This is a genomic window from Escherichia sp. MOD1-EC6098 (assembly GCF_002965865.1).
Taxonomy (GTDB): domain Bacteria; phylum Pseudomonadota; class Gammaproteobacteria; order Enterobacterales; family Enterobacteriaceae; genus Escherichia; species Escherichia marmotae.
Map to the genome: position 1 here is coordinate 114,712 of NZ_PTSN01000005.1, position 57,671 is coordinate 172,382.

Consider the following 57,671-nt stretch of genomic DNA (forward strand, 5'->3'; position numbering starts at 1 on the left):
CAGTTTACTGGAACGTTTTGGATCACAGCATTCGCAGTATCAGCCTGATATGCCGTTCTGGCGATTACAAGGCGATGGATTCTGGCAATTAGACAATGATGATATGCTTAATACGGGCCGAAGACATTAGGCCATTGTTGTATCTGCTTTCATTCCTAAAAGCCCCTGTCGTTAATGCCAGGCGCATTATGCAAAGGAGAATGATTAGGTAAACAATAAGATTGAAAATCAGGAAAAGCGACTCGCAATAAATCTGAAAGTCGCCTTCACATTGTTAAAATATATCCCTTACCACTCCTGTGTTGTGAACTGTTCATCACACTTATAGCTGACGTTGATCCAGACTGCTATATATCGCCTTTATTTCATTTTTTACGCCTTCGCCACGGTACACCAAAGACGTATCGTATCGTTGATATTTATCTTCTCGCGCAGCACTGAACCAGTTAAAAGATCCAACGCACAGCAACTCCTCATCTCTAATCACAATTTTGCTGTGAACGCGATTCACCAATTTTGTAGCAATGCCCATATTATTGAGCTTTTCGACTGCATCATTTAGAAGATGCAGTTTCTCCTGGCGCTTATCATCATCGACATGCGCAATATTGCAGTTTTTATCCGTTACCACGGTAATATCAATACCCCGGGAACGGGCCAGAGCCATCGACGCAAGAAAACCCGTTTGCTCCACTTTTTGCCAGGATAACCAGGGGGAAATAATCGTGATCTTCTGTTGAGCTGCGGCCAGAGCATTATTCAAAAATTCATCATGCTGCTCCACACCATGCAACGTTGAAATTTGTGTCTGTGCGGAACTTAAATCCTGCCGTTTCTGAAACTCAAATTGCAACGCATTATTATCTGAAGCAAACAGAAATTTTGCCAATAACCCTCGCGGCGAAAATGCTGGCTGCATCTCTATAAGGTCCATATCACCGAAGACCAGAAAACTATCTTTAGCGCGTGAGACTGCGACATTCAGGATACTGCTATTGCTGTCAATAAACTGACCATCTTCATGTTTTGAATAGACCGTAGAAAAGAGAACAATCGCCCTTTCCGCACCCTGCAAGGAGTGCACAGTCCCCACGGTCAGCGAACCCTCTTCGTCATTGCAATTAATCTCCAGCTTACGCAATGACGTCTTGATGGCATTAACCTGTGCCGAAAATGGCGTCACAATACCAACTACTTTATACAGCGGTTCCCCGTAATGGCGCTCTATACCATCCTTATGCGCCACCAGCCATGCTGCAATTGTTTCCGCTTCAAGAGGGTTATAACGGCTACCTCCATTTGGCTTCATGCCCCTGCCGTCAATATGCAAAAAACCCATTGCCGGGAAAATCGTCTCTTTTTCCATTCCTCTTTTGGGCTGCAACTTACCGTGATAGCAAAGTGAGTTACAGTAGCCGATGATGTTATTGAAACAGCGACGATGCTCATACAGATACATTCCGCGCTCGAACTTCGGATCATATTGGTAGCGAGAATTGTACTGAGCAACTTTCATCACGCTGCCGGATGCCGCACTTTTTCCAGACTCACACACATGGGAATATGCATTCATTAGCTCTTCCTGAGTGTCGCCAGAAAGAATGTTCTCCTCCAGCATATTGCCTATATCGGTGACAGGCAGACAATTCCAGATAGGTGCTATTTGTTCTGTATCGCCTATTACCAGCGCTTTCTTAGCTAATGCAAAGGAAGCCGCAGCAACCTCCGGGAGCACCTGCCCTGCTTCATCGACGATCAGTAAATCAGCAAAGTTATATAAATAATCATTATCAAATTGCCTGGCACCTCCGACAAATTTCCCCGTTATCATTTGAGAAGGCAACATGTAGCAGGTCATCACCACACAGGGGGTAAGTTTCATTCTTCTTCGCCATCGGGCCTTGACACTAATCGCCCCAGTGAGTCCTTTTTCTTTTTGCAGATTATCGATTGTCGCCATATCCATCAGCCAGCGACCTTCCCAATAATGAGTCGCTAGCAAGAACGCAGGAAAACGAATCTGAGTATCGGCAAGCTCGTCCGCGCCGGCGAGGTTCAGCTCATCGCATCCCCTGTAGCCCAGCGCATCCCCTGTAGCCCAGCGCATAAGTCAACTCGTGCCATTGTTTTGCTGCTTCCACTTCACGTCGGGCTATGTCCTGCGCAAAGTTGATATTCTGTTGGCACACCGCCTGCTCTTGTTGCGCTTTAGCGATCAAACTATCGATAAATTTATCAATATCTTCGGGACAATTTCCCTGGAACGCTGTCATTCTTGCGCCGAACGTAGAGTCCAGGAAGAGGTTAATCTGGTAATGGCGTTTAGCACGAACAGCAGGGAGCCATGACAAAAATGCATACATAAGCGACTCATTGGCACGGTATTGCTGCCACTGCTTTTTACCTCTGACTAAAAGTGAAATTTCATTGCCAATATTGAGAAGAAGTGTGTTTTTGTCCTGAAGATACTGGTCGAGATTCTCACTGATGACTCGCTGTTCATGGCGGATATCATTGAGTCTGCGCCATGCGGGTTCGATTTGCTGAAGTTGCATAAACTGTGAAGTTAAACGTTCATGCAAAAGCGTCACTACATGCTCTGGCGAATTGTACTCTCCAGCTCCAAACGCCGCCTCCGCTTTTTCAAGGTAAAAGGCCCGGGCTTTTTCCAGATATTCCTGGGATTCAACGCGGTTAAAAAAATCTCCAGTCTGGTATTTCTTCGCTGCCTCAACCAGACGGCTTTTAGACGGAAAATAAGCGCCATAGCTTATTACCTCCGGCAACCAACGCCCAGACATTACGCCAAAACCAGTAGAGAAATCTTTTCCAAAGGCTTCAATAATATTGGTGACGGCCTGATTGTTAGTCGATGTGGCAATGATTACAGGAGGTTCAGTTTGATTAAGTGCGGCTCTTGTCCATTCGGTGGCAATAATAGAAAGCACCAGCGTAGTTTTACCCGTTCCCGGAGGACCGTTGACAGCGAGCATATCACCCTGCTGTTGAGTCAGATAATGGCTCAGGGCATCGCGCTGCGCCACTGCCAGCGGAAACTTATCGCCGGAATGCCCCAAACGTTCGCAGAACATCGCATTCTTAGCGAGAAGTGGCTCCACTGGAGCCATTTCGTTTGAGGCAAAACGCGTTAATAGCGGAACCTTAACCTGGCTCATCAGAAGATGGTCATACATAGGCAGGATATGAACGCTGGCCCCTACATGCTGGCTAGCTTTAACAATATAACCGTATCCAGCCCGTTCGTATGGCTCAGATGTAGCGACCCAATTTCCAGTGACGTTTCTTAAAAGGTTATCTGACTGTTGAAGATAATTTTGCCAATGCTGACGATACCTGGCATGGCGTTCCGCTTTCTCTTCGTCAGTTTCTTCGTAATGTTCTGGGTCATCTTCATTAATGGTGGCTGTGTTATGCGTGGTTTTGTATTTGTCATATTGCGCCAACTCACCAATAGAAAAATGACCGGAAGGGAGAGGTTCAAGCAGATCGCGGGGAATAGTGGCTGAAGCGGCAGGAAACAAAAAACCTTCCCTATTCAGAAGAGCGGAGGTAACCAGTGGCGTGATAATTGCGGGTGCATCTGCCATTTGCTCTTTGCCATGCTTTACTATGCGGTTCCACACTTGGGGCCGTAACACGACTTCAACGGTTTTTACCGACTCCCCTTCACCGTCAAAAAATGCCCGAATAGTCTCGTCATCCAACTTCCCTGTGGTGATATTTATCCATCGAATGAATGAATCTGTATCTTTACGTGAAAACGTTCCTTTACCAGATTCGGCGTCAGCTAAGGAGTTGCGCCAGTATGAAGTGAATCCCAATGTATTGCTGTCCATTTTCCATTCCGTGACATAATAGAAATCATTGATTTCATTGATGTAAATATTACTTATGATTAAACATTGTCCACGATGCGAGCACGATCGCAATAAATATTGTGCCTGGAGGATGGATTAGATTTTCTGAAAGAGCCGAATCCTTAATAGATAAGCGCAAACATACTTGGTTCGGTATTCTTAAGGGATTTAATATGGATTGAACCAGGTTGACGTTAGTTGGAAAAAACAGCGGAAAAGATTTGTGTGGCGCGGATTTCAGGCATAAAAAAAGACCTCAGTTGAGGTCTATTTACATACTTTTGGTGCCGAAGGCCGGACTCGAACCGGCACGTATTTCTACGGTTGATTTTGAATCAACTGCGTCTACCGATTTCGCCACTTCGGCACTGAAGAGGTATGCGGAAAACGTTGTGGATTATACCTGTCACACGCCGCCATGCAAGCGTCAGCTTGCACCCACTTTGCTAAGTGCTGAAAATTTCAGCACCATTCTCAGTAATGTGTAACCTTTGTCACACTCCAGGCCTCCCGCCCGACCATACTCTACACTTCCCGGGCAATACCAGAGAAGGGCAAAAGCATGTCGATGATAAAAAGCTATGCTGCAAAAGAGGCTGGCGGGGAACTGGAGCTCTATGAGTACGATCCCGGTGAACTGAAGCCACAAGACGGCGAAGTACAGGTGGATTACTGCGGGATTTGCCATTCTGGCCTGTCGATGCTCGACAACAAGTGGGGATTCTCACAGTACCCACTGGTTGCCTGTCATGAAGTGATTGGTCGCGTGGTTGCGCTGGGTAGCGCCGCGTAAGATAAAAGTTTGCAAATCAGTCAGCGTGTCGACCTCTGATCGCTCTGCCGGGTCACTTCTACCGGCCTTTAAGATATCTCGCAATCGGCTGAATTTAGTGGTGAAAAGCGCTCAACCGTGCCTATACTCCAGACAGGGAACTGGAGGAAATCTCATGAGCGAACCACGTTTAATTGCCCGCACGCCGGACACAGAACTGTTTTTACTACCCGCTATGGCTAACCGTCACGGACTGATTACTGGCGCAACAGGGACAGGTAAAACTGTCACGCTGCAAAAACTGGCGGAATCTCTGTCAGAAATCGGCGTTCCGGTATTTATGGCCGATGTAAAAGGTGATTTGACCGGGGTTGCGGCAGAAGGTACTACCTCGGAAAAACTGCTCGCTCGGTTGAAAAATATCGGCGTCAACGACTGGCAGCCACATGCGAATCCAGTAGTTGTGTGGGATATTTTTGGTGAGAAAGGTCATCCAGTACGGGCAACGGTCTCGGATCTGGGACCGCTGTTGCTTGCACGGCTGTTAAATCTCAACGACGTGCAATCCGGCGTGCTGAATATCATCTTCCGTATTGCCGACGATCAGGGACTATTGTTACTCGACTTTAAAGATCTCCGGGCGATTACCCAATATATCGGTGATAACGCCAAATCATTCCAGAATCAGTACGGTAATATCAGTAGCGCATCGGTTGGCGCCATCCAGCGCGGATTACTGACGCTGGAACAGCAAGGGGCGACGCATTTCTTTGGTGAGCCAATGCTGGATATCAAAGACTGGATGCGTACCGATGCTAACGGTAAAGGTGTTATCAATATTCTTAGCGCCGAAAAGCTCTACCAGATGCCAAAACTGTACGCCGCCAGCCTGCTGTGGATGCTTTCTGAGTTGTATGAGCAACTGCCAGAAGCAGGCGATTTGGATAAACCGAAACTGGTATTTTTCTTCGACGAAGCGCATCTGCTGTTCAACGATGCACCGCAGGTGTTGTTGGATAAGATTGAACAGGTAATAAGACTTATCCGCTCGAAAGGTGTGGGCGTCTGGTTTGTTTCGCAAAACCCGTCTGATATCCCTGACAACGTGCTTGGGCAGTTGGGAAATCGCGTTCAGCACGCTCTGCGCGCCTTCACGCCGAAAGACCAGAAAGCGGTGAAGACGGCGGCGCAAACCATGCGCCCCAATCCGGCATTTGATACGGAAAAGGCGATTCAGGAACTAGGAACCGGCGAAGCGTTGATCTCTTTTCTGGATGCGAAAGGAAGTCCTTCTGTGGTAGAGCGTGCGATGGTGATCGCGCCTTGTTCACGGATGGGGCCGGTAACGGAAGATGAGCGTAACGGCCTGATTAATCACTCTCCGGTGTATGGCAAGTATGAAGATGACGTAGACCGGGAATCCGCCTATGAGATGCTGCAAAAAGGTGTGCAGGCCAGTACCGAACAGCAAAATAACCCTCCTGCCAAAGGGAAAGAGATAAGTGAAGATGACGGTATTCTGGGTGGGTTGAAGGATATTTTGTTTGGCACTACCGGACCGCGCGGCGGGAAGAAAGATGGCGTGGTACAGACTATGGCGAAAAGCGCCGCCCGTCAGGTGACGAACCAGATTATACGCGGGGTGCTGGGGAGTTTGCTGGGGGGAAGAAGAAGGTAAGTCAGGTGCGATTTATCTTCGCCTGATGCGACGCTGGCGCGTCTTATCAGGCCTACGCCACTGCAATATATTGATTTTTCAGGCATGAACGAAACACTCTTTGCTGACAATAATAAAGGGAGCTTATGCTCCCTTTATTCGTTCATCAAGTTACGATTTTCTCATTAACAGCCACAGGCTGATTAAGAAGAAGCTGGCGCTTGGCAACAGTGCGCCGATGATCGGCGGGATACCGTAAACCAGCGTCAGTGGGCCGAAGATCTGATCCAGCACGTAGAACACAAAGCCGAAGCTAATACCGGTGACCACGCGTACCCCCATCGGCACGCTGCGCAGTGGACCGAAGATGAACGACAGCGCCATCAACATCATCACCGCGACAGAAAGCGGCTGGAAGATTTTGCTCCACATATTGAGCTGATAACGTCCGGCGTCCTGGCCACTCGACTTCAGATACTTCACGTAGTTGTGTAAACCACTAATGGAGAGGGCATCCGGATCCAGCGCTACAACGCCCAGTTTGTCCGGCGTGAGGTTGGTTTTCCAGGTACCGCTCACAGTCTGCGAACCGGTTATCTGTTTGGGATTGGTCAGGTCAGATTCATCAACCTGCGAGAGACGCCAGACTTTATGTTCCGGGTCAAACTTCGCGGAAGCAGCATAGCGAACGGATTGCAGACGACGATTCTCGTTGAAGGCATAAATACTGATGCCACCTAACTCTTCATCGCCTTTTACTCGTTCAATATAGACAAAGTTGTCGCCATCTTTCGCCCATAAACCTTGCTGGGTAGAGAGCAACGAGCCGCCGTACATCGCCTGCGCACGGTAGTTACGCGCCATCTGTTCGCCCTGCGGCGCGACCCACTCGCCAATCGCCATGGTCAACAAGACCAGTGGAATGGCGGTTTTCATCACTGACAGCGCCACCTGCATACGGGTAAAACCAGAAGCCTGCATCACCACCAGTTCGCTGCGTTGTGCCAGCATCCCCAGTCCGAGCAACGCGCCCAGCAAGGCCGCCATCGGGAAGAAGATTTGCACATCTTTCGGCACGCTCAGCAGGGTATACATCCCCGCGCCTAACGCGTCGTAGCTCCCCTGCCCGGCTTTTTTCAACTGATCGACAAACTTGATAATGCCGGAAAGCGACACCAGCATGAACAGCGTCATCATGATGGTGGTGAAAATAGTTTTACCGATATAGCGGTCAAGTACACCAAAGGGTTGCATTATACCGCTCCTTTACGCGTAAAACTGGCGCGCAGACGGCGGACCGGCACCGTATCCCAAAGGTTGAGAACAATCGCCAAAGCCAGATAAATCAGGTTTACGGTCCACATCCACAGCGTCGGGTCCAACTTACCTTTACCGCCGTTCGATTTCAGCGAGGTCTGGATCAGGAAGAAAAGCAGATACAGCAACATGGCCGGTAGCATCGACAGGACACGCCCCTGACGCGGGTTAACCACGCTCAGAGGCACAACCATGAGCGCCATCATAAACACGGTGAATACCAGAGTGATACGCCAGTTCAGTTCCGCGCGGGCACGATCGGTGTCAGTGTTCCACAATGTGCGCATGTCCATCTGGTCAGTATCGTTCGGGTCCAGCGCTACCGCCTGATGACCGATGATCGCCTGATAATCCTGGAAGTCCGTAATGCGGAAATCACGCAGCAGTGCAGTGCCTTCGAAGCGCGTTCCCTGATTGAGGGTCACGACCTGAGAGCCATCTCGCAACTGAGTTAAATGTCCGGAATCGGCCACCACCACGGAAGGACGCGCATTACCTTTTGGTCGAATTTGCGCGAGGAACACATCTTTGAAATCGCTACCGTCAACACTTTCGATGAACAGCACCGAGCTGCCATTCGTCGCTTGCTGGAACTGACCTTGCGCCAGCGCCGCCATGCCGGGGTTAGCTTTCGCTTCCGCTAACACTTCATCCTGATGGCGCGATGACCACGGTCCTGCCCACATAACGTTAACCGCCGCGACAATCGCCGTGAATACCGCGAGAACCATCGCCGCTTTGACCAGAACCGCTTTGCTCAGGCCACAGGCATGCATTACCGTAATTTCACTTTCGGTATACAGTTTACCCAACGTCATCAGCAGCCCGAGGAACAGGCTTAATGGCAGGATAAGCTGCGCCATTTCCGGCACGCCCAACCCAAGAAGGGAGAGCACCAGGTTCGCCGGAATGTCGCCGTCAACCGCCGCGCCGAGGATCCTCACTAACTTTTGACAGAAGAAGATCAAAAGCAAGATGAAGAGTATCGCCAACTGGCTTTTGAGCGTCTCCCGAACCAGATATCTTATGATTATCACTTTAAATACGCCCGTAAAAACTCGTCTTTTGCAGGATTTTAGCTTGTTTCATGGCTTAAACGTCATTTATTCTCTTGAGTCGTCGAAATCGTCGCTAAGATAATTATACTCAACGGATTCGCCCCTCAGATTTTGTTCTGACGTGCCAATGCCGTAATAACGTTAAGATTAACACGAAGTCATCGCAACAGCGGACATGAGTTACGAAAGCTTGCAATTCTATCTGTAGCCACCGCCGTTGTCTTTAAGATTCAGGAGCGTAGTGCATGGAGTTTAGTGTAAAAAGCGGTAGCCCGGAGAAACAGCGGAGTGCCTGCATCGTCGTGGGCGTCTTCGAACCACGTCGCCTTTCTCCGATTGCAGAACAGCTCGATAAGATCAGTGATGGGTACATCAGCGCCCTGCTACGCCGGGGCGAACTGGAAGGAAAACCGGGGCAGACCCTGTTGCTGCACCATGTGCCAAATGTGCTCTCCGAGCGCATCCTCCTTATTGGTTGTGGCAAAGAACGTGAGCTGGATGAGCGCCAGTATAAGCAGGTTATTCAGAAAACCATTAATACACTGAATGATACTGGCTCAATGGAAGCGGTCTGCTTCCTGACTGAACTGCACGTCAAAGGCCGCAATAACTACTGGAAAGTGCGTCAGGCTGTCGAGACGGCAAAAGAGACGCTATACAGTTTTGATCAACTAAAAACGAATAAGACCGAGCCGCGTCGTCCGCTGCGTAAAATGGTGTTCAACGTACCGACTCGCCGTGAACTTACCAGTGGTGAGCGTGCGATCCAGCACGGTCTGGCGATTGCCGCAGGGATCAAAGCGGCGAAAGATCTCGGCAATATGCCGCCAAATATCTGTAACGCCGCCTACCTCGCCTCCCAGGCACGCCAGTTGGCTGACAGCTACAGCAAAAATGTCATCACCCGCGTTATCGGTGAACAGCAGATGAAAGAGCTGGGGATGCACTCCTATCTGGCGGTTGGTCAGGGTTCGCAGAACGAATCGCTGATGTCGGTGATTGAGTACAAAGGCAACGCGTCGGAAGATGCGCGCCCAATCGTGCTGGTCGGTAAAGGCTTAACCTTCGACTCCGGCGGTATCTCGATCAAGCCTTCCGAAGGCATGGATGAGATGAAGTACGATATGTGCGGCGCGGCGGCAGTTTACGGCGTGATGCGTATGGTCGCGGAGCTGCAACTGCCGATTAATGTTATCGGCGTGCTGGCAGGCTGCGAAAACATGCCTGGCGGTCGTGCCTATCGTCCGGGCGATGTGTTAACCACCATGTCCGGTCAAACCGTTGAAGTGCTGAATACCGACGCTGAAGGCCGTCTGGTGCTGTGCGATGTGTTAACTTATGTTGAGCGTTTTGAGCCAGAGGCGGTGATTGACGTGGCGACGTTGACGGGTGCTTGTGTGATCGCGCTGGGCCATCATATCACTGGCCTGATGGCGAACCACAACCCGCTGGCTCATGAGCTGATTGCCGCGTCTGAACAGTCTGGCGACCGCGCATGGCGTTTACCGCTGGGTGACGAGTACCAGGAACAGTTGGAGTCCAATTTTGCCGATATGGCGAACATTGGCGGGCGTCCTGGCGGGGCGATTACCGCAGGCTGTTTCCTGTCGCGCTTTACGCGTAAGTACAACTGGGCACACCTGGATATCGCGGGTACTGCGTGGCGTTCTGGTAAAGCAAAAGGCGCAACCGGCCGTCCGGTGGCGTTGCTGGCACAGTTCCTGTTGAACCGCGCCGGGTTTAACGGCGAAGAGTGATTGCATCAAGAATTATTGTTCTTGCCGGATGCGGCGTGAACGCCTTATCCGACCTACACACAGCACTGAACTCGTAGGCCTGATAAGACGCGACAGCGGCGCATCAGGCAATGTTGTTATTGTCGGATGCGGCGTGAACGCCTTATCCGACCTACACACAGCACCGAACTTGTAGGCCTGATAAGACGCGACAGCGGCGCATCAGGCAATGTTGTTATTGTCGGATGCGGCGTGAACGCCTTATCCGACCTACACACAGCACCGAACTTGTAGGTCTGATAAGACGCGACAGCGGCGCATCAGGCAATGTTGTTATTGTCGGATGCGGCGTGAACGCCTTATCCGACCTACACACAGCACCGAACTTGTAGGCCTGATAAGACGCGACAGCGGCGCATCAGGCAATGCGGTGTATTACCTGATGCATATTTAAATCCACCACAAGAAGCCCCATATATGAAAAACGCAACGTTCTACCTTCTGGACAATGACACCACCGTTGATGGCTTAAGCGCCGTTGAGCAACTGGTGTGTGAAATTGCCGCAGAACGTTGGCGCAGCGGTAAGCGCGTGCTCATCGCCTGTGAAGATGAAAAACAGGCTTACCGACTGGACGAAGCCCTGTGGGCGCGTCCGGCAGAAAGTTTTGTTCCGCACAATTTAGCGGGAGAAGGACCGCGCGGCGGTGCGCCAGTGGAGATCGCCTGGCCGCAAAAACGTAGCAGCAGCCCGCGCGATATATTGATTAGTCTGCGAACAAGCTTTGCAGATTTTGCCACCGCTTTCACAGAAGTGGTAGACTTCGTCCCTTATGAAGATTCTCTGAAACAACTGGCGCGCGAACGCTATAAAGCCTACCGCGTGGCTGGTTTCAACCTGAATACGGCAACCTGGAAATAATGGAAAAGACATACAACCCACAAGATATCGAACAGCCGCTTTACGAGCACTGGGAAAAGCAGGGCTACTTTAAGCCTAATGGCGATGAAAGCCACGAAAGTTTCTGCATCATGATCCCGCCGCCGAACGTCACCGGCAGTTTGCATATGGGTCACGCCTTCCAGCAAACCATCATGGATACCATGATCCGCTATCAGCGCATGCAGGGTAAAAATACCCTGTGGCAGGTCGGTACTGACCACGCCGGGATCGCTACCCAGATGGTCGTTGAGCGCAAGATTGCCGCAGAAGAAGGTAAAACCCGTCACGACTATGGCCGCGAAGCCTTCATCGATAAAATCTGGGAATGGAAAGCGGAATCCGGCGGCACCATTACTCGTCAGATGCGTCGTCTCGGCAACTCCGTCGACTGGGAGCGTGAGCGCTTCACTATGGATGAAGGGCTTTCCAATGCGGTGAAAGAAGTTTTCGTTCGTCTGTATAAAGAAGACCTGATTTACCGTGGCAAACGCCTGGTCAACTGGGACCCGAAACTGCGCACCGCTATCTCTGACCTGGAAGTGGAAAACCGCGAATCGAAAGGTTCGATGTGGCACATCCGCTATCCGCTGGCTGACGGCGCGAAAACCGCAGACGGTAAAGATTATCTGGTCGTCGCGACCACCCGCCCGGAAACTCTGCTGGGCGATACCGGCGTCGCTGTTAACCCGGAAGATCCGCGTTACAAAGATCTGATTGGCAAATATGTCATTCTTCCGCTGGTGAACCGTCGTATTCCTATCGTTGGCGACGAACACGCCGACATGGAAAAAGGCACTGGCTGCGTGAAGATCACTCCGGCGCACGACTTTAACGACTATGAAGTAGGTAAACGCCACGCTCTGCCGATGATCAACATCCTGACCTTTGACGGTGATATCCGTGAAAGCGCCCAGGTGTTCGATACCAAAGGTAACGAATATGACGTTTATTCCAGCGAGATTCCGGCAGAATTCCAGAAACTGGAGCGTTTTGCTGCACGCAAAGCGATCGTTGCTGCCGTTGATGCCCTCGGCCTGCTGGAAGAGATTAAACCGCACGACCTGACTGTTCCTTACGGCGACCGTGGCGGCGTAGTTATCGAACCGATGCTGACCGACCAGTGGTATGTACGTGCCGATGTACTGGCGAAACCGGCAGTTGAAGCGGTTGAGAACGGCGACATTCAGTTCGTACCGAAGCAGTACGAAAACATGTACTTCTCCTGGATGCGTGATATTCAGGACTGGTGTATCTCTCGTCAACTGTGGTGGGGTCACCGCATTCCGGCATGGTACGACGACGCGGGTAATGTTTATGTTGGCCGCAACGAAGATGAAGTGCGCAAGGAAAATAACCTTGCCGCCGACGTCGCTCTGCGTCAGGACGAAGACGTTCTCGATACCTGGTTCTCCTCTGCGCTGTGGACCTTCTCTACTCTTGGCTGGCCGGAAAACACCGACGCCCTGCGTCAGTTCCACCCGACCAGTGTGATGGTATCTGGCTTCGACATCATCTTCTTCTGGATTGCCCGCATGATCATGATGACCATGCATTTCATCAAAGATGAAAATGGCAAGCCGCAGGTGCCGTTCCACACCGTTTACATGACCGGTCTGATTCGTGATGACGAAGGCCAGAAGATGTCCAAATCCAAGGGTAACGTGATTGACCCGCTGGATATGGTCGACGGTATTTCGCTGCCAGAACTGCTGGAAAAACGTACCGGCAATATGATGCAGCCACAACTGGCGGATAAAATCCGTAAGCGCACCGAGAAGCAGTTCCCGAACGGTATTGAGCCGCACGGTACTGACGCCCTGCGCTTCACCCTGGCGGCGCTGGCTTCTACCGGTCGTGACATCAACTGGGATATGAAGCGTCTGGAAGGTTACCGTAACTTCTGTAACAAACTGTGGAACGCCAGCCGCTTTGTGCTGATGAACACTGAAGGTCAGGATTGCGGCTTTAACGGCGGCGAAATGACCCTGTCACTGGCAGACCGCTGGATCCTGGCGGAGTTCAACCAGACCATCAAAGCGTACCGCGAAGCGCTGGATAGCTTCCGCTTCGATATCGCCGCAGGCATTTTGTATGAGTTCACCTGGAACCAGTTCTGCGACTGGTATCTGGAGCTGACCAAGCCGGTAATGAACGGTGGAACTGAAGCCGAACTGCGTGGTACTCGCCATACGCTGGTGACCGTGCTGGAAGGTCTGCTGCGCCTCGCGCATCCGATCATTCCGTTCATCACCGAAACCATCTGGCAGCGTGTGAAAGTACTGTGCGGCATCACTGCCGACACCATCATGCTGCAACCGTTCCCGCAGTACGATGCGTCTCAGGTTGATGAGGCGGCGCTGGCTGACACCGAGTGGCTGAAACAGGCGATCATTGCGGTGCGTAACATCCGCGCGGAAATGAACATCGCACCGGGCAAACCGCTGGAGCTTCTGCTGCGTGGTTGCAGTGCGGATGCAGAGCGTCGCGTAAATGAAAACCGTGGCTTCCTGCAAACACTGGCGCGTCTGGAAAGCATCACTGTGCTGCCTGCCGATGACAAAGGTCCGGTTTCCGTTACTAAGATCGTCGACGGTGCTGAGCTGCTGATCCCGATGGCTGGCCTCATCAATAAAGAAGATGAGCTGGCGCGTCTGGCAAAAGAAGTGGCGAAGATCGAAGGCGAAATCAGCCGCATCGAGAACAAGCTGGCGAACGAAGGCTTTGTATCCCGCGCACCGGAAGCGGTTATCGCGAAAGAGCGTGAGAAGCTGGAAGGTTATGCGGAAGCGAAAGCGAAACTGATTGAACAGCAGGCGGTTATCGCCGCGCTGTAATACCCACCGTGAAAACGAAGGCCGGAGCATGCTCCGGCCTTTTTATTTAGATAAACGGAACATACGGCATAATACCGCGAGATATCCACATTAACGGCCCGCTATCCTGCGGTTTGTCATCATTGGTTAATTCCAGCGAATCAAGGTCACCCTGAACATGGGTATTATTGGCAATCCAGCCAACCATCCACATTTTCAGCCAGGGATAAGCCAGTCCACAGGTGATTGAAGCCCCCATTAATATCGCAAACATGCGCAGAAGCATACCGAAGGTGGTAACAGACGAATGGAAATGAATTGTTCCATTTGCCAGTGTCAGATTATTCAGAAACAGACCGCGTAACGTTGCATAGAGATAACTGGCAAAAACAAGAATCGCCACAAAATACAGGAAATAGGAAGCCATAATCTGCGGGTAATATTGCAATATAAGATCACTACCCGCACCAGCCCGCCCTAACATAGTCATCATCATTAATTGCTGAAATACTGGCGCAATCATAATACCAATGACAATGATGAAAGGAACCATGGTTAATATTGCGAGCATACATCCTTTAATGCATTCTTTTACGTTTACCTTAATAGAGAACTGATGAGTGCCAAAGGTCGCGTTATTACCCAGCAACGGCATCCATTTGCTATAGGTAATACCGTGGACAACACCCAATCCGACGGCTGAAAGTAAACTTAACACCACTAAATTAAAGACTAATCCTCCTATTGATGTCATAACTTGCGCAATAAGGTATAGCGCTAACCAAAAAGCTAACGCCAACAGAACAGGCAGACCTAACATCACCCACCATGCACGGAGCATGGAGCAGTTAAAGCCAAAGCGAATACCATTCAGTGAGGTCATGTTCGCCTGATATTGCAGACTCTTCACTGCCATGCAAGGAATACCGCAGATCAAGAGGGCAAACAGGAAAAAACCAAGCACAAAGTGTTGGCCTGAAAAACAAAAAATACTGAAAAAATAAACGATCATAATAAGTAACATGCTAACAAAAATGGCACCACCTGTTCCCTTATAACTAAATGGTTGCCCCTTGAGTGTCACATGTTGATAAATATAACGACGGCATTTCACTAATGCCCACGGCCCATATATTCCCAGCGTAATAATTGTCAGTAAAAAATTCACAAGACAAATAAGAAAATACTCACCACCCTTGCCTGTAAAAACAAATGCGTGACGAGGATTATCTTTCCCGACGTTTACACCATTCATGAACTATATCCCTAAAATAAATTCCATTCATACAGATAATAAATCCAGTACAATAATACTGGTACGCCTAGAATACGCCTTCTCAAAGAGATATATGCTTAATATTTTCTGATTTATCTTCTTCTTGCACCGCATAAGCGAGGGTGGTATTAAAGTGAGCTATAAATCATACATTTGAAATTGAGCTATGCTATGAATGTTGTCGCTTCTCCCGCGCTCCGTTTGCGCAAACTTACCGCCACCGATAATCCTGCTATTGCCAGCGTCATCCGCCAGGTGTCCGCAGAGTACGGTCTGACCGCTGATAAAGGCTATACCGTTGCCGATCCCAATCTCGACGAGCTGTATCAAATGTATAGTCAGCCTGGCCATGCGTATTGGGTGGTTGAATACCACGGCGAAGTGGTCGGCGGCGGCGGAATTGCACCATTAACCGGGAGTGAGTCAGACATTTGCGAATTACAAAAAATGTATTTTCTTCCTGCTATTCGCGGCAAAGGGCTGGCAAAAAAACTGGCCTTAATGGCGATGGAGCAGGCGCGAGAAATGGGCTTCAAACGCTGCTATCTGGAAACAACCGCTTTTTTGAAAGAAGCGATTGGTTTGTATGAACATTTAGGTTTTCAACATATCGACTATGCGCTTGGCTGCACGGGCCATGTCGATTGTGAAGTGCGGATGCTGCGCGAACTGTAAAAAAATGCCCGCTAGTGTGTGCTATCGGGCATTTTAATCAATTAATTAATGGCGAACACCGTCATCATCTTCGTCGACAAAATCTTCATCGTCGCCTTCTTCACCGTTAGGATCTTCAAAGTAAGTACCCCAACCGTCGTATTCAACGTCGAATTTCTCTGCCAGGTTCATCAATTGCTCAACCTGAGCATCGATCAGCTCGGCATTCAACGCGCATTCGCTGATGATGTCACAGCAAATCACGATATCACCCTCTTCCACTTCCAGCTCTTCTGGATCGGTCACTTCATAGCCGAGTTTAAATGCTTCAACCGCCGCTTTTTCCAGGGTTTCCAGATCGTCTGCGGAAAGGTGATGCTCGATGGTGTACAGCGCGTCTGGATCGCTACCATCTTCCAGTAATTCTTCAATAATCAAACGCGTTTCTTCACGCTGTTCTTCCAGTTGTTCCGGGTTTGCCATGGCTTATTCCTCTTAATGTCCTGCCGATACTCTTATTGTCACACACCACTGACATTGCCTCCACCTTTGTGATAAAGATTTATGCCCCAGGCTTGCAAATGAATATTCATACATATAAATTGAATTTTAATTCATTAGGCGTTAGCCGCAGGAGGGATCTATGTCCGGGTTTTATCATAAGCATTTCCTGAAATTACTCGATTTCACACCCGCTGAAATCAACAGCCTGCTTCAGTTAGCCGCGAAGCTGAAAGCCGATAAGAAAAACGGTACTGAAGAAGCCAGACTCACGGGTAAAAACATCGCGCTCATCTTCGAAAAAGACTCGACACGTACCCGATGCTCTTTCGAAGTTGCCGCATATGACCAGGGCGCTCGCGTCACTTATCTCGGCCCCAGCGGCAGCCAGATTGGTCATAAAGAGTCGATTAAAGATACTGCCCGCGTGCTTGGACGCATGTATGACGGTATTCAGTATCGCGGCTATGGTCAGGAGATCGTCGAAACGCTGGCAGAATACGCTGGCGTGCCGGTCTGGAACGGGCTGACCAATGAATTCCATCCAACGCAGTTGCTGGCAGATCTGCTGACCATGCAAGAATATTTACCGGGTAAAGCGTTCAATGAAATGACGCTGGTCTACGCCGGAGATGCCCGCAACAACATGGGCAATTCGATGCTGGAAGCTGCTGCGCTGACTGGCCTGGATTTACGCCTGGTGGCACCGCAGGCGTGCTGGCCAGAAGCCTCGCTGGTTGCGGAATGTCGCGCGCTGGCACAACAGAACGGCGGGAATATTACACTGACAGAAGATATCGCGGCAGGCGTTAAAGGCGCAGACTTTATCTATACCGATGTGTGGGTGTCGATGGGGGAAGCGAAAGAGAAATGGGCAGAACGTATTGCACTGCTGCGTGATTATCAGGTAAACAGCAAAATGATGCAGTTGACGGGTAATCCCGAAGTCAAATTCCTGCACTGTCTGCCCGCATTTCATGACGATCAAACCACGCTTGGCAAGAAAATGGCAGAAGAATTTGGCCTGCATGGTGGGATGGAAGTGACGGATGAGGTCTTCGAATCTGCCGCCAGCATTGTTTTTGATCAGGCGGAAAACCGTATGCATACCATCAAAGCAGTGATGGTCGCGACGCTTGCCAAATAACACCAGTACCGGAGGCGGCGTAACGTCGCCACCGGTATAATCCGCTTATACCATCTGCATCTTCACAACCGCTTTGCGAACCCTGGCTGGCTCGCCCACTGCGCACAGTGGCTTGTGCAATTCACCCGGATAGAACACGACAAAGTCCCCTTCATTGAGGATGACGGTCTTCTCTTCAACGCCTTCCGGCAAAAAGGCGATGTCTTTATCTGCTAACCAGTCAGTATCCGGTGTACCCGCAGGTTGCGTGCTAAAGGTCATGCCCTCCTGCCCTTTTAACACAATTTGAATGTCGAGATAGCGAGCATGATACTCTGCGCGACGCGCTTCATACGGCTCGGTCATATCTTCAGAGATAAGATAAAACAGACGGTTGCCTTCGATATCGTGCTTACCCTTTGGCGTTTCTGCCGTAACGTGCGCTTTAATATGCTCAATAGCCTGGCGTAACTCTTCCGGCAACCATTGCTGGAGATTATGAATATTTCCGATGATCATTTCTTTCCTTTCCTCAATTAAAACATTGTTTCATTTCTCTTGTTATACGTAATTCCTTATAGCCATACCAGTATTTTTTGCCGCCTGATTGCGCCAGCGCATATTTTCCTGCCCGTTCCCGCGCCATCCCACCCTATGTTATAAATTCAAATTTAAAGCATATAAATTCACAACAATCGTTTACCTGGGGAATTTTTTGCATTAATCGCTTGATCCCACTTTCTGGCTGAGTATAATGCCGGACAATTTGCCGGGAGGATGTATGGTTCAGTGTGTTCGACATTTTGTCTTACCGCGTCTGAAAAAAGACGCTGGCCTGCCGTTTTTCTTCCCGTTGATCACCTATTCCCAGCCCCTCAATCGAGGGGCTTTTTTTTGCCCAGGCGTCAGGAGATAAAAGATGGCTAATCCGCTATATCAAAAACATATCATTTCCATAAACGACCTTAGTCGCGATGACCTTAATCTGGTGCTGGCGACAGCGGCGAAACTGAAAGCAAACCCGCAACCAGAGTTGTTGAAACATAAAGTGATTGCCAGTTGCTTCTTCGAAGCATCAACCCGCACCCGCCTCTCTTTCGAAACCTCGATGCACCGCCTGGGTGCCAGCGTGGTGGGATTCTCCGACAGCGCCAACACGTCATTGGGTAAAAAAGGGGAAACGCTGGCCGATACCATTTCGGTTATTAGTACCTATGTCGATGCGATTGTGATGCGCCACCCGCAGGAAGGTGCGGCACGCCTGGCCACCGAGTTTTCCGGCAATGTACCGGTACTGAATGCCGGTGATGGTTCCAACCAACATCCGACGCAAACCTTGCTGGATCTGTTCACGATTAAGGAAACTCAGGGGCGTCTGGACAATCTCCACGTCGCAATGGTCGGTGACCTGAAATATGGCCGTACCGTGCACTCTCTGACCCAGGCGCTGGCAAAATTCGACGGCAACCGTTTTTACTTCATCGCCCCGGATGCGTTGGCAATGCCGCAATACATTCTGGATATGCTCGATGAAAAAGGTATCGCCTGGAGTCTGCATAGCGCCATCGAAGAAGTGATGGCGGAAGTGGATATTCTGTATATGACCCGCGTGCAAAAAGAGCGCCTGGATCCGTCTGAATACGCCAACGTGAAAGCGCAGTTTGTCCTGCGCGCCAGCGATCTCCACAACGCCAAAGCCAATATGAAAGTGCTGCATCCGCTGCCGCGCGTTGATGAGATTGCGACAGATGTTGATAAAACGCCGCACGCCTGGTACTTCCAGCAGGCAGGTAACGGAATTTTCGCTCGCCAGGCGTTACTGGCACTGGTTCTGAATCGCGATCTGGTACTGTAAGGGGAAATAGAGATGACACACGATAATAAATTGCAGGTTGAAGCTATTAAACGCGGCACGGTAATTGACCATATCCCCGCCCAGATCGGTTTTAAGCTGTTGAGTCTGTTCAAGCTGACCGAAACGGATCAGCGCATCACCATTGGTCTGAACCTGCCTTCTGGCGAGATGGGGCGCAAGGATCTGATCAAAATCGAAAATACCTTTTTGAGTGAAGATCAGGTAGACCAACTGGCATTGTATGCACCGCAAGCCACGGTAAACCGTATCGACAACTATGAAGTGGTTGGCAAATCGCGCCCCAGCCTGCCGGAGCGCATCGACAATGTGCTGGTCTGCCCGAACAGCAACTGTATCAGCCATGCCGAACCGGTTTCTTCCAGCTTTGCAGTGAGAAAACGCGCCAATGATATCGCGCTCAAATGCAAATACTGCGAAAAAGAGTTTTCCCATAATGTGGTGCTGGCCAATTAATTGCGGTTGGTAATAAAAGTCTGGCTCCCTATAATGAGCCAGACTTTTTACCGCTGTAATAAAGGAGAAATCATGAGCAAAACTATCGCGACGGAAAATGCACCCGCAGCTATCGGTCCGTATGTTCAGGGCGTTGATCTGGGCAGTATGATCATCACCTCCGGTCAGATCCCGGTAAACCCGAAAACGGGCGAAGTTCCGGCAGACGTAGCCGCACAGGCGCGTCAGTCTCTGGATAACGTAAAAGCGATCGTGGAAGCGGCTGGCCTGAAAGTGGGCGATATCGTTAAAACCACCGTTTTTGTGAAAGATCTGAACGACTTCGCAACCGTAAATGCCACTTACGAAGCGTTCTTCACCGAGCACAATGCCACCTTCCCGGCACGTTCTTGCGTTGAAGTTGCCCGTCTGCCGAAAGACGTGAAGATTGAGATCGAAGCGATCGCTGTTCGTCGCTAATCTCTTTCAAAAAGATAATCCAGGTTTCGCGCCTGGATTATCTGATTCAACCACGGAGGGTTGAAGATGGCTAAAGCCCGTTTCACTGATGAACAAATTGCTGAAATTTTACAACAGTCAAAAAAGGGTGCACCTAATAAGGATTTATGTGAACACTATCAATTTAGTGTTAGTACGCTGCGGCGCTGGCAAGAACAGCACGCAGAAGGCGTAAGAAGTGAATTAAAAAAAATAGAATCCAAAGCGCAAATCGTCTTTCTGCTTTTCTTTGCTGTCTCCATTATACTCACGCTTATATTTGGCAAGCCTACAGGTGGATGGGTAATACCGCCTTTATTACTTTATTGTGTTTATTATATCCGCCTGTATCGCAACATCTCCTCCAGACACATTAAAAAAGAAGACATCTGTCTCTCTCGTTCGGTAAATAAAAGCTATAGCGCCCTTTATAATTTGAGCTGGACGTTTATTTGTTTTTTTATTTTTGCAGTAATCTATTTTTTTGTGCAGATTTTTTCGTAGGTGACTGACCTGAAAGAATATTTCAGGTCAGTCTCATCACTGACTTACTGCCAGCCGTAACGACGGCTATAGAACCCTTTCACCAGTTGCGTTAATGTCATATACCCTGCCAGAATCGCAATTAGCCACGGGAAATAGCTTAATGGCAACGCCTGCAGTTGCAGATAACTGGCCAGCGGCGAGAACGGCAATGCGATCCCCACAACCATCACGATCACGGTCATGATCATTAACGGCCACGATGCGCGGCTCTGAATAAACGGCACACGGCGGGTGCGGATCATATGTACAATCAGCGTTTGCGACAGTAACCCCACCACAAACCAGCCCGACTGGAACAGCGTTTGCGTTTCCGGTGTGTTGGCATGGAATACCCACCACATCAGGCAAAACGTCAGAATATCGAAGATCGAACTGATCGGTCCGAAGAAGATCATAAAGCGCCCCAGATCCGCCGGATTCCAGCGCTGCGGCTTTTGAATTTGCTCGTCGTCGACATTATCAAACGGGATCGCCACCTGTGACACATCGTACAGCAGGTTCTGAATAAGCAAGTGTAACGGCAACATCGGCAGGAAAGGCAAGAAAGCACTCGCCACCAGCACGCTGAACACATTACCGAAGTTAGAACTCGCCGTCATTTTGATGTATTTCAGCATGTTGGCGAAAGTGCGACGTCCCTCAATAACCCCCTCTTCCAGCACCATCAGGCTTTTTTCCAGCAGGATGATATCAGCCGCTTCACGAGCAATATCTACCGCGCCGTCCACGGAAATTCCAATATCCGCAGCGCGTAAGGCGGGCGCATCATTTATTCCATCGCCCATAAAGCCAACCACATGCCCTTCACGCCTCAGTAAGGTCACAATGCGTTCTTTATGCATCGGCGTCAGGCGCGCGAACAGCGTGGTACGTTGCGCGAGATTTGCCAATTCGTCATCAGTTAGCGTTTCAATATCACTACCAGTAACCACTTCTCCCGCGTCCAGCCCCACTTCATGGCACACTTTCGCCGCCACTAACTCACTGTCGCCAGTAAGGATCTTCACGGTAATTCCACTGGCTTTTAACGCCCGCAGAGCCGGAGCCGTTGTCTCTTTTGGCGGATCAAGAAAAGCGATATATCCTTCGAGGATCAGATCGGATTCATCAATCCGCTGGTAATCTCCTTCACGCGCTGGCAGGTATTTCGTCGCCACCGCAACCACGCGCAGCCCCTGACGGTTCAGCGTATCAGTAACCCGTTTAATCTTGCGTAACATGGTGTCATCAAGCGGGACAATCTCGCCATTGTGACGCACTTGCGAACACACATTGAGGATCTCCTGCAATGCGCCTTTGCAGACCAGTTGATGGTGTTCGGCATTTTCTGCCACTACTACCGACATCCGGCGGCGCTCGAAATCGAACGGAATTTCATCCACTTTCTGCCAACGACAGGCCAACAGACGGGCAGACTCTTCATCGATGCCTTCCAGCACCGCCGTATCGAGCAGGTTTTTAAGCCCGGTCTGGTAATGGCTGTTCAACCACGCACTATGTAGCACCCGCTCGCTGGTTTTACCGGAGATATCGGTATGATTCTCCAGCACAATTTTATCTTGCGTCAGGGTGCCTGTTTTATCAGTGCACAGAATATCCATAGCGCCAAAGTTCTGAATGGCATCCAGATGTTTGACGATCACTTTCTGTTTCGACAGCTTGACTGCGCCACGTGCCAGCGTCGAAGTGACAATCATCGGCAACATTTCCGGCGTTAAGCCTACCGCAACCGAAAGCGCGAACAGCGCTGCTTCCCACCAGTCACCTTTGGTGTAACCGTTGATGAGCAGCACCACCGGCGTCATCACCAGCATAAAGCGAATCAACAATATGCTGACGCGGCTGATCCCTTGTTGAAAGGCGTTCGGCTCGTTTTCCTGCTCGCTGACACGCCCCGCCAGTTGACCAAACCAGGTATTGGCACCTGTGGCAATCACCATTGCTTGTGCCGTGCCGCTCACCACGGTGGTGCCCATAAAACACAAAGTGTCGCACTCCAGCGGATTACAGTGCTCTGACTGGCGGGTAGTTGCTGCTTTTTCAACAGGCAGAGACTCACCGGTTAATGACGCCTGAGCGATGAACAGATCGCGCGCCTGCAAAATACGTAAATCGGCCGGGATCATATCCCCCGCCGCCAGTTTAATAATATCGCCAGGCACTAACTGGTCGATTGGGATCTCCAGCCAGCCATTTTCCCCTTTGTCGTTAATTACACGCAGCACCGTCGCGGTATTGCTGACCATCGCTTTCAGGGCATCTGCCGCTTTAGTGGAACGCGCTTCCTGAATAAAGTTCAGCAGCGTGGAAATAGCCACCATTAACGCGATCACACCTGCAGCAAATAAATCCTCCGTGGCATAAGAAATACCGCCGAGAATGGTGAGCAATATATTAAAGGGGTTGCGATAACAGACCCACAAATGTACCCACCACGGAGACGGTTGTTGCGCAGGTAATTTATTTTCACCATGTTGTTCGCGGGCTAATTCCACTTCCGCCTGATTTAACCCTTCCGGATGGGTGTCGAAGGTTTTCCATAATTCCTCTTCTGGCATTACCGCCATTTTCAGGCAATGCGCACTTAAGGAAGGGGGGATCGGAATATTCGCTGTCTGTTGCGCGCCAGGCAACGGATCGCGATGAACCAGACGAGAAGGTAAATGGCGAATGAGCCGGGTAAAAATTTCTTTAAACATAGGAAGTCCCTCCGCACCCTGTAAGCATGGTGCAGAAAATATCTTCAGGCGTTGCAAAGCCTTACCTGAAGGTAATAAAAATGAGCTGGGACGTTAAAACGTCACGGCCTTACGCATCCGGTAACGCCGTGAAAAGACAGGCTTACCGGAAAAGTTTTAATCTCCGTCGAGGGAGAGGCGTGGGATCAGGTTCCATATAACCTCCGGTAAGTGAAAAATAGCGCCAGGAATCCAATAATATTGGTAGCGTTTATGCCGATATAATACCTGCAGACAACTAAACCAACGATAAACCAGACTTTGCCCATTGCGGTATGCACAGGTAAAGTTAGGCTCAAATAATTAAACCGCAAGTTACGGGGCAACAGGATGCAAAATCGGCTGACCATCAAAGACATCGCGCGCTTAAGCGGCGTGGGGAAATCCACGGTTTCCCGGGTGCTGAATAACGAAAGCGGCGTGAGTCAGCGCACACGTGAGCGCGTGGAAGCAGTGATGAATCAGCATGGATTTTCCCCTTCCCGCTCCGCACGCGCCATGCGTGGGCAAAGCGATAAAGTCGTCGCCATTATCGTTACCCGTCTGGATTCGTTATCAGAAAATCTCGCCGTTCAGACCATGCTGCCTGCATTCTATGAACAGGGCTACGACCCAATCATGATGGAAAGCCAGTTTTCACCACAATTGGTCGCAGAGCATCTGGGCGTTCTGAAACGTCGTAATATTGACGGCGTGGTGCTGTTTGGTTTTACCGGCATAACGGAAGAGATGTTAGCCCACTGGCAGTCATCACTGGTGCTGATGGCACGTGACGCAAAAGGTTTTGCTTCAGTCTGTTATGACGACGAAGGGGCGATCAAAATCCTGATGCAGCGACTGTATGACCAGGGGCACCGCAATATCAGCTATCTCGGCGTGCCACACAGTGACGTCACTACCGGTAAGCGACGCCATGAGGCCTATCTGGCATTTTGCAAAGCGCATAAACTGCATCCCGTCGCCGCTCTGCCGGGCCTTGCCATGAAGCAAGGCTACGATAACGTGGAAAAAGTGATTACGCCTGAAACCACCGCGTTGCTGTGCGCAACCGACACGCTGGCACTTGGCGCAAGTAAATACCTGCAAGAGAAACGCATTGACACTCTACAGTTGGCGAGTGTTGGTAATACGCCGTTGATGAAGTTCCTCCATCCGGAGATCGTCACCGTTGATCCCGGCTACGCTGAAGCCGGACGCCAGGCGGCCTGCCAGTTGATCGAGCAGGTAACCGGACGCAGCGAACCCCAACAAATCGTCATCCCCGCCACCCTTTCCTGATCGTTGACTGAACGATAATTTGTGATCTTCGCTGCGTTTCGGGAACGTTCCCATTTTTAATATTCTCTTCCCACGATATTCTGCCATCAACCAAATATGTCATCTGCCACGGGGCTTTACGATGAGCAAAGTGAACCAAACGGATATCGACCAGTTGATTGAACTGGTCGGCGGGCGCGACAATATCGCGACGGTGAGCCACTGTATTACACGCCTGCGCTTTGTCCTCAACCAACCGACCAATGCCAGACCGAAAGAAATTGAACAATTACCAATGGTGAAAGGCTGCTTCACCAATGCCGGGCAATTTCAGGTGGTCATTGGCACCAACGTTGGCGATTACTATAAAGCGCTGTTGGCGAGGACTGGTCAGGCGCAGGTCGATAAAGAGCAGGTGAAAAAAGCTGCACGGCAAAATATGAAATGGCATGAACAGTTGATCTCCCATTTCGCAGAGATCTTCTTCCCGTTGCTACCGGCGCTAATTAGTGGTGGTTTGATCCTCGGTTTTCGCAATGTGATTGGCGATCTACCCATGAGCAACGGGCAGACGCTGGCGCAAATGTACCCTTCTCTAAAAACGATCTACGATTTTTTGTGGTTGATCGGTGAAGCGATCTTCTTCTACCTGCCAGTCGGAATCTGCTGGTCAGCGGTGAAAAAGATGGGTGGCACACCGATTCTCGGTATCGTACTTGGCGTGACGCTGGTTTCTCCACAATTGATGAACGCCTATCTGCTCGGGCAGCAGGTGCCAGAAGTATGGGACTTTGGCATGTTCAGCATCGCTAAAGTGGGCTATCAGGCACAGGTGATCCCGGCACTGCTGGCCGGGCTGGCGCTTGGCGTTATTGAAACCCGCCTTAAGCGCATCGTGCCAGATTACCTCTATCTGGTGGTTGTGCCGGTCTGTTCGTTGATCCTCGCGGTGTTCCTTGCCCATGCACTTATTGGTCCCTTTGGCCGCATGATTGGCGATGGCGTTGCCTTTGCGGTACGCCACCTGATGACCGGCAGCTTTGCGCCGATTGGTGCGGCATTGTTTGGCTTCCTGTACGCCCCGTTGGTGATCACCGGCGTACACCAGACCACGCTTGCTATTGATTTGCAGATGATTCAAAGCATGGGTGGCACGCCAGTGTGGCCGCTGATTGCACTGTCGAATATCGCTCAGGGCTCCGCCGTGATAGGTATTATCATTTCCAGCCGCAAGCACAATGAACGCGAGATCTCCGTGCCTGCCGCGATCTCCGCCTGGCTTGGGGTCACAGAGCCGGCAATGTACGGCATCAACCTGAAATATCGCTTCCCGATGCTGTGCGCGATGATTGGTTCTGGTGTGGCGGGATTGTTATGCGGCCTGAACGGCGTCATGGCGAACGGCATCGGTGTTGGCGGTCTGCCGGGCATTCTCTCTATTCAGCCGAGCTACTGGCAGGTGTTTGCGCTGGCAATGGCTATCGCCATCATCATTCCGATTGTACTCACCTCGTTTATCTACCAGCGGAAATATCGCCTGGGTACGCTTGAAATTGTTTAATTTTCTTCGGGGCGCACTTGCGCCCCCTCGCAGTTGCAGGAATAACCTAATGACTAATCTTCCCCACTGGTGGCAAAACGGCGTTATCTACCAGATTTATCCAAAGAGTTTTCAGGACACCACCGGCAGCGGCACCGGCGATCTGCGCGGAGTCACCCTGCGCCTCGACTATCTACAAAAACTGGGGGTCGATGCTATCTGGTTGACCCCCTTTTATGTCTCTCCCCAGGTCGATAACGGTTACGACGTGGCGAACTATACGGCGATTGATCCCACGTATGGCACGCTGGATGATTTTGACGAACTGGTGGCGCAGGCGAAATCGCGCGGTATTCGCATTATTCTTGATATGGTGTTTAACCATACTTCTACCCAACACGCCTGGTTTCGCGAGGCGCTGAACAAAGAAAGCCCTTATCGTCAGTTTTATATCTGGCGTGACGGCGAACCAGGAATACCACCAAATAACTGGCGTTCTAAATTCGGCGGCAATGCCTGGCGCTGGCACGCAGAAAGCGAACAGTATTATTTGCATCTGTTTGCACCAGAACAGGCCGATCTCAACTGGGAAAACCCAGCAGTACGCACAGAACTGAAAAAAGTCTGTGAGTTCTGGGCCGATCGCGGGGTAGACGGGCTGCGTCTGGATGTGGTGAATCTGATCTCCAAAGACCCGCGCTTCCCTGACGATCTGGATGGCGACGGGCGTCGCTTCTACACCGACGGGCCACGAGTCCATGAGTTTTTGCACGAGATGAACCGTGATGTCTTTACACCACGCGGGTTGATGGCCGTAGGTGAAATGTCCTCCACCAGCCTTGAACATTGCCAGCGATACGCGGCGCTGACAGGCAGTGAATTGTCGATGACCTTTAATTTTCATCACCTGAAGGTCGATTATCCCGGCGGTGAAAAATGGACGCTAGCTAAACCTGACTTTGTAGCGTTAAAAACATTGTTCCGCCACTGGCAACAGGGAATGCATAACGTCGCGTGGAATGCTTTGTTCTGGTGTAACCACGATCAGCCGCGCATTGTTTCTCGCTTTGGCGATGAAGGTGACTACCGAGAGCCTGCGGCAAAAATGCTGGCGATGGTGCTGCATGGTATGCAGGGAACGCCTTATATTTACCAGGGGGAAGAGATTGGCATGACCAATCCGCATTTCACACGCATTACCGATTACCGCGACGTGGAAAGCCTCAACATGTTTGCCGAACTGCGCAACTGCGGGTGTGACGCCGAAGAGTTATTGGCGATCCTCGCCAGCAAGTCCCGCGATAACAGCCGCACGCCAATGCAATGGAACAACGGCGATAACGCCGGGTTTACTACCGCCGAACCGTGGATTGCCGTGTGTGATAACTATCGGGAAATCAACGTGGAAGCCGCGCTGGCCGATGAATCTTCGGTGTTTTACACCTATCAGAAATTAATCGCGCTGCGTAAACAAGAACCCATTCTGACATGGGGCGATTACCAGGATCTGCTGCCAAACAGCCCTGCGTTGTGGTGCTATCGCCGCGAATGGCAGGGGCAAACCTTATTGGTGATTGCCAACCTTAGCCGCGACATACAACCCTGGCAGCCAGGGCAAATCCGCGGCGACTGGCAACTGTTAATGCACAACTATGAAGAAGCCTCCTCTCAACCGGGAGCCATGACATTACGGCCTTTTGAGGCTGCCTGGTGGTTGCAGAGATAATTCTTCTCCTGGCCCCGGTAAAGCGAGCATTTTCGGGGCCTTACATGGCAGCACATTGTTTTTGTTGGTTTTTTAAACAGAAAATTATTAAAAATTTACACATCGCTGTAGCGCCCGTCATCCGTACACTCTGCTTTTTACTTTGAGCTAAATCAAAAAAAGCTCAAACATCCTTAATGCAAAGCACTATATATAGACTTTAAAATGCATCGCAACCCAATATGTTGTATCCGTCGACTATACTTGCATCAAGATACACACCAACTAAGCCGACATAATTGTGGATAAGGCAGATTGGGACTGCTGTAACTCCCCGTAAAAAGAGCCAAATAAACCGGGGCGCACTTCCCAATTTTCTGTGTATAACCTGTTCTTAAAAATATGGAGCGATCATGACACCGCATGTGATGAAACGAGACGGCTGCAAAGTGCCGTTTAAATCAGAGCGCATCAAAGAAGCTATTCTGCGTGCAGCTAAAGCAGCGGAAGTCGATGATGCAGATTATTGTGCCACTGTTGCCGCTGTCGTCAGCGAGCAAATGCAAGGCCGCACCCAGGTCGATATCAACGAAATCCAGACTGCAGTTGAAAACCAGCTCATGTCTGGCCCGTACAAACAACTGGCTCGTGCTTACATCGAGTACCGTCATGATCGCGACATTGAACGTGAAAAACGCGGTCGCCTGAACCAGGAGATCCGTGGCCTGGTCGAGCAGACCAACTCTTCGTTGCTCAATGAAAACGCCAACAAAGACAGCAAGGTGATTCCGACCCAGCGCGACCTGCTGGCCGGGATTGTTGCTAAACACTATGCACGCCAGCATTTGCTGCCGCGTGACGTGGTTCAGGCGCATGAGCGTGGCGATATTCACTACCACGATCTCGATTACTCGCCGTTCTTCCCGATGTTCAACTGCATGTTGATCGACCTGAAAGGTATGTTGACCCAGGGCTTTAAGATGGGGAACGCCGAGATTGAACCGCCGAAGTCGATCTCTACGGCAACCGCAGTAACTGCACAGATTATCGCCCAGGTTGCCAGCCATATTTATGGCGGCACCACCATTAACCGTATCGACGAAGTTCTGGCACCGTTCGTCACTGCCAGCTACAACAAGCACCGTAAAACAGCGGAAGAGTGGAGCATTCCAGACGCTGAAGGCTACGCCAACTCTCGTACCATCAAAGAGTGCTACGACGCGTTCCAGTCGCTGGAATATGAAGTGAATACCCTGCACACAGCCAACGGTCAGACGCCGTTTGTCACCTTTGGCTTTGGTCTGGGTACTAGCTGGGAGTCGCGTCTGATTCAGGAATCTATCCTGCGTAACCGTATCGCGGGCCTCGGTAAAAACCGTAAAACTGCCGTGTTCCCGAAACTGGTGTTTGCGATCCGCGATGGCCTGAACCATAAAAAAGGCGATCCGAACTACGACATCAAACAACTGGCACTGGAGTGTGCAAGCAAGCGCATGTATCCAGACATTCTGAACTACGATCAGGTGGTTAAAGTTACCGGGTCGTTTAAAACGCCAATGGGTTGCCGCAGCTTCCTCGGCGTGTGGGAAAACGAAAACGGCGAGCAGATCCACGATGGACGTAACAACCTCGGCGTAATCAGCCTTAACCTGCCGCGTATTGCGCTGGAAGCAAAAGGTGATGAAGCCACCTTCTGGAAGCTGCTGGATGAACGCTTGGTGCTGGCGCGTAAGGCGCTGATGACCCGTATCGCCCGTCTGGAAGGCGTGAAAGCGCGCGTGGCCCCAATCCTCTATATGGAAGGTGCCTGTGGCGTACGTCTGAATGCTGATGACGACGTTTCTGAAATCTTCAAAAACGGTCGTGCATCGATTTCGCTGGGTTATATCGGGATCCACGAAACGATTAATGCGCTGTTCGGCGGCGAACATGTTTACGACAACGAGCAACTGCGTGCGAAAGGTATTGCCATTGTTGAACGTCTGCGTCAGGCGGTGGATCAGTGGAAAGAAGAAACCGGCTACGGTTTCAGCCTCTACAGTACGCCGAGTGAAAACCTGTGCGATCGCTTCTGTCGTCTTGATACTGCGGAGTTTGGCGTGGTGCCGGGCGTGACCGATAAAGGTTACTACACCAACAGTTTCCACCTCGATGTTGAGAAGAAGGTTAACCCGTACGACAAGATCGACTTTGAAGCGCCTTATCCGCCGCTGGCGAACGGTGGCTTCATTTGCTACGGCGAGTATCCAAATATTCAGCACAACCTGAAGGCGCTGGAAGATGTCTGGGATTACAGCTATCAGCATGTGCCGTATTACGGCACCAACACGCCGATCGATGAATGCTACGAATGTGGCTTTACCGGTGAGTTTGAGTGCACCAGCAAAGGCTTCACCTGCCCGAAATGTGGTAACCATGACACCTCCCGTGTGTCGGTGACTCGCCGCGTGTGCGGGTATTTAGGCAGTCCTGATGCGCGTCCGTTTAACGCCGGTAAGCAGGAAGAAGTTAAGCGCCGCGTTAAACATTTGGGCAATGGGCAAATCGGTTGATCTTCACTCTGCGGTAAGCAAATGCCGGATGCGACGCGAAAGCGTCTTATCCGGCCTACACGCGGACTGATAAGCCAGGCAAAAATGAATTACCATCAATACTATCCTGTCGACATCGTTAACGGCCCCGGCACTCGCTGCACCCTGTTTGTCTCCGGGTGCGTCCATGAATGTCCTGGCTGCTATAACAAAAGCACCTGGCGGGTAAATTCCGGTCAACCGTTTACCAAAGAAATGGAAGACCAGATCATCAACGATCTGAACGACACCCGCATCAAACGCCAGGGTATTTCCCTCTCCGGCGGCGACCCGCTGCACCCACAAAACGTGCCGGATATTTTAAAACTGGTACAACGCATCCGCGCCGAGTGCCCTGGTAAAGATATCTGGGTATGGACAGGCTATAAACTCGACGAACTCAATGCTGCGCAAATGCAGGTTGTTGACTTGATTAACGTGCTGGTCGACGGCAAATTTGTGCAGGATTTAAAAGATCCGTCCCTGATCTGGCGCGGTAGCAGCAACCAGGTGGTGCATCATTTGCGGTAATCACTCATCCAGCCGTTTATCCGCCTCATCATAAACGGCTGAGTTCTCTCTCTTACCAATAGCTATCACCAACACGAGCAACGCTTTATCATTGACCTGATAGACCAGACGATATCCCAGTGTCCGAAACTTAATTTTATAGCAGTCCGGCAAATCCCGCAGTTTAGCCGATGGATTGCTCGGCCTTTTCAGCACATTCTCAAGCTTTTTTAAAATTGTTCCCGGACTGCCACGCCCAGCTTTTGCCACTCTTTCAGCGCTCGCGGATCAAAGGCCAGCTCATAGTTCATCCAGTCGGACCTTAATGGCCTCTTGTGGGTTGGCCAGTCGTTCCCTGACAGTGCGTAACAAGGCTTCTTCGCTATCACTGACAGTGAGCGTTTTTACCGGCATTCGCCCATTTTCCGCAACGTACTGAAACAGCAGTCGCACTGCTTCAGTAGGCGTGATATTTAATTTTTCCAGCACCGCATAAGCCTCATTTTTCAGTTTGTCATCCAGGCGGACGTTAAGTGTGGCCATTATGCCTCCGGTAATTACGAAAAGTGTAATGCATTATAGCATTACATATGCATTACATTCATTTATGGAAAACGCCTCGCAAAAATGGGGCTACGCACAGGACAATGGTCGTGTTGACAGTAAATTCTGCGTGGGATTTATGAAAGGAGAAGAGCGTTGGGCGGTGATGTTTCACCGCCCAATCCAGCATTAACGATACTTCTTGTGATAGGTGTTGCGGGTGGTTTTCAGTTGCTCTGCGGCGGCCTGTGCTTCTTTGACTTTACCTTCGTTCGCCAACTTCAGCGCGTCGTCAATCTGGCCGACCAGAATGTCGAAACCGTGACGGAAATCTTTCATTTCCGGACTGTCTGGCGATTTACCTTCCAGCTTCGGCGGCGTTGCTTTTTGCGCATCCAGCGCCGCGGCGCGCATTTTGGTTAACGCATCTTTGACTTGCGCCGCGTTATCCGCTTTTTCGACCACTTTTAAATTGTCGTTGAGGGTTTCCATATTGCCTTCCAGATCAGCGGCAAACGACGCCGAACTGAATACCAACGAGGAGACTGCAAGAATAGCTAACAGGCTTTTACGCATTGCTCACTTCCTTCCATTTTTCTTATTAAGATTCGGCGCGGCAGGTCGCGCCAGTTTTTTACTGCCCGGCGATTTTCATCTCCGGCAACAGTACAGAACCACACTGTATATTGCTGCGTGTTTCAATATCGTTACCGACGGTGACAATATTGCGCCACATATCTTTTAAATTACCTGCGATGGTGATTTCGCTAACCGGATACTGAATTTCGCCGTTTTCTACCCAGAAGCCCGCGGCACCACGGGAATAATCACCGGTAATTGCGCTCACGCCCTGGCCCATCAATTCTGTCACCACCAGCCCGGTGCCCATCTCTTTGAGCATCTGCTCGAAGCTCAGACCTTGCCCGGCAATACGCCAGTTGTGGATACCGCCCGCATGACCGGTACTTTTCAGCCCCAGCTTGCGCGCAGAGTAGGAAGTCAGCAGCCACTGAGTCAGGATGCCATCTTTGATGATATCGCGACGCTCGGTGCGCACACCTTCACTGTCGAATGGCGTGGATGCCAACCCTTTTAGCAAATGCGGGTGTTCTTCAATGGTCAGCCAGTCAGGCAAAATTTGTTTACCGAGCGAGTCGAGCAGAAAAGTCGATTTGCGGTAGACCGCACCACCGGCAATCGCGCCGACCAGATGACCAAACAGCCCCGTGGCAACTTCATTGGCAAAAATTACCGGCGCTTTCATAGTGGAGAGTTTACGCGGTGACAGGCGCGATAAAGTACGGCGGGCGCAGTCTGCCCCGACCCATTCCGGCGTTTGTAGATCGCTCATCGCGCGACCAATGGTGTAGGCATAATCACGCTCCATATCGCCGTTCTCTTCGGCAATCACGCAACTGGAGAGTGAATGGCGCGTTGAACAGTAGCCCTGCAACATGCCGTGGCTGTTACCAAATACTTTTACCCCGTAGTGGCTGTTAAAGCTGCCGCCTTCGGTATTGGTGATGCGTTTGTCCGCCTTTAACGCAGCCTGTTCAGCACGGGCCGCCAGTTCAATGGCTTCATCCGGAGAGACTTCCGCAGGGTGGAACAAGTCGAGATCAGGCGCGTCAAAGGCCAGCAACTCTTTATCTGCCACGCCTGCGTAGGGATCTGGCGAGGTATAACGGGCAATATCCAGCGCCGCCTGTACGGTGCGGGCAATGGCCTGCGGGCTTAAATCGGTGGATGATGCACTACCTTTGCGGTTCTGGTGATAAACGGTGATCCCCAGCGCGCCATCGCTATTGAATTCGACATTCTCCACTTCACCATAACGCGTGCTTACGCTAATGCCGGTGGTCTTGCTGACGGCAACTTCTGCACCGTCCGATTTGCCTGAGGCCAACTCCAGCGCAGTCGAAACTGCTTCTTCCAGAATCTTGCGCTGCGCTTCAACTTGAGAGATTACTTTCATTGCAAGTGCCATAATGTAGAGAGTTTCTCTGAAGTCTAACAGAGAACCGTTTTTCAGTGCGCATCTTAACTGGTAACATTAGCCTCTTTTTTTAAGGAGCCTGACATGACTAAGCAGCCCGAAGACTGGCTCGACGACGTTCCCGGTGATGATATCGAAGACGAAGACGATGAAATTATCTGGGTCAGTAAAAGTGAAATTAAACGCGATGCCGAGGAGTTAAAACGCCTGGGTGCGGAAATTGTAGATCTGGGGAAAAACGCGCTGGATAAGATCCCGCTAGATGCGGATCTGCGCGCAGCTATCGAGTTAGCCCAGCGTATTAAGATGGAAGGCCGCCGCCGCCAGTTGCAGCTTATCGGTAAGATGCTGCGTCAGCGCGATGTAGAACCGATCCGTCAGGCGCTGGATAAGCTGAAAAACCGCCACAACCAGCAGGTTGTGCTGTTCCATAAACTGGAAAACCTGCGCGATCGTTTGATCGACCACGGTGATGATGCCATCGCTGAGGTATTGAACTTGTGGCCAGATGCCGATCGTCAGCAATTACGTGCTCTGATCCGCAACGCGAAGAAAGAGAAAGAAGGGAACAAGCCGCCGAAATCCGCACGACAGATTTTCCAGTATCTGCGTGAGTTAGCGGAGAACGAAGGGTAAGTTTTGTTGCTGATGTGAGTATGGTTTGCCGGATGCAGTGCACCGCCAGATCTGTAGGCCTGATAAGACGCGTCAAGCGTCGCATCAGGCGCTATGCTCAAATGCCGGATGCGGCGTGAACGCCCTATCCGGCCTACAAAAGCACGTTGCCCCTGTAGGCCTTATAAAACGTCTCAGGGTTACTGCGCGGCTTCCGCCTTCTTCGCCAGACCATCCAGCAGTTTCTGATGAATACCACCAAAACCGCCGTTGCTCATCACCAGAATATGGTCGCCAGGCTGGGCGGTTTTCACCACCATATCTGCCAACGCATCGACATCACCACTCCAGTGTGCAGGCTGAATACAGGCTTCCGCCACTTCGGCTACCTGCCACGGAATATGCGCCGGTTGCAACAGGAAGACTTCATCGGCACGACCTAACGACGGTGCTAAATCATCTTTGCAGACGCCCATCTTCATGGTGTTCGAGCGTGGTTCCAGCACGGCAATAATACGCGCCGTACCACCAACTTTACCGCGCAGCGCCGCCAGCGTTGCCAGAATTGCCGTCGGGTGATGGGCAAAATCGTCATATACCGTCACGCCATTTGCTTCACCACGCAGTTCCAGACGACGACGAGCGTTGATAAATGACCCCAGCGCATTAGCAGCATCTGCCGGAGCAACACCAACATGACGGGCCGCAGCAATCGCCATCAGACCGTTGTGCATGTTATGTTCCCCCACCAGCGACCATTTCACTTCACCCACTTTTTCACCATCCAGCAAAACTTCCCATTCGGAAGCGTCGGTGGTCAGCTTTTTCGCCTGCCAGTGTCCCTGCTCGCCCACCAGCTCCTGCTCGCTCCAGCAGCCCATCGCCATGGTCTGTTTCAGGTTGATGTCGTTTTCCGGCCAGATAATACGGCCCTGCCCCGGAACAATACGTACCAGATGGTGGAACTGTTTCTGGATCGCTTTCAGGTCATCGAAAATATCGGCGTGATCAAACTCAAGATTATTGAGGATCAGCGTGCGCGGGCAGTAATGAACAAACTTAGAACGTTTGTCAAAGAAGGCGCAGTCATACTCATCCGCTTCGATAACAAAGAAGTCGCTTTCGCCCAGACGCGCCGAAACCTCAAAGTTTCCAGGTACACCGCCGATCACAAAACCCGGTTTATAGCCGCACTGTTCCAGAATCCAGGTCGCCATTCCCGCGGTAGTAGTTTTGCCGTGTGTACCAGCAACGGCCAGAACCCAGCGGTCACGCAGCACAAAATCGTGCAGCCACTGTGGACCTGACATATACGGAATGTTTTTTTCCAGTACCGCTTCCACACACGGATTTCCACGGGTCATGGCATTGCCAATAATCACCAAATCCGGCTGCGGATCGAGCTGGCTGGCATCGAAACCCTGAATCAGTTCAATGCCTTGCTTCTCAAGTAAGGTGCTCATCGGCGGATACACATTGGCGTCCGAACCCGTTACTTCATGGCCCAACTGGCGCGCCAGAATCGCCAGACCACCCATAAACGTGCCACAAATTCCTAAAATATGAATGCGCATACGTCATTATCCTTTTTTAATCTACCGCTCATTTTACGCATATGTCGGGCAAGTGAGAAACGCATTTCAGGATAATCCGTAATTTGCTGGCGCGATTCACCTGAGCGCAACATTCAGATTATTTGTTAAGATTGTTGCGGTCGCTTTACTCCATAAACATTGCAGGGAAAGTTTTATGAAAACGTTAGGTGAATTTATTGTCGAAAAGCAGCACGAGTTTTCTCATGCTACCGGTGAGCTCACTGCTTTGCTGTCGGCAATAAAACTGGGCGCCAAGATTATCCATAGAGATATCAACAAAGCCGGACTGGTTGATATCCTGGGTGCCAGCGGTGCTGAGAATGTGCAGGGCGAGGTGCAACAAAAACTCGACCTGTTCGCTAATGAAAAACTGAAAGCCGCATTGAAAGCGCGCGATATCGTTGCGGGCATTGCATCTGAAGAAGAGGATGGGATTGTCGTCTTTGATGGGTGTGAACACGCAAAATACGTTGTGCTGATGGACCCCCTGGATGGCTCGTCCAACATCGATGTTAACGTCTCTGTCGGTACTATATTCTCCATCTACCGCCGCGTCACGCCTGTTGGTACGCCGGTAACGGAAGAGGATTTCCTCCAGCCTGGTAATAAACAGGTTGCCGCAGGTTACGTGGTATACGGCTCCTCTACCATGCTGGTTTACACCACTGGCTGCGGCGTCCACGCCTTTACTTATGATCCGTCACTCGGCGTTTTCTGTCTGTGTCAGGAAAAAATGCGTTTCCCGGAGAAAGGCTCAACCTACTCCATCAACGAAGGAAACTACATTAAGTTTCCTAACGGCGTGAAGAAGTACATTAAATTCTGCCAGGAAGAAGATAAGTCCACCAACCGCCCGTACACCTCACGTTATATCGGTTCACTGGTCGCGGATTTCCACCGTAACCTGCTGAAAGGCGGCATTTATCTCTATCCAAGCACCGCAAGTCACCCGGACGGTAAACTGCGTTTGCTGTATGAATGCAACCCAATGGCATTCCTGGCGGAACAAGCTGGCGGTAAAGCGAGCGATGGCAAAGAGCGTATTCTGGATATCATCCCGGAAACCCTGCATCAGCGCCGTTCGTTCTTCGTCGGCAATGACCATATGGTTGAAGATGTCGAACGCTTTATCCGTGAGTTCCCGGACGCGTAATGGTCTAAAAACGCCGGAGCAGTCCGGCGTTTTTGCGTTTTAATTAACAAAAGTTAATTTGACGCGTTTAGAGACACGGAAATAGGGAACCCAGATAGCCAGATGAATGATATTTTTCAGCACACCCCATGCGTCTGAAAGATCAATTGTGGCATGAAGAAATTGTACTGCTCCCCAGGTATCAGCAACATTCAATGCGAAGAGCGCCAGAAGAAGGGCAATATAGTAGTGAGGAAGTTGGCGTTTCTTATTAAAAAACAAAAAAGTAGTATAACTCACCAACAGAAATATCGTGGCACATCCGCCCACTTCCAGATAAAGCAGAGTTCTGAGCGGTTCTTCCTGACTGCCCTGAGCAAGCCCCCATGTTCGTACAAAAGAATAAATGCTCGAAATAATCACCAGCACTAAAGAAATAGCAGGTAAATACAGCCAACCTCCAATCCCCGTAAGCTTTTTATCAGCACAACCTTTGCAATAATCGTCAGGTGGTAAAACAGCTACTCCACAACTTTTGCATGTTGTACTTAAATCCTCGCCTTCCTTTGCCCACATAAAAATATCCTTGTATATCAGTAAATTTACTCTTTTATTGTATTTTCCGGACTCACTCTTATTACTGGCGAACTCTGACGGTTCTCCCACAGCACCGTTAACCCACGCTGTAATGCAATGAAAATAAACAGCAAAATGCCGATGGCGATTTTCGTCCACCATGAACTCATCGTGCCGTCAAAGTTTATGTAAGTCTGAATGAGTCCCTGAATCGCTACGCCAAAAAGCGTTCCTAATACTGTCCCAACACCGCCGCTTAAAAGTGTACCGCCAATCACCACGGAGGCGATAGCGTCCAGTTCCACACCTACGCCTGCCAGCGCGTATCCGGCCTGGGTGTAAATAGAGAAGACAATCCCCGCCAGTGTCGCCAGTCCGGTGGAGAGCATATAAATGCGAATAGTGGTGCTGCGAGTAGAAATTCCCATCAGGTTTGCCGAAGTCGCGTTGCCACCAATGGCATATACCTGATTACCAAAACGGGTACGATGTGCGAGGAAAATACCAATAACCACCACCGCAAGCATCAGCAGCCCCATCGCGCTTAAGCGACCACCGCCGGGGATTTTCCACGCCAGGCTTGAGAGCGTTTCATAAATGGGATGGTTAATCGGGATCGACTCTTCCGAAACGAGATAGCTGACGCCGCGCAAAAAGAACATTCCTGCCAGGGTAATGATGAATGCCGGGATCTTCAGCGCGTCGATCAGAAGCCCCATAAATGCGCCGAAGGCACAGCCCATCACCAGTACCAGCGGGAAGGCCAATAGTGGCGAAAAGCCGAAGTCACCAATCACCTTTGCCAGAAACACGCCGGTAAAAGCGATCACCGAACCGACAGAAAGATCGATCCCACCGGAGAGGATCACAAAGGTCATGCCGACAGCGATGATCCCCAGAAAAGCGTTATCAGTCAGGATATTGCAGATCACCCGCGTGGAGGCAAAACCGGGAAACTGCGTCAGACAGTAGAGATAGCCCAACACAAAGACGCCGATGGTGATCATCAGTGGCAAGTTACGTTTTATCACGGCTACGCACTCCTTTAATCAGACTGATAAAGCGTTGCGACTGAACAATCAGCACGCAAAGCACCACCACCGCTTTCACCACCTGATTCATCTCCGGCGGAAAGCCCGAGAGCAAAATCCCGGTATTCATTCCCTGAATAATCAGCGCCCCCACCACCGAGAGCAGCAGGTTAAAGCGCCCGCCCATCAGTGATCCACCGCCGATCACCACCGCAAGAATGGCGTCCAGTTCCAGCCATAATCCAGCATTATTGGCGTCGGCACCGCGAATATCCGCCGCCACGATAATGCCCGCAATCGCCGCACACAGCCCGCTCAACACATAGGTGAGCATGACGATGATCCGCGTGTTCACTCCGGCATTTTTCGCTGCCCGAATGTTGATGCCAACAGCTTCAATAAACATCCCCAGCGCCGTTTTGCGAGCCAGCAACCAAAACAGAAGAAGTGTCAGCACTGCAATAATGACCGGCGTTGGCAGGAACAACAGCGATCCGCTGCCGAACCAGGAGAGATCCGGCGAGTTGAAAGTAACGATCTGTCCGGAGGTGATCAGTTGCGCCACGCCGCGCCCGGCAACCATCAGGATCAGAGTGGCGACAAACGGTTGAATTTTGAGGATCGCCACCAGAATGCCATTCCACAATCCAGCCAGAATGCCGGTGCCTAACGCACTGAGTAGCACAATCGGCACGCTATACCCCGCTACCGTCATCGCGGCCGTTGTGGCTCCGGCAATAGCCATCACCGCGCCTACGGAAAGATCGATGCCGCCAGTGGCGATCACCAGCGTCATGCCGATCGCCAGCAGCGCAACGGGAGCCGCGCGGTTAAGGATATCGATGGGACTCCCGAACAGACGCCCATCCTGAAGCACCACCTGCCAGAAATGCGGGGCGACCAGGCTATCGACCAGCAGCACCAGCAACAGCGCTGCCAGTTGCGGCATTCCCGTCGGCCAGCGAAAACGCCTTTTCGACGACGCGGTGTCAGGGAGAGATTGAGGCATCACACTGTTCTCCTTACGCCGCAATGGCGTTCATGATCGCCGGAACGGAAAGCTCTGCCAGCGGGATCTCTGCCACTTGTTTACGATCACGCATGATGATCACCCGATCGGCATAGCCCACCAGTTCTTCCAGTTCCGAGGAGATCACCAGCAGTGCCAGACCATCGGCGCACAGCGTTTCAATCAGGCGGATGATCTCGGCGTGGGCACCAACGTCAATACCGCGCGTTGGCTCGTCGAGAATTAGAAATTGCGGACGAGTCAGCAGCCAGCGTGAAAGCAACACTTTTTGTTGATTACCGCCAGAGAGGAACTCTATCGGCTGTTCCGTAGAAGGGGTGCGAATACCGAGCTGGCGGATAAATCGTTCTGCTATTTCCTGCTGTTCTTTGCGTGAAATCGGTCGCAGCCAGCCGCGCTGGGCTTGTAAGGCAAGGATGATATTTTCCCGTACCGAAGCGGCAGCAATAATGCCATCGGTTTTCCGGTCTTCCGGACAGAAACCAATACCCAGTACCGATGCATGATGCGGCGATCGCAGGGTTTGCGGTTTACCTTTGATCAACGCTGTGCCGCTGTCGGCGGGTTTGATACCGAAGATCACTTCCGCAGTTTCTGTACGTCCTGATCCCAGCAAACCTGCCAACCCGACGATCTCGCCGGGACGAATTTCCAGATCAAACGGCGCGATCGTCCCTTTCTTGCCGTAATTGTTAAACTCGGCAACAGGTTTGTCGCTCAACAATGTTCGCCCGGCACGCTGTAGCGCATGAGTGTCGAGTTCACGCCCCAGCATCATTTTCACCAATTCGATCTGCGGAAGCTCGCGGGTTTCCCGACAGCCAACAAAGCTGCCGTTGCGTAAGACGGTGATCCGATCACTGACCTGGTATACCTGATCGAGAAAGTGAGTGACGAAGATCAGGCTGACGCCGCGATCTCGAAGCTGGCGCATCAGGCCAAACAGTAGTTCCACTTCCTGGGTGTCGAGGCTGGCGGTGGGTTCATCAAGGATCAGCACTTTGGCGGAGAGATCGATGGCCCGGCAAATGGCGACGATTTGCTGCATTGCCACCGAAAAACGGTTGAGCGGTTCGCGCACGTCGAGGGAGAAACCGTAGGATGCCATTAACCCGGTTGCGCGCTTTTCCATCTCTTTGCGCCGTAGCAAGCCGAAACGTTTGGGCTCACGGCCGATAAAGAGATTGTCGGCAACCGACATATTGGGTAACAGGTTGACTTCCTGGTAGACGGTGCCGATGCCAAGCTGTTGTGCATGGGCTGTGTTTTTCGGTGAGATGGCCTGGCCTTCCAGCCAGATTGTGCCGCGATCGGCATGGTAAACGCCGGTTAATGCTTTAATCAGCGTCGATTTTCCTGCCCCGTTTTCACCAAGCAGTGCCATAATTTCACCACGACGCAAGCTGAAGTCAACGTTATCTAACGCTTTGACGCCGGGGAAGAATTTGCTTAATCCTTCGGTACGGAGGATTTCCTGGTGTTGGTCGGTAGTCATAGCTCTCCCAGTGTAAAGCGGGCTCCTGGTAGGCCTGATAAGACGCACCAGCGTCGCATCAGGCATCTGCGCACAAATGCCGGATGCGGCGTGAACGCCTTATCCGACCTACCAGTCGGCATCGGTTTGTAGGCCTCAATACCCCATATTTTTCTTCTTCTCTAACTCTTCTTTTGCAGTATCAGGCAGATAAAGGGTGGACTTAGTCAGCGTCAGCTTTTCAGGCATGGTGCCGTCTTTCTTGTATTTCTCCAGCGCGTCGAAAGCTGGGCCTGCCATGTTTGGCGTCAGTTCAACACTGGCATTCGCTTCACCATCAATCATCGCTTTGTAGATATCCGGCACGCCGTCGATAGAGCCTGTCAGAATATCTTTGCCCGGCTTCAGACCCGCTTCTTTAATCGCCTGAATCGCGCCTATTACCATGTCGTCGTTATGGGCGTAAACCATGCAGATATTTTTGCCGTTGTTTTCCGCTTTGATAAAGCTCTCCATAACTTCTTTGCCTTTACTACGGGTGAAATCACCGGATTGCGAGCGGATAATTTTGATATTTGGCGCATTCTTAATAGCTTCGGCAAAACCTTTCTTACGGTCGATGGCAACGCTCGCCCCAACGGTGCCTTGTAACTCAACCACGTTACACGGTTTACCGTTGACCTCTTTCACCAGCCAGTCACCAATCAACTTGCCTTCCAGAATGTTGTCAGCAGTAACGGTCGTCATATAGAGAGATTTGTCTTTCACATCGATGGAACGGTCGAGCAAAAAGACCGGAATTTCGGCATCTTTCGCCTCTTTTAATACTGGTTCCCAGCCCGTCGCCACCACCGGAGCGATAAAGATCGCATCCACACCTTGTGCGACGAAGGAACGTACCGCTTTAATCTGGTTTTCCTGCTTTTGCTGACCATCGGCAATTTTTAGCGTGATACTGCGCTTTTCTGCCTCACTTTTCGCCACGTTGGTTTCTGCGGCACGCCAGCCGGACTCCGATCCGACCTGCGAAAATCCTACGGTTAAGGGAGCGGCCAATGCCATAGACGACATGGCTGCTGAGACCGCAGAGACTACAAGTAAGCGTTTCCACATAGGGTTGTCCTCGTCGGGGTGATTATTATTGTTTAAAAGATGTTCGCGAAAAAACTATAGACAATCGGTCATGTAACAGATTGCGTTACTTCACACTTCAAAAAAGTAAATACATCGTTAATCACAAGTTTGTAATCGCTTTCATCTCGCTATGAAAAATGCGGCTACGGTTATGGATTTTCCTGCTCTGTAAACCGTCTTAAAGCTGGCGAAAAAGGAAAAAGAGGACGAAAACAAGCGAAGACATTCGGCGCGAGTTGGCTATAATACTCGGCACTTGTTTGCCACATATTTTAAAGGAAACAGACATGAGCTTACTCAACGTCCCTGCGGGTAAAGATCTGCCGGAAGACATCTACGTTGTTATTGAGATCCCGGCTAACGCAGATCCGATCAAATACGAAATCGACAAAGAAAGCGGCGCACTGTTCGTTGACCGCTTCATGTCCACCGCAATGTTCTATCCATGCAACTACGGTTACATCAACCACACTCTGTCTCTGGATGGTGATCCGGTTGACGTACTGGTCCCGACTCCGTACCCGCTGCAGCCGGGTTCTGTGATCCGTTGCCGTCCGGTTGGCGTTCTGAAAATGACCGACGAAGCCGGTGAAGATGCAAAACTGATTGCGGTTCCGCACAGCAAGCTGAGCAAAGAATACGATCACATCAAAGACGTTAACGATCTGCCGGAACTGCTGAAAGCGCAGATCGCTCACTTCTTCGAGCACTACAAAGACCTCGAAAAAGGCAAGTGGGTGAAAGTTGAAGGTTGGGAAAACGCTGAAGCCGCTAAAGCTGAAATCGTTGCTTCCTTCGAGCGCGCAAAGAATAAATAATTTCTTGTATACTCTAAATAATTCAAGTTGCAGGAAGGCGACAAGCGAGTGAATTCCCGGGCACCTACATAAGTAAGTGACTGGGGTGAGCGAACGCAGACACAGTACATGCAACTTGCAGCATGACGAGTATATCGTAATAACCCTGAACACCGGGCTTCGGTTAGTAAGGGTTTTTATTTTATATTGACACCTGTTTTGTCTTGCAAAAAACAACCGAACCCGGTGTTGGTAAGGCACAAAGCCCTTCTTATCACATGAATGGTAGACACGTGTTTGGGTAAAACATAGAGGTTCACCTGAAACCGTCATAATTTCATTCAATGCAGATCACGTTTTTTCTCTATACCGATTGAAAGACAACAACATCACTTAGATAATCTGTCGAAATAACCCATTTCTATGATGGCGTGCTACTGCGAAAGCAGGCAAGACCAAAATAGAAATGCTCTCCCGCCAAGGGGAGCATTTCTATTTTGGTCTTTTTTTTTGCCTCAACCCAGGGAACACTATGAACTATAACGAAACAGCAGACAAAATCCTCCACTCGGTGGGTGGTGCGGAGAATATCCGAATGCTCACCCACTGCGCGACCCGCTTGCGCATGGAGTTTAACGATCGCGCAAAGGTTAACGATACGCAGATTGGCGCTATCCCCGGCGTGATAAGCGTGGTGGAGAAAGGCGGTCAGTTCCAGATTGTTATCGGCAATGAGGTGCAGCAGGTTTATCGCCTGCTCAATAAGGCGCTGCCGGAGAAGAAAGGCCCCTCAAGCGGTGGCAAAAACGCCAAACCCACCGGTATCATCGCACGCATTATCAGCGTGATTTCGACCACCTTCACCCCAGTGATCCCGGCCATTACCGGCGCCGGGATGATCAAGGCGCTGCTGGCTATCCTCAAACTAACGGGCGTGATTAGCGAAACCAGTTCAACCTATCAGCTACTCAACATTATTGCCGACGCGGCCTTCTTCTTCCTACCAGTGCTGCTGGCCTACGGGGCATCGCTGAAATTTGAATGTAACCCGATTCTGGCGATGACCCTCGCGGGCGTACTGCTGCATCCGGGCATCGGCCAGATGCTGGCAGCGGGGAAAGCGGTTGATTTTGTCGGTATCAACGTCCTGCTTTCCGATTACGCCGGGTCAGTGCTGCCGATTATTCTGACGGTCTGGCTGATGTCGTGGGTGGAGCGCTTCGCGGAGAAGGTTTCGCCGTCGATCATTAAGTTCTTTGTTAAGCCGATGCTGATCCTGTTGATCACCGCGCCACTGGCGCTGGTGCTCGTCGGCCCTGCGGGTATTTTGCTTAACGATCTGGTGGCGGCTGGCGCGGGCGCTATTGATCGCCACGCCAGTTGGTTAATTCCGATGCTGATGGGCGCTCTGCAACCCTTCCTGATTATTACCGGCACCGCCTGGGCGATGACGCCAATCGCTACCGGTCAGTTGAGTAAAAACGGTTTTGAGATGATCAACGGGCCGGGAATGCTGGCGTCAAACGTGGCAATGGGCGCGGCGACGCTGTGCGTGGCGCTGAAAACCAAAAATAACAACCTGCGCCAGTTGGCCTCATCATCGGGCTTTACCGCGCTGCTGGGGATCACCGAACCGGCACTGTACGGGGTATTACTCAAGTTCCGCCGGGTACTGATTGCCGCGATGATCGGTGGCGGCTGCGCCGGGATTTATGCTGGTGTGAGCGGTCTGGTGCGCTATGCGTTTGTCTCCCCAGGACTTGCGGCGCTGCCGGCGTTTATCGGTGAAAACCCGATGAATATCGTCCATGCGCTAGTGACCTGTGCGATTTCTATCGCAGTAACCTTTGCCCTAACCTGGTTTATCGCCTTTAAAGATACGCCTGAAGAGCAAGAAGAGGTCAGCGAGGCTCCGCAGCCTGTCGTTAGCCCGAAAATTGAGGGTGAGATTGAAGTACTCAGCCCGCTGCGCGGTCAGGTGATGGCGCTGAACGAAGTGAATGATGATGTCTTTTCCGGTGGCCTGCTGGGAGAAGGCGTGGCGATCCAACCACAGGAAGGGGTTCTGCGTGCGCCGTTTAACGGTACTGTAATGATGTTTCTACCTTCCTGCCACGCCGTTGGTTTACAAAGTGAAAGCGGACTTGAGCTGCTGATCCATATCGGTATCGATACCGTTAATCTTAACGGCCAGCACTTTAGCTCATCGCTGAAAGTAGGCGACAAGGTGGAGGTCGGACAGGAGCTAATCCGCTTTGATATCCCCGCCATCGAACAGGCCGGGTATGACCTGATTACCCCGGTGATTGTGGTCAATGGCGACGAGCAGCACTCCCTGCGCCTTACCACCGCCGCGCAGGTCGATTACGGCGAACAACTGATGGTGCAATCCGCTAAGGAGGTGCAGGTATGATTTATCAAAAGAAAACGCAGTTCCCGGACGGTTTTCTGTGGGGCGCGTCCACTTCGGCCTATCAGGTTGAGGGCGCGTGGAATGAAGACGGTAAAGGACCGTCGGTAGTCGACATGCTCAGCCATCCGCCGGGAACGGCTGACTTCCGCATTGCCAGCGATCACTATCATCGCGTGGAGGAAGACGTAGCGCTGATGGCGCAGATGGGGCTGAAGGCCTACCGCTTTTCGGTGGCCTGGTCGCGGGTGATACCTGACGGTGATGGCCCGGTGAATCCGGACGGGTTAGCCTTTTATCACCGCCTGATCGACGCCCTGACACGCCACGGAATAACCCCCATCGTCACGTTGTATCATTTCGACTTGCCCTGGGCTCTGGAGTTGAAAGGCGGCTGGCTGAACCGCAAAACCGGGGAGGCGTTTGTTCGTTACGCCCGTCTGCTGTTCAGCGAGTTTGCCGATAAAGTCCCGCTATGGCTGACGATTAACGAACAGAACACCATGATCCTGCATCCCGGCGCGATTGGCGTACCCGCCAATCGTGAACTGCCGGATAAGAAGGCGCTGTACCAGCAGAATCATCATATGATGCTGGCTCAGGCGCAGATCTTCGCCCTGTGCCACCGCGAATTCCCTGGGCTGCGCATCGGCCCGGCGATAAACACCACTTCGATGTACGCCGAAAGTTGCAAACCGGAAGACGCTATTGCCGCGCATAACTGGGAAACGCTGCGCTGCTGGAGTTTTTTAGATGTAGCGGTACATGGTCGCTACAACGCCCTGGCGTGGGCGTATTTGCAGGATCGCGGCCTCGCGCCGGAAATGCAGCCAGAAGATGCGCTGATTTTACAGCAGGGGCGGCCGGATTTTATCGCCATTAACTACTACTCAACCGCGACGATTGCTGCCAGCCGGGGCGATGGTGCCGATGTTGCCCCCCGCGCGGGCGATCAACAAATTATGCTGGGCGAAGAGGGCGTTTATCGGCCAGCGGAAAATCCGTGGGTCGGCAAAACGCCTTACGGCTGGGTCGTTGATCCGGTGGGATTGCGCCTGACGCTGCGTAAAGTGTGCGAGCGCTACGGCCTGCCGATTCTGATCAGCGAAAACGGTATGGGCGCACCGGATAAGCTGGAGCATGATGGGACGGTGAATGACGATTACCGTATCGCTTTCCTTGAAGCGCACATTGAGCAAATGCGTCTGGCAATTGCTGACGGCGTCGAGCTGATGGGCTACTGCCCATGGGCAGCAATTGATGTGGTAAGCACTCACCAGGGATACGCTAAGCGCTACGGTTTTATTTATGTCGATCGCGGCGAGGATGATCTGAAGAGTTTGCAAAGGATCCGCAAACGCAGTTTCTGGTGGTATAAGGATGTCATCGCGCAAAACGGTAACCACAACGAGTCTCAGAGATGATTGTTCAGAAGGTGCTCAATAATAGCCTGGTGCTCTCCCTTGATGACGATAACAGGGAAGTTATCGTCATGGGGAAAGGTATTGGCTTCAACAGCAGACCCGGGGACGAGATCGCCCCGGAGCAGATAGAGAAGCTATTTGTAACCCAGACGCTTGACGAACGCAGCGGCTATCTTGAGGCACTTTCCGCTATACCGGATGAAGTCATCGAAATGGCTGCGATGATTATTTCCCGTGCCAACATGCAGCTTTCGAGCAAAGTTCGTGAGCAGATTTTCTTTACCCTTGCCGATCACCTGGCTTTTGCCATCGAGCGCAGCCGCAAAGGGATCACCATTCAAAACCGCCTACTACCGGAGGTCAGGCGGTTTTATCCACAACAGTTCCACATCGCCAGCGAGGCTGTAACCATTATTCGCCAGCAGTACGGTATTGAACTACCGGAAGAGGAAGCCGGGAATATCGCTTTTCATCTTGTGAATGGTCAGAGCGAAGGCGACGACGTAGCGCAAACCATGCAGTCAGTGAAAATGTTGAAGGATATTTTTAATCTCGTGCAGTACCACTTTAAGCAGGAGATCGACACTGAATCGATTAATTACTCACGTTTTCTTATCCATATGCAGTTTTTCCTTCAGCGTTTACAGGAGGGAGAACTGGATAGCTCGCGGGACAGTTTCCTGCTAGTGCAAGTGATTAAAGAGTATCCAGAAGCCTGGCAGTGTACGCTACTGATCCGCGATTATATCAAGGTTCAACTCGGTATCACCCTCAGAGGTAACGAACTGCTATGGCTCACAGTCCATCTGGTGAGGATAACTGGACTTGATGCATAAACAGGATGCCTCTAATCGTTTAAATTGACGTATAACATTTGCTTTTGAGAACGCATCTTGCCTGTTCAGAGCCGCTTGCTGGAAATAAGCCGCTCCTGCTCATTCTCACCATTTAAATTGCGAGATGTTTTACCCCTGCGCATTAATGAACACCAGCAGCGTTTTTTATGCGTTAACAGATATAGAAAGCGACTCGGAAGGAAAAGAAACAGGCGGGAAAGTTACAAAACAGAATGCGTGTCGTCTCGCAAAAACAACGCCACCCGAAGGTGGCGTGTTTAATTATGGCTTATCCCTGTCTAACCAGTCGCCGCTTGCAATCAGCTTTAATCCATCGACGGGTCGTTGATATACGTACATCCATGCACTCCCGTACGGCGTCTGAATCAACTGGCGCGCGTATTCACCGCCCCTGGTGCGCAAGGCATCAAGTTCGGCCAGCGTGGCGTTGTCAATACGATAAACTTCACCGTGTACCGTTCCGTTCCCCGGAACTGCGCCTGGATAGTGGCCCAGGCTATACAACTGGTAGTTATCGATACTGAAATCGCCCAGCAACTGGGCATTGGTCATCCAGTGGCTGTTGCCTTGTTTGTGGCGTAAACTGCCGTAGACAAATATTCGCATAGCTAAAACTCGAACTGATAGAGCAAATCCAGTGCCTGGTCTACACCAGACACGGCTTCCAGATATAGCTTCGGCATCAGGCGATAACGTAACGTGAGTGTTGCTATAGAGTCAAATATCCCCACGCCGTATTTCACTTGTAGGCCTGGTAATACATAGCCGCTGACCACCACCTGGGAGGAATCGCCTACCCCCTCGGTGTCGAGCGCTAAATTACTTACGCCAAATGTCTCACCGATTTTACCCACAATCTGACCACTTTGTGCAACCCCCAGACCAATCAGCATCGAGGTCATCGCCGCGCTGTCACTCTGATCGCTCTCCAGCCCTTGTCCGCGTAACAAGTAGGACAATGCCGCCTGTTGTGACATCGCCGGGTCAGAGAAGATCTCCGCTTTCGGCTCATCCGCCAGCCCGGTGACACGAACACCGGCGATCACGTCGTCTTCTGTTGCATCCGGGTTACGAATCGCTTCGATATTGAGATACGGTTGATCCGGCGGGCCAGAGAACAGCAGTTCACCTTTACGCACAATCAGATCCTGACCATAGGCATGGAAGCGACCTTCCGGAATGTTGATCTGCCCGTTCAGACCCAGACCTTGTTTGTCCTGTACGACATTGAGATCGCCCGTCAGTCGCGCTTTCAGGCCGAAGGCATCAATGCGCACATTGTTGCCAACGTGAACAATCAGGTTGCTGTTGATCGGAATCGATGCCGTTTTCGCCTCCTCCGGTTGCAGGTTATCGTTGAGCATTACCACATCGCTGGAGACGCCCACCGCACTTTCCGGTAGATCGTGCACCACAATGCGCGCCCACGGTACATCCACGCGGCCATCGAGGGTAAACAGGCTTGGTGTGGCTTCGAATACGACATCTGGCGACACATCCATGCGCACCATCGGCGGTACGGTGATCCGCACCTTACTGCCTTTTGCCGTCACCCGCGCACGCCAGTTTTCAATCTGACTCCAGTCAGCATCACCGTTCAGGTAAATTTCCCCCTGCTGGGTTCGCACAGTGCCCGCCAGCGTCGAGCGCATACCGTTAAAGTTGACCGCAAGCTGGCTCGGCTGCATATCAAACGGCATAAAGTTGCCATCGATATCCACACCAGTGACCTGGAGCTGACCAAACAACTGCGGGCTCTGCACATCACCGCCCAGACGTAAGTTGGCGCTCACCATACCCGCCGCTTTTTCACCACGCGTAAAGATGGGGTTTACCATCGCGAGGTTGAAGTTACGGATATTCACGTTGCCGCCGAGGTTACGCCGCCCTTGAGGATCGGTTACCTGCACCTGACCATCAAACTGACCGTTATTAGTCAGACGGATTGTCCAGCCCAGCTCGGCACGGTTATTACGCAACTCCGCCGTCAGGTTCAGCGTCTGAAACGCTACTGGCAGCGCCGCATCGTTGACGGTTTGCGTCACCTGCACGTTACGCCCGGAAAGAGTAACACTGCCCTGCGGCAGCCCTTCTTTGGTGGTATCCCAGGCGACATCCGCTTTACCTGTAAAGATACCGCTGGCCTGAGTGGTTTCCGGCATAAACGGCTTCAGCATTGCCAGGTCGAAACGGTTGAGATTCACCACCGCACGCCCTTCAGCCCCGGCATCAATGGTTTGCGGCACGCACAGTTCCGCATTCGGGTTAAGCCAGCAGTGTGGCCCGATGCTGATTTTTTGCTCCTGATTGCGGTAGTCCAGTGCGATATCACGCGTCAGCGACCACGGGCCGACCGGCGTCTGGAAGCGCGTATTGCTAAGTGTTCCCTTCCAACGTTCTTCTTTGCGATCAAAACTCCCTGCCAGATTGAGCTGCCCGGAAACCGGCTCGCCCTGAATCCGCAGTTGTAACTCGTGCTGCTTTTCGCTGCCTTTCGCGTTCAGAGTGACGAGGTTGATATTCACATCCGGTTGCGAGATTTGCTCAACGCGCACGTCGAGTTTACCCGCAATCTGATCGGTGGATTTGATATCGCCTTCCACACGAACCTGCGCTACGGAGAGTTCCTGCCAACGCAAACCGCGCGCGGTAATATCTGCCAGTAGTTGTGGCGCTTCCACAGTACCGCGTACTTTCACCAACCCTTTCGCTGTACCACCCAGTCCTGGTAGCGCATTATCCAGCCCCGGCGCGTTGATGGTGGCATCAAGATTGAGATCTTTTACCCCCAACTCGCCTTTCACTTCGGCACTGTTTGGCCCCAGTTCCAGATGCAGACCTGGGATCGTCCACTGCATATAACTGTTGCCTTTCAGCGTTCCGTCAACGTTCACTTTGTTCTGTTTAACATTGCCGGTCAGCTTCAACTCTGGTACGTCCATCTGCCAGGTGCCGCCGTACAGGCTGCCTCGGGTTTTGATCAAACCATTGAGTTTTGACGGCCACTCCGGGAACTCTTTCGCAGTGTTAATGCCGTTAAGCGTTAACTCACCACGCCAGCTAATCGCCTGCTGCCAGTCGAGTAACGCTTTCAACTCGGTTTTCCCTTCCAGCGCTGCGACGGTAAGTTTGTCGAGATTAACCTGCTGTTCATTGCCCTTTGCATCGAGGGTAATGGTCGCTGGCGGGATCTCATGCCCCTTCACCGCCATGTGCATAGAGAGCGTGTAATCAGTCATTTTTCCGGTGAGTTTCAGTTTCAGATCATCCGCCTGATACTGCTTCTCGCCAGTAAACGGCCAGTAAAGCTGTTTGCTGTTTACTTCCACGTTGAGCGGCAATCCGACTTCTGCCAGCCGCGTCTGGGCGCGCAGATCCATATCCACCGGACCGGAAAGATTAACGCCAATCTCCAGTTGTTCGCGCAGCGCACCACCCACTTTCAGCTTCACTTTTTCGCCTTTTAGTGGCTCCACGTTCAGTGTGCTATTGAGGGTGATATCTACCGGCCAGTTATTGGACAGTTGCGCCGTGCCACTGGCATTAACGCTCCCCTGATTAGAGTCGATATCAAGTGCGTCCAGTTTGGTATTGCCATCGATGCTACTGACTTTCAGCAGCATGGTGTGCACGGTGATGTCCGTGTCGCCCGTCACGCGCAGTTGCTCACCCTTAAACTCTTCAATGTTCAGGTTGAGCGGCAAATGTACGTCGGTCATCTCCGGTAATACCGGGCGAGAAAAGAGATCTTTCAGCGTTTCGCCCAGCGGTTTTTCATCCGGCTGCGGATTTTCAATCTTCGGTTCGACAACTTCTTCCTGCGCCACTTCTGCCACTTTCGGCAGGGCAATCAACAGCCCTTTCAGCGATGTCGGTTTCAGGGTCAGGGTTTTCTCTTGCCAGTTCAGACCGGAGGTGAAGTCCATCACCGACACCGTAGTGTCATCAATCTTAATGTTGACGTTATCCAGCGCTACCCGCGTCAGGGTGATGGGATATGGCGTAGAGAGATCCAGCGGCCCGCTATCTTCCTCTTCCTCCGCTTGCTCTGAAGGGGGCATTTTTTTACTGTCGATGTTGACCTGAATATCCTTCAGTGCCAAATCGTTAATACAAACACTGCTGTCCCACAGGCACTCCAGCCCGACCGCCAGATGCAGATTGCCCGCTTTTACCGCCACGCCTGGCTGCTCATAACGAACGTCAGACAAGGTAAGGTCGCGCCAGCCACCGGTGACCTTGCCAATATCCAGCCCTGGCACCCAACGGTCTGCCGCTTTAAATACCAGATGCAGGCCGCTGGTGGTGCCCACCAGAAACGCCACTGATCCCAGCAACAGTAAAATAACGATGACTACGCCGAGGCTGATTTTTTTCCATAAACTCATAATTCTGGCCCCAGACCGATGTAAAACTGTAAACCATGCTCGTCTTTGTCAGCGACCGGAACGGCGAAATCGAGCTTGATCGGCCCGACCGGCGATTCCCAACGCACGCCAACCCCGGTGCCGGTTTTAAAGTCACTGCGGCGAATATCGCTTACCGCTTCGCCGCTATCGACAAACACCGCGCCCCACCATTTTCCGGTCACGTTGTACTGATACTCCAGCGATCCGGTAATTAGCTTTGATGCCCCTTTCAAGTCACCATTGGCGTATTTCGGAGCGATCGATTTGTATTTATAGCCGCGAATACTGCGGTCGCCCCCGGCGAAGAAACGTAAATCCGGCGGTACTTTGTCGAAGTCACCGGTTTCAATCCAGCCCAGCGTGCCGCGAGTGACAAAGCGATGGCGATCGTAAAGTGTGCGGATCCAGACGTTCTGCGCCTGGAATACGGAGAAATCGACATCCGATCCCCAGGCGGTGTTGGAGTAGTCGATAGAGTAACGCTGCGAGTCGCCCCAGGTCGGCATCAGGCCGCCGCGTGATCGCGTCCGGCTAATCATGACCCCAGGATAAAACAGCATCGTGGTGTTAGTGATTTCACCCTGAGTAAAGTGGTCGAGACTCCAGCGCAGGTTAATGGCACGCTGCCAGCCACTGGAAAGATCCCAGTAACGGGAAGCAACCAGGGTGGTGGAATCGGATTCGGTATCATTCAGATCAGTACGCTTAAAACCACCCTGTACCAGATAGTATTGTTCCAGTGGGTTCTTAAGCAGCGGCATTTTATAACTAAAATCGAGAGTCTGTTCCGGTGCAGAGATACTTGTGCTGGTGGTCAGGCTGTGACCGTAAGAGTTCATCCACGGCTTTTTCCACGAGGCTTTAACTCGTGGGCCAACGTCCGTTGAGTACCCGACCCCGGTTTCAATGGTGTTTTCCGTGCGCGGCGAAACGACGCCAGTCAGTGGCAATACTTTAGTTTCTCGCGCTTTATCAAACTGCGGTGCAACCACCACCGAGTTAAACCAACCAGTAGCGGAGAGACGGCGGTTCAGTTCCGCCAGATCTTTAGATTCGTACTCATCGCCCTCTTTAAACGGCACCAGATTTTGCAGGTACTCATCGCGGATCTGTGAACCTTCGAAGGTCACATGCCCAAAGCGGTAGCGTTCGCCACTGTTGTAATCAATATCCCAGTAGGCTTTATGCAAGCCAAGTGCGATACCCAACTGTGCTTTGGTAAATTCGCTATCGAAATAGCCTTTACGCAACGCGATGCTGGTTAAGGACTTTTTGAAATTTTCGTAGTCGCCCTGATTCAGCACCGTGCCTATAGCCGGGCGGGTATCGAGCAACTTCAAATAGTCTTTATCAGTCCGCGCACCGCCGCGCAAAACCACATCAGTGCCGCCAATCAACACCGGCACGCCGGGCGTGACTTTGGCGATCAACACCTGCCGCCCCTTCTTTGGCGGTGGTCGGAGATCAAATTCAATGGTCGGCTGGTAATAGCCCAGCGCCTTCAGACCTTCGCGGATGGCATCATCAACACGTGCGCGAAAGCGCCGATCTGGCGTAACTTCATCACTTTCAATCGTAGAAAGCTGCGCACGAACGTTCTTTTCTAGCTGCCCCGATAACCCTTCGACCTGTAGACGGACGTTCGCGGCGACGGCAGCTCCGCTAAAGCAGAGTAAGCTTACACAGCATAACTGTCGGATATAGCGCACATTTTCTCCTGAATATCCTTTGTTCCTGCCCCTGGAACTCCGTTAAACGGCTTAACAAAAATCCAGCCATATGGATTTAAAAGCAGACTAAACCCAAAATATTTCTTATGGTTTACTTTATACACATTCACGGGGGTTATTGTGTGCAAATACGTCTCTTGTTACAACCTAATCCCCAAAGGCCGACTTTCGGGAGAGCAACACTATGAGTTTATTTGATAAAAAGCATCTGGTTTCCCCCGCCGATGCCCTTCCTGGACGTAATACCCCGATGCCTGTAGCCACATTGCATGCGGTCAACGGCCACTCAATGACCAATGTGCCTGACGGAATGGAGATCGCCATTTTTGCTATGGGCTGTTTCTGGGGCGTGGAACGCCTTTTCTGGCAACTTCCCGGTGTTTACAGCACTGCCGCAGGCTATACCGGCGGTTACACGCCAAACCCGACCTATCGGGAAGTGTGTTCTGGTGATACCGGCCACGCCGAAGCGGTACGCGTGGTTTACGATCCGTCAGTGATCAGCTACGAACAACTGTTACAGGTATTCTGGGAGAATCACGATCCCGCACAAGGGATGCGTCAGGGCAATGACCACGGCGCGCAGTATCGTTCCGCAATTTACCCGCTGACACCAGAACAGGACGCTGCCGCCCGCGCCAGTCTGGAACGTTTTCAGGCCGCAATGCTCACCGTCGGTGACGATCGCCAGATAACCACCGAGATCGCCAACGCTACACCGTTTTATTATGCCGAAGATGACCACCAACAATATCTGCACAAAAACCCATATGGCTATTGTGGAATTGGTGGGATCGGCGTTTGCCTGCCGCCTGAAGCGTAGCAATAAAAGGCTGAACTAAAGCGAAATGAAGCAAAAATTTAACCCTCTGGCGACTTTACAGAACCTTACGCTATACTAGCCACTGAAAATGTCGGTTCACTCTCTTCGAACCGGCTTTCAATGTGTATTTCGCACAAATTAATCAACTTCCCCTTCCGAGGATCTGACCTGAACGGTCGGATAAGATATGTTAAACAGTATTTTAGTCATACTATGCTTGATCGCTGTGAGTGCGTTCTTCTCGATGTCCGAGATCTCGCTTGCCGCCTCACGCAAAATCAAACTTAAACTGCTGGCTGATGAAGGCAATATAAACGCCCAGCGAGTTCTGGATATGCAGGAAAATCCCGGCATGTTCTTTACCGTGGTGCAAATTGGTCTGAACGCGGTGGCGATACTCGGTGGTATCGTCGGTGATGCGGCGTTCTCTCCGGCTTTTAACAGCCTGTTCTCTCGCTATATATCAGCGGAACTCTCTGAGCAACTGAGCTTTATTCTCTCTTTCTCATTAGTGACTGGCATGTTTATTCTGTTTGCGGATTTAACCCCGAAACGCATCGGTATGATTGCGCCAGAAGCTGTGGCTTTGCGTATCATCAACCCGATGCGCTTCTGCCTGTTCGTCTGCACCCCTCTGGTGTGGTTTTTCAACGGCCTGGCAAACATGATCTTCCGTATCTTTAAATTGCCGATGGTACGTAAAGATGACATCACTTCTGATGACATCTACGCGGTGGTGGAAGCCGGTGCACTGGCTGGAGTACTGCGTAAACAGGAACACGAGCTGATCGAAAACGTGTTTGAACTGGAATCCCGTACCGTGCCGTCTTCCATGACGCCGCGTGAAAACGTGATTTGGTTCGATCTCCATGAAGATGAGCAAAGTCTGAAGAATAAAGTGGCGGAGCATCCACACTCAAAATTCCTCGTCTGTAATGAAGATATCGACCACATCATCGGCTATGTGGACTCGAAAGATCTGCTGAACCGCGTGCTGGCTAATCAAAGCCTGGCACTGAATAGCGGCGTGCAGATTCGCAACACGCTGATCGTGCCTGACACTCTGACCCTCTCTGAGGCGCTGGAAAGTTTTAAAGCTGCGGGCGAAGACTTTGCGGTAATCATGAACGAGTACGCCCTGGTGGTGGGGATAATTACCCTCAACGACGTGATGACCACGTTGATGGGCGATCTGGTCGGTCAGGGGCTGGAAGAACAGATTGTCGCGCGTGATGAGAACTCATGGCTAATCGATGGCGGTACGCCGATTGACGACGTGATGCGTGTGCTGGATATTGACGAGTTCCCGCAGTCGGGCAACTACGAAACCATCGGCGGCTTTATGATGTTTATGCTGCGTAAGATCCCGAAACGCACCGATTCAGTGAAACTCTCCGGCTACAAATTTGAAGTGGTGGATATCGATAACTACCGCATCGACCAACTGCTGGTGACGCGGATCGACAGCAAAGCCACCGCCCTTTCACCGAAACAGCCTGACGCTAAAGATAAAAATAAAGAAGAAAGCGTCGCATAACCCCAGAAACATCAACGGCTCCTGAATCAGGAGCCGTCTTATTACTGCATAGCACGCTGGTTAAGCCATCTCTGTTTGCAGACGCATAACCTGACGGTTAACTTCGGACATCACTGACAAATGCAGCTTATCCTTCACTTTTGGGATAAGAATCTTACCCTTATCAAATTCAAAAGCGCCAACGTCCTTGATGTATAACCGTCCACGGAACAGGATTTTCACGTACTTCGCCACCTGCAGTGGGTTGTACCGTTGGAAAATTTTCATTGTTATCTCCTGCTGAGTATTACGCCTTTGTGGTGCCACAATCGGCCCAACTATTATGAGGCGCAAATTTTAATGCCTGATGACTATAGTCTATCGCTGCAATGTTTCCAGTGTGTATAAAGTTTTTTACCTTAACGTTACAGTTATTCAGAATTATCTTTTCGCCTAACCACAATCTTCAGTATAAGCATTCATTTTTCATATGATTTGTGCGCTTGTCCGCAAACTGGCACCACACTTGCGGGAAATTCGATAAATAGCACATATGATTAAAAGTCCGCCCCAAGTGGTCGGATCACCTGCATACGATAAGAAGGAAACACTATGACCCTACGCAAGATTCTCGCGCTGACTTGCTTGCTACTGCCGATGATGGCCTCCGCGCATAAATTCGAAACCGGTCAGCGAGTACCACCAATTGGCATTGCCGATCGTGGCGAGTTAGTACTTGATAAAGATCAGTTTAGCTACAATACCTGGAACAGCGCACAGTTAGTGGGGAAAGTGCGGGTACTGCAACATATTGCCGGTCGCACCTCCGCAAAAGAGAAAAATGCGACGCTGATTGAAGCGATTAAATCGGCAAAACTGCCGCATGATCGCTACCAGACGACCACCATTGTGAACACCGACGACGCTATCCCCGGTTCAGGTATGTTTGTACGTAGCAGCCTGGAGAGCAATAAAAAGCTCTATCCGTGGTCACAGTTTATTGTCGACAGCAACGGCATCGCACGCAGCGCCTGGCAGTTGGATGAAGAGAGTTCCGCCATTGCAGTGCTGGATAAAGACGGTCGCGTGCAATGGGCAAAAGATGGAGCGCTCACTCAGGAAGAGGTGCAGCAAGTGATGGACTTGCTGCATAAGTTGCTTAATAAATAGAAACCCG

General features: G+C 51.2%; 48 protein-coding genes, 1 tRNA gene and 4 pseudogenes (2 of these 53 only partly in view). 28 read left to right on the plus strand and 25 right to left on the minus strand.

Annotation, left to right across the window (positions count from 1 at the left end; genetic code table 11):
- A pseudogene (locus C0K55_RS26535) lies at nt 1-115 on the plus strand (phosphorothioated DNA-binding restriction endonuclease); its annotated part reaches 170 nt to the left of the window's first position; the annotation flags it as partial.
- A gap of 207 nt (nt 116-322) precedes the next feature.
- On the opposite strand, the pseudogene yjhR reads toward C0K55_RS26535, so the two are convergent.
- Both yjhR and C0K55_RS07915 read right to left on the minus strand, forming a co-directional pair.
- Nucleotides 323-3,857 (minus strand): annotated as a pseudogene (yjhR, locus tag C0K55_RS07910) (helicase YjhR).
- A 303-nt stretch (nt 3,858-4,160) separates the two neighbouring features.
- Nucleotides 4,161-4,245: transfer RNA gene (locus C0K55_RS07915), tRNA-Leu, on the minus strand.
- Nucleotides 4,246-4,440: 195 nt separating this feature from the next.
- Between C0K55_RS07915 and C0K55_RS07920 the strand changes: the two are divergent.
- Both C0K55_RS07920 and C0K55_RS07925 read left to right on the plus strand, forming a co-directional pair.
- Nucleotides 4,441-4,668: pseudogene (locus C0K55_RS07920) on the plus strand (alcohol dehydrogenase catalytic domain-containing protein); the annotation flags it as partial.
- A gap of 157 nt (nt 4,669-4,825) precedes the next feature.
- A complete protein-coding gene (locus tag C0K55_RS07925) occupies nt 4,826-6,328 on the plus strand; it encodes a helicase HerA-like C-terminal domain-containing protein (RefSeq protein WP_001294846.1) in 1,503 nt (500 codons plus the stop codon).
- Nucleotides 6,329-6,478: 150 nt separating this feature from the next.
- Here the strand turns inward: C0K55_RS07925 and lptG are convergent, their stop codons facing one another.
- The 3 genes from lptG to ytgA form a co-directional block, all read right to left on the minus strand.
- On the minus strand, nt 6,479-7,561 hold the full coding sequence (gene lptG / locus C0K55_RS07930; protein ID WP_001182249.1) for an LPS export ABC transporter permease LptG: 1,083 nt from the start codon (nt 7,559-7,561) through the stop codon (nt 6,479-6,481).
- On the minus strand, nt 7,561-8,661 hold the full coding sequence (gene lptF / locus C0K55_RS07935) for an LPS export ABC transporter permease LptF (protein WP_000584138.1): 1,101 nt from the start codon (nt 8,659-8,661) through the stop codon (nt 7,561-7,563). Before lptF ends, lptG begins: the two co-directional genes overlap by 1 nt.
- Nucleotides 8,662-8,723: 62 nt before the next feature.
- The gene (ytgA, locus tag C0K55_RS26540; protein WP_211180521.1) at nt 8,724-8,774 is read right to left on the minus strand and encodes a protein YtgA; all 51 of its coding nucleotides are present in this window, start codon (nt 8,772-8,774) and stop codon (nt 8,724-8,726) included.
- Nucleotides 8,775-8,927: 153 nt separating this feature from the next.
- Between ytgA and pepA the strand changes: the two genes are divergently transcribed.
- The 3 genes from pepA to valS all read left to right on the plus strand — a co-directional run bounded on the left by pepA (nt 8,928) and on the right by valS (nt 14,194).
- On the plus strand, nt 8,928-10,439 hold the full coding sequence (gene pepA / locus C0K55_RS07940; RefSeq protein WP_000397162.1) for a leucyl aminopeptidase: 1,512 nt from the start codon (nt 8,928-8,930) through the stop codon (nt 10,437-10,439).
- A 456-nt stretch (nt 10,440-10,895) separates the two neighbouring features.
- Nucleotides 10,896-11,339, plus strand: coding sequence for a DNA polymerase III subunit chi (gene holC / locus C0K55_RS07945; RefSeq protein WP_000786399.1), 444 nt, complete (start codon nt 10,896-10,898; stop codon nt 11,337-11,339).
- Nucleotides 11,339-14,194 carry a valine--tRNA ligase gene (gene valS, locus C0K55_RS07950; RefSeq protein WP_105266818.1) on the plus strand — a complete coding sequence of 952 codons (2,856 nt, stop codon included), beginning with the start codon at nt 11,339-11,341 and terminating at the stop codon, nt 14,192-14,194. The genes holC and valS overlap by 1 nt, the downstream gene beginning before the upstream one ends.
- A 46-nt stretch (nt 14,195-14,240) precedes the next feature.
- Here the strand turns inward: valS and C0K55_RS07955 are convergent, their stop codons facing one another.
- Nucleotides 14,241-15,428: a YjgN family protein gene (locus C0K55_RS07955; RefSeq protein ID WP_001014712.1), complete on the minus strand. Its 1,188-nt coding sequence runs from the start codon at nt 15,426-15,428 to the stop codon at nt 14,241-14,243.
- Nucleotides 15,429-15,620: 192 nt separating this feature from the next.
- Between C0K55_RS07955 and C0K55_RS07960 the strand changes: the two genes are divergently transcribed.
- Entirely contained in the window at nt 15,621-16,124 is a 504-nt protein-coding gene (locus tag C0K55_RS07960) for a GNAT family N-acetyltransferase (RefSeq protein ID WP_001468314.1), read from the plus strand.
- Between the two features lie 45 nt (nt 16,125-16,169).
- On the opposite strand, the gene rraB is transcribed toward C0K55_RS07960, so the two are convergent.
- Nucleotides 16,170-16,586: a ribonuclease E inhibitor RraB gene (gene rraB / locus C0K55_RS07965; RefSeq protein ID WP_105266819.1), complete on the minus strand. Its 417-nt coding sequence runs from the start codon at nt 16,584-16,586 to the stop codon at nt 16,170-16,172.
- A gap of 160 nt (nt 16,587-16,746) precedes the next feature.
- On the opposite strand from rraB, the gene argF reads away from it, so the two are divergent.
- Nucleotides 16,747-17,751, plus strand: coding sequence for an ornithine carbamoyltransferase (gene argF / locus C0K55_RS07970; RefSeq protein ID WP_000012892.1), 1,005 nt, complete (start codon nt 16,747-16,749; stop codon nt 17,749-17,751).
- Nucleotides 17,752-17,796: 45 nt separating this feature from the next.
- On the opposite strand, the gene tabA is transcribed toward argF, so the two are convergent.
- Nucleotides 17,797-18,249 (minus strand): toxin-antitoxin biofilm protein TabA, encoded by a 453-nt coding sequence (gene tabA / locus C0K55_RS07975; protein WP_105266820.1) that lies wholly within the window; start codon nt 18,247-18,249, stop codon nt 17,797-17,799.
- A 262-nt stretch (nt 18,250-18,511) separates the two neighbouring features.
- On the opposite strand from tabA, the gene pyrL reads away from it, so the two are divergent.
- The 5 genes from pyrL to C0K55_RS08000 all read left to right on the plus strand — a co-directional run bounded on the left by pyrL (nt 18,512) and on the right by C0K55_RS08000 (nt 21,040).
- On the plus strand, nt 18,512-18,646 hold the full coding sequence (pyrL, locus tag C0K55_RS07980; protein WP_032141493.1) for a pyr operon leader peptide: 135 nt from the start codon (nt 18,512-18,514) through the stop codon (nt 18,644-18,646).
- Between the two features lie 3 nt (nt 18,647-18,649).
- On the plus strand, nt 18,650-19,585 hold the full coding sequence (gene pyrB / locus C0K55_RS07985) for an aspartate carbamoyltransferase (protein WP_000013036.1): 936 nt from the start codon (nt 18,650-18,652) through the stop codon (nt 19,583-19,585).
- Between the two features lie 12 nt (nt 19,586-19,597).
- Nucleotides 19,598-20,059 carry an aspartate carbamoyltransferase regulatory subunit gene (pyrI, locus tag C0K55_RS07990; protein WP_000148581.1) on the plus strand — a complete coding sequence of 154 codons (462 nt, stop codon included), beginning with the start codon at nt 19,598-19,600 and terminating at the stop codon, nt 20,057-20,059.
- A gap of 72 nt (nt 20,060-20,131) precedes the next feature.
- On the plus strand, nt 20,132-20,518 hold the full coding sequence (locus C0K55_RS07995) for an enamine/imine deaminase (RefSeq protein WP_000047542.1): 387 nt from the start codon (nt 20,132-20,134) through the stop codon (nt 20,516-20,518).
- 66 nt (nt 20,519-20,584) lie between these two features.
- The gene (locus C0K55_RS08000) at nt 20,585-21,040 is read left to right on the plus strand and encodes a transposase (RefSeq protein WP_001029763.1); all 456 of its coding nucleotides are present in this window, start codon (nt 20,585-20,587) and stop codon (nt 21,038-21,040) included.
- A 44-nt stretch (nt 21,041-21,084) separates the two neighbouring features.
- Here the strand turns inward: C0K55_RS08000 and mgtA are convergent, their stop codons facing one another.
- Together mgtA and mgtL are read right to left on the minus strand one after the other, a co-directional pair.
- Nucleotides 21,085-23,781, minus strand: coding sequence for a magnesium-translocating P-type ATPase (gene mgtA / locus C0K55_RS08005; RefSeq protein WP_105266252.1), 2,697 nt, complete (start codon nt 23,779-23,781; stop codon nt 21,085-21,087).
- 142 nt (nt 23,782-23,923) lie between these two features.
- A complete protein-coding gene (mgtL, locus tag C0K55_RS08010) occupies nt 23,924-23,977 on the minus strand; it encodes a mgtA regulatory leader peptide MgtL (protein ID WP_001387276.1) in 54 nt (17 codons plus the stop codon).
- A 173-nt stretch (nt 23,978-24,150) separates the two neighbouring features.
- On the opposite strand from mgtL, the gene treR reads away from it, so the two are divergent.
- The 5 genes from treR (at nt 24,151) to nrdG (ending at nt 31,423) form a co-directional block, all read left to right on the plus strand.
- Nucleotides 24,151-25,098, plus strand: a complete 948-nt coding sequence (gene treR / locus C0K55_RS08020; protein ID WP_001181341.1) for a trehalose operon repressor TreR — start codon at nt 24,151-24,153, stop codon at nt 25,096-25,098.
- Between the two features lie 121 nt (nt 25,099-25,219).
- Complete coding sequence (gene treB / locus C0K55_RS08025; RefSeq protein WP_000049038.1) at nt 25,220-26,638, plus strand: PTS trehalose transporter subunit IIBC; 1,419 nt, start codon at nt 25,220-25,222, stop codon at nt 26,636-26,638.
- Between the two features lie 49 nt (nt 26,639-26,687).
- The gene (treC, locus tag C0K55_RS08030) at nt 26,688-28,343 is read left to right on the plus strand and encodes an alpha,alpha-phosphotrehalase (protein ID WP_105266253.1); all 1,656 of its coding nucleotides are present in this window, start codon (nt 26,688-26,690) and stop codon (nt 28,341-28,343) included.
- A 392-nt stretch (nt 28,344-28,735) separates the two neighbouring features.
- Nucleotides 28,736-30,874 carry an anaerobic ribonucleoside-triphosphate reductase gene (gene nrdD, locus C0K55_RS08035; protein ID WP_000187807.1) on the plus strand — a complete coding sequence of 713 codons (2,139 nt, stop codon included), beginning with the start codon at nt 28,736-28,738 and terminating at the stop codon, nt 30,872-30,874.
- 84 nt (nt 30,875-30,958) lie between these two features.
- Nucleotides 30,959-31,423, plus strand: a complete 465-nt coding sequence (nrdG, locus tag C0K55_RS08040; RefSeq protein WP_001106237.1) for an anaerobic ribonucleoside-triphosphate reductase-activating protein — start codon at nt 30,959-30,961, stop codon at nt 31,421-31,423.
- On the opposite strand, the pseudogene C0K55_RS08045 reads toward nrdG, so the two are convergent.
- Together C0K55_RS08045 and C0K55_RS08050 are read right to left on the minus strand one after the other, a co-directional pair.
- A pseudogene (locus C0K55_RS08045) lies at nt 31,424-31,713 on the minus strand (type II toxin-antitoxin system RelE family toxin).
- Entirely contained in the window at nt 31,703-31,945 is a 243-nt protein-coding gene (locus tag C0K55_RS08050) for a type II toxin-antitoxin system RelB/DinJ family antitoxin (protein ID WP_000212715.1), read from the minus strand. The pseudogene C0K55_RS08045 and the gene C0K55_RS08050 overlap by 11 nt, the downstream one beginning before the upstream one ends.
- A gap of 28 nt (nt 31,946-31,973) precedes the next feature.
- Between C0K55_RS08050 and C0K55_RS08055 the strand changes: the two genes are divergently transcribed.
- The gene (locus tag C0K55_RS08055) at nt 31,974-32,138 is read left to right on the plus strand and encodes a hypothetical protein (RefSeq protein ID WP_228943734.1); all 165 of its coding nucleotides are present in this window, start codon (nt 31,974-31,976) and stop codon (nt 32,136-32,138) included.
- On the opposite strand, the gene cybC is transcribed toward C0K55_RS08055, so the two are convergent.
- Nucleotides 32,135-32,521, minus strand: coding sequence for a cytochrome b562 (cybC, locus tag C0K55_RS08060; protein WP_001232257.1), 387 nt, complete (start codon nt 32,519-32,521; stop codon nt 32,135-32,137). The genes C0K55_RS08055 and cybC overlap by 4 nt on opposite strands.
- A 58-nt stretch (nt 32,522-32,579) precedes the next feature.
- Nucleotides 32,580-33,932, minus strand: coding sequence for a metalloprotease PmbA (gene pmbA / locus C0K55_RS08065; RefSeq protein WP_001162190.1), 1,353 nt, complete (start codon nt 33,930-33,932; stop codon nt 32,580-32,582).
- Between the two features lie 93 nt (nt 33,933-34,025).
- Here pmbA and yjgA point away from each other — a divergent pair, with 93 nt between their 5' ends.
- A complete protein-coding gene (gene yjgA / locus C0K55_RS08070) occupies nt 34,026-34,577 on the plus strand; it encodes a ribosome biogenesis factor YjgA (protein WP_000166266.1) in 552 nt (183 codons plus the stop codon).
- 179 nt (nt 34,578-34,756) lie between these two features.
- Here the strand turns inward: yjgA and mpl are convergent, their stop codons facing one another.
- Complete coding sequence (gene mpl / locus C0K55_RS08075; protein ID WP_001219774.1) at nt 34,757-36,130, minus strand: UDP-N-acetylmuramate:L-alanyl-gamma-D-glutamyl-meso-diaminopimelate ligase; 1,374 nt, start codon at nt 36,128-36,130, stop codon at nt 34,757-34,759.
- 175 nt (nt 36,131-36,305) lie between these two features.
- Here mpl and fbp point away from each other — a divergent pair, with 175 nt between their 5' ends.
- Nucleotides 36,306-37,304, plus strand: a complete 999-nt coding sequence (gene fbp, locus C0K55_RS08080; protein ID WP_000853758.1) for a class 1 fructose-bisphosphatase — start codon at nt 36,306-36,308, stop codon at nt 37,302-37,304.
- Between the two features lie 39 nt (nt 37,305-37,343).
- Here the strand turns inward: fbp and C0K55_RS08085 are convergent, their stop codons facing one another.
- The 5 genes from C0K55_RS08085 to ytfQ form a co-directional block, all read right to left on the minus strand.
- Nucleotides 37,344-37,859 (minus strand): DUF2569 domain-containing protein, encoded by a 516-nt coding sequence (locus C0K55_RS08085; protein ID WP_105266254.1) that lies wholly within the window; start codon nt 37,857-37,859, stop codon nt 37,344-37,346.
- A 26-nt stretch (nt 37,860-37,885) separates the two neighbouring features.
- A complete protein-coding gene (yjfF, locus tag C0K55_RS08090; protein ID WP_000596001.1) occupies nt 37,886-38,890 on the minus strand; it encodes a galactofuranose ABC transporter, permease protein YjfF in 1,005 nt (334 codons plus the stop codon).
- The gene (gene ytfT, locus C0K55_RS08095) at nt 38,877-39,899 is read right to left on the minus strand and encodes a galactofuranose ABC transporter, ATP-binding protein YtfT (RefSeq protein ID WP_001468307.1); all 1,023 of its coding nucleotides are present in this window, start codon (nt 39,897-39,899) and stop codon (nt 38,877-38,879) included. The genes yjfF and ytfT overlap by 14 nt, the downstream gene beginning before the upstream one ends.
- A gap of 13 nt (nt 39,900-39,912) precedes the next feature.
- Nucleotides 39,913-41,415: a galactofuranose ABC transporter, ATP-binding protein YtfR gene (gene ytfR, locus C0K55_RS08100; RefSeq protein ID WP_000205820.1), complete on the minus strand. Its 1,503-nt coding sequence runs from the start codon at nt 41,413-41,415 to the stop codon at nt 39,913-39,915.
- 135 nt (nt 41,416-41,550) lie between these two features.
- Nucleotides 41,551-42,507 carry a galactofuranose ABC transporter substrate-binding protein YtfQ gene (gene ytfQ, locus C0K55_RS08105; protein ID WP_105266255.1) on the minus strand — a complete coding sequence of 319 codons (957 nt, stop codon included), beginning with the start codon at nt 42,505-42,507 and terminating at the stop codon, nt 41,551-41,553.
- Between the two features lie 308 nt (nt 42,508-42,815).
- On the opposite strand from ytfQ, the gene ppa reads away from it, so the two are divergent.
- The 4 genes from ppa to licT all read left to right on the plus strand — a co-directional run bounded on the left by ppa (nt 42,816) and on the right by licT (nt 47,995).
- Complete coding sequence (ppa, locus tag C0K55_RS08115) at nt 42,816-43,346, plus strand: inorganic diphosphatase (protein ID WP_000055070.1); 531 nt, start codon at nt 42,816-42,818, stop codon at nt 43,344-43,346.
- A 511-nt stretch (nt 43,347-43,857) separates the two neighbouring features.
- Nucleotides 43,858-45,738, plus strand: coding sequence for a beta-glucoside-specific PTS transporter subunit IIABC (locus tag C0K55_RS08120; RefSeq protein ID WP_105266256.1), 1,881 nt, complete (start codon nt 43,858-43,860; stop codon nt 45,736-45,738).
- Nucleotides 45,735-47,159 (plus strand): glycoside hydrolase family 1 protein, encoded by a 1,425-nt coding sequence (locus C0K55_RS08125; protein ID WP_000640262.1) that lies wholly within the window; start codon nt 45,735-45,737, stop codon nt 47,157-47,159. The genes C0K55_RS08120 and C0K55_RS08125 overlap by 4 nt, the downstream gene beginning before the upstream one ends.
- Complete coding sequence (gene licT, locus C0K55_RS08130; RefSeq protein WP_000636962.1) at nt 47,156-47,995, plus strand: BglG family transcription antiterminator LicT; 840 nt, start codon at nt 47,156-47,158, stop codon at nt 47,993-47,995. The genes C0K55_RS08125 and licT overlap by 4 nt, the downstream gene beginning before the upstream one ends.
- 282 nt (nt 47,996-48,277) lie before the next feature.
- Here the strand turns inward: licT and C0K55_RS08140 are convergent, their stop codons facing one another.
- The 3 genes from C0K55_RS08140 to tamA are packed head-to-tail and all read right to left on the minus strand — an operon-like array spanning nt 48,278 to nt 54,134.
- Nucleotides 48,278-48,622: a gamma-glutamylcyclotransferase family protein gene (locus C0K55_RS08140; RefSeq protein WP_001219159.1), complete on the minus strand. Its 345-nt coding sequence runs from the start codon at nt 48,620-48,622 to the stop codon at nt 48,278-48,280.
- Nucleotides 48,623-48,624: 2 nt separating this feature from the next.
- Nucleotides 48,625-52,404: an autotransporter assembly complex protein TamB gene (tamB, locus tag C0K55_RS08145; protein WP_000060863.1), complete on the minus strand. Its 3,780-nt coding sequence runs from the start codon at nt 52,402-52,404 to the stop codon at nt 48,625-48,627.
- Entirely contained in the window at nt 52,401-54,134 is a 1,734-nt protein-coding gene (gene tamA / locus C0K55_RS08150) for an autotransporter assembly complex protein TamA (RefSeq protein ID WP_001269290.1), read from the minus strand. The genes tamB and tamA overlap by 4 nt, the downstream gene beginning before the upstream one ends.
- Nucleotides 54,135-54,339: 205 nt before the next feature.
- On the opposite strand from tamA, the gene msrA reads away from it, so the two are divergent.
- Together msrA and C0K55_RS08165 are read left to right on the plus strand one after the other, a co-directional pair.
- Nucleotides 54,340-54,978 (plus strand): peptide-methionine (S)-S-oxide reductase MsrA, encoded by a 639-nt coding sequence (gene msrA / locus C0K55_RS08160; protein WP_105266257.1) that lies wholly within the window; start codon nt 54,340-54,342, stop codon nt 54,976-54,978.
- A 187-nt stretch (nt 54,979-55,165) separates the two neighbouring features.
- Nucleotides 55,166-56,515, plus strand: coding sequence for a hemolysin family protein (locus C0K55_RS08165; RefSeq protein ID WP_001517648.1), 1,350 nt, complete (start codon nt 55,166-55,168; stop codon nt 56,513-56,515).
- Nucleotides 56,516-56,575: 60 nt separating this feature from the next.
- Here the strand turns inward: C0K55_RS08165 and C0K55_RS08170 are convergent, their stop codons facing one another.
- Nucleotides 56,576-56,782: a DUF1107 domain-containing protein gene (locus tag C0K55_RS08170; RefSeq protein WP_000689228.1), complete on the minus strand. Its 207-nt coding sequence runs from the start codon at nt 56,780-56,782 to the stop codon at nt 56,576-56,578.
- Nucleotides 56,783-57,106: 324 nt separating this feature from the next.
- On the opposite strand from C0K55_RS08170, the gene C0K55_RS08175 reads away from it, so the two are divergent.
- The gene (locus C0K55_RS08175; protein WP_001517647.1) at nt 57,107-57,664 is read left to right on the plus strand and encodes a YtfJ family protein; all 558 of its coding nucleotides are present in this window, start codon (nt 57,107-57,109) and stop codon (nt 57,662-57,664) included.
- On the opposite strand, the gene cysQ is transcribed toward C0K55_RS08175, so the two are convergent.
- A protein-coding gene (gene cysQ / locus C0K55_RS08180; RefSeq protein ID WP_000886881.1) for a 3'(2'),5'-bisphosphate nucleotidase CysQ crosses the window boundary here: on the minus strand, nt 57,654-57,671 show its 3' end. 723 nt of this gene lie beyond the right edge of the window; only the last 18 of its 741 coding nucleotides appear in the window; the start codon falls outside the window, past its right edge; it ends in the stop codon at nt 57,654-57,656. The two genes, C0K55_RS08175 and cysQ, sit on opposite strands and share 11 nt — an antisense overlap.

Bases quoted from the DNA above. Each gene is read 5' to 3' on its own strand.
- C0K55_RS07925 (WP_001294846.1), top strand. From the start codon at position 4,826: ATGAGCGAACCACGTTTAATTGCCCGCACGCCGGACACAGAACTGTTT.
- lptG (WP_001182249.1), bottom strand. From the start codon at position 7,561: ATGCAACCCTTTGGTGTACTTGACCGCTATATCGGTAAAACTATTTTC.
- pepA (WP_000397162.1), top strand. From the start codon at position 8,928: ATGGAGTTTAGTGTAAAAAGCGGTAGCCCGGAGAAACAGCGGAGTGCC.
- holC (WP_000786399.1), top strand. From the start codon at position 10,896: ATGAAAAACGCAACGTTCTACCTTCTGGACAATGACACCACCGTTGAT.
- valS (WP_105266818.1), top strand. From the start codon at position 11,339: ATGGAAAAGACATACAACCCACAAGATATCGAACAGCCGCTTTACGAG.
- C0K55_RS07955 (WP_001014712.1), bottom strand. From the start codon at position 15,428: ATGAATGGTGTAAACGTCGGGAAAGATAATCCTCGTCACGCATTTGTT.
- C0K55_RS07960 (WP_001468314.1), top strand. From the start codon at position 15,621: ATGAATGTTGTCGCTTCTCCCGCGCTCCGTTTGCGCAAACTTACCGCC.
- rraB (WP_105266819.1), bottom strand. From the start codon at position 16,586: ATGGCAAACCCGGAACAACTGGAAGAACAGCGTGAAGAAACGCGTTTG.
- argF (WP_000012892.1), top strand. From the start codon at position 16,747: ATGTCCGGGTTTTATCATAAGCATTTCCTGAAATTACTCGATTTCACA.
- tabA (WP_105266820.1), bottom strand. From the start codon at position 18,249: ATGATCATCGGAAATATTCATAATCTCCAGCAATGGTTGCCGGAAGAG.
- pyrL (WP_032141493.1), top strand. From the start codon at position 18,512: ATGGTTCAGTGTGTTCGACATTTTGTCTTACCGCGTCTGAAAAAAGAC.
- pyrB (WP_000013036.1), top strand. From the start codon at position 18,650: ATGGCTAATCCGCTATATCAAAAACATATCATTTCCATAAACGACCTT.
- pyrI (WP_000148581.1), top strand. From the start codon at position 19,598: ATGACACACGATAATAAATTGCAGGTTGAAGCTATTAAACGCGGCACG.
- C0K55_RS07995 (WP_000047542.1), top strand. From the start codon at position 20,132: ATGAGCAAAACTATCGCGACGGAAAATGCACCCGCAGCTATCGGTCCG.
- C0K55_RS08000 (WP_001029763.1), top strand. From the start codon at position 20,585: ATGGCTAAAGCCCGTTTCACTGATGAACAAATTGCTGAAATTTTACAA.
- mgtA (WP_105266252.1), bottom strand. From the start codon at position 23,781: ATGTTTAAAGAAATTTTTACCCGGCTCATTCGCCATTTACCTTCTCGT.
- treR (WP_001181341.1), top strand. From the start codon at position 24,151: ATGCAAAATCGGCTGACCATCAAAGACATCGCGCGCTTAAGCGGCGTG.
- treB (WP_000049038.1), top strand. From the start codon at position 25,220: ATGAGCAAAGTGAACCAAACGGATATCGACCAGTTGATTGAACTGGTC.
- treC (WP_105266253.1), top strand. From the start codon at position 26,688: ATGACTAATCTTCCCCACTGGTGGCAAAACGGCGTTATCTACCAGATT.
- nrdD (WP_000187807.1), top strand. From the start codon at position 28,736: ATGACACCGCATGTGATGAAACGAGACGGCTGCAAAGTGCCGTTTAAA.
- nrdG (WP_001106237.1), top strand. From the start codon at position 30,959: ATGAATTACCATCAATACTATCCTGTCGACATCGTTAACGGCCCCGGC.
- C0K55_RS08050 (WP_000212715.1), bottom strand. From the start codon at position 31,945: ATGGCCACACTTAACGTCCGCCTGGATGACAAACTGAAAAATGAGGCT.
- C0K55_RS08055 (WP_228943734.1), top strand. From the start codon at position 31,974: ATGCATTATAGCATTACATATGCATTACATTCATTTATGGAAAACGCC.
- cybC (WP_001232257.1), bottom strand. From the start codon at position 32,521: ATGCGTAAAAGCCTGTTAGCTATTCTTGCAGTCTCCTCGTTGGTATTC.
- pmbA (WP_001162190.1), bottom strand. From the start codon at position 33,932: ATGGCACTTGCAATGAAAGTAATCTCTCAAGTTGAAGCGCAGCGCAAG.
- yjgA (WP_000166266.1), top strand. From the start codon at position 34,026: ATGACTAAGCAGCCCGAAGACTGGCTCGACGACGTTCCCGGTGATGAT.
- mpl (WP_001219774.1), bottom strand. From the start codon at position 36,130: ATGCGCATTCATATTTTAGGAATTTGTGGCACGTTTATGGGTGGTCTG.
- fbp (WP_000853758.1), top strand. From the start codon at position 36,306: ATGAAAACGTTAGGTGAATTTATTGTCGAAAAGCAGCACGAGTTTTCT.
- C0K55_RS08085 (WP_105266254.1), bottom strand. From the start codon at position 37,859: ATGTGGGCAAAGGAAGGCGAGGATTTAAGTACAACATGCAAAAGTTGT.
- ytfT (WP_001468307.1), bottom strand. From the start codon at position 39,899: ATGCCTCAATCTCTCCCTGACACCGCGTCGTCGAAAAGGCGTTTTCGC.
- ytfR (WP_000205820.1), bottom strand. From the start codon at position 41,415: ATGACTACCGACCAACACCAGGAAATCCTCCGTACCGAAGGATTAAGC.
- ytfQ (WP_105266255.1), bottom strand. From the start codon at position 42,507: ATGTGGAAACGCTTACTTGTAGTCTCTGCGGTCTCAGCAGCCATGTCG.
- ppa (WP_000055070.1), top strand. From the start codon at position 42,816: ATGAGCTTACTCAACGTCCCTGCGGGTAAAGATCTGCCGGAAGACATC.
- C0K55_RS08120 (WP_105266256.1), top strand. From the start codon at position 43,858: ATGAACTATAACGAAACAGCAGACAAAATCCTCCACTCGGTGGGTGGT.
- C0K55_RS08125 (WP_000640262.1), top strand. From the start codon at position 45,735: ATGATTTATCAAAAGAAAACGCAGTTCCCGGACGGTTTTCTGTGGGGC.
- licT (WP_000636962.1), top strand. From the start codon at position 47,156: ATGATTGTTCAGAAGGTGCTCAATAATAGCCTGGTGCTCTCCCTTGAT.
- C0K55_RS08140 (WP_001219159.1), bottom strand. From the start codon at position 48,622: ATGCGAATATTTGTCTACGGCAGTTTACGCCACAAACAAGGCAACAGC.
- tamB (WP_000060863.1), bottom strand. From the start codon at position 52,404: ATGAGTTTATGGAAAAAAATCAGCCTCGGCGTAGTCATCGTTATTTTA.
- msrA (WP_105266257.1), top strand. From the start codon at position 54,340: ATGAGTTTATTTGATAAAAAGCATCTGGTTTCCCCCGCCGATGCCCTT.
- C0K55_RS08165 (WP_001517648.1), top strand. From the start codon at position 55,166: ATGTTAAACAGTATTTTAGTCATACTATGCTTGATCGCTGTGAGTGCG.
- C0K55_RS08170 (WP_000689228.1), bottom strand. From the start codon at position 56,782: ATGAAAATTTTCCAACGGTACAACCCACTGCAGGTGGCGAAGTACGTG.
- C0K55_RS08175 (WP_001517647.1), top strand. From the start codon at position 57,107: ATGACCCTACGCAAGATTCTCGCGCTGACTTGCTTGCTACTGCCGATG.